At 68.8% G+C, this 56,068-nt stretch carries 49 protein-coding genes (2 of these 49 only partly in view); 29 read left to right on the forward strand and 20 right to left on the reverse strand.

The annotated features are described in order from the left end of the window. The 3 genes from lpxA to lpxB form a co-directional block, all read left to right on the forward strand. A protein-coding gene (lpxA, locus tag AQY21_RS10880) for an acyl-ACP--UDP-N-acetylglucosamine O-acyltransferase (RefSeq protein ID WP_058097683.1) crosses the window boundary here: on the forward strand, positions 1–256 show its final stretch. It extends 530 nt beyond the left edge of the window; 256 of the gene's 786 nt are visible here — the last part of the coding sequence; its start codon lies off the left edge, out of view; its stop codon occupies positions 254–256. A 10-nt stretch (positions 257–266) separates the two neighbouring features. Beyond that, positions 267–1,064: an LpxI family protein gene (locus AQY21_RS10885; protein WP_058097684.1), complete on the forward strand. Its 798-nt coding sequence runs from the start codon at positions 267–269 to the stop codon at positions 1,062–1,064. A gap of 164 nt (positions 1,065–1,228) precedes the next feature. After that, positions 1,229–2,392 (forward strand): lipid-A-disaccharide synthase, encoded by a 1,164-nt coding sequence (lpxB, locus tag AQY21_RS10890; protein WP_058097685.1) that lies wholly within the window; start codon positions 1,229–1,231, stop codon positions 2,390–2,392. Here lpxB and AQY21_RS10895 read toward each other — a convergent pair. Next, complete coding sequence (locus AQY21_RS10895; RefSeq protein WP_058097686.1) at positions 2,367–2,717, reverse strand: RidA family protein; 351 nt, start codon at positions 2,715–2,717, stop codon at positions 2,367–2,369. The genes lpxB and AQY21_RS10895 overlap by 26 nt on opposite strands. Positions 2,718–2,744: 27 nt before the next feature. Then, positions 2,745–3,491, reverse strand: a complete 747-nt coding sequence (locus AQY21_RS10900) for a sulfite exporter TauE/SafE family protein (RefSeq protein ID WP_058097687.1) — start codon at positions 3,489–3,491, stop codon at positions 2,745–2,747. Between the two features lie 554 nt (positions 3,492–4,045). On the opposite strand from AQY21_RS10900, the gene rpmG reads away from it, so the two are divergent. Then, positions 4,046–4,213: a 50S ribosomal protein L33 gene (rpmG, locus tag AQY21_RS10905; RefSeq protein WP_011750518.1), complete on the forward strand. Its 168-nt coding sequence runs from the start codon at positions 4,046–4,048 to the stop codon at positions 4,211–4,213. Positions 4,214–4,529: 316 nt separating this feature from the next. Here the strand turns inward: rpmG and AQY21_RS10910 are convergent, their stop codons facing one another. The 5 genes from AQY21_RS10910 to AQY21_RS10930 form a co-directional block, all read right to left on the reverse strand. Then, complete coding sequence (locus AQY21_RS10910; RefSeq protein ID WP_058097688.1) at positions 4,530–7,763, reverse strand: error-prone DNA polymerase; 3,234 nt, start codon at positions 7,761–7,763, stop codon at positions 4,530–4,532. Beyond that, positions 7,763–9,283, reverse strand: coding sequence for a DNA polymerase Y family protein (locus AQY21_RS10915; RefSeq protein WP_058097689.1), 1,521 nt, complete (start codon positions 9,281–9,283; stop codon positions 7,763–7,765). The genes AQY21_RS10910 and AQY21_RS10915 overlap by 1 nt, the downstream gene beginning before the upstream one ends. After that, on the reverse strand, positions 9,189–9,866 hold the full coding sequence (locus AQY21_RS10920) for an ImuA family protein (RefSeq protein WP_058097690.1): 678 nt from the start codon (positions 9,864–9,866) through the stop codon (positions 9,189–9,191). Before AQY21_RS10920 ends, AQY21_RS10915 begins: the two co-directional genes overlap by 95 nt. Before the next feature lie 290 nt (positions 9,867–10,156). Then, positions 10,157–11,140, reverse strand: a complete 984-nt coding sequence (locus AQY21_RS10925) for an asparaginase (RefSeq protein WP_152988197.1) — start codon at positions 11,138–11,140, stop codon at positions 10,157–10,159. A 183-nt stretch (positions 11,141–11,323) separates the two neighbouring features. Then, on the reverse strand, positions 11,324–12,028 hold the full coding sequence (locus tag AQY21_RS10930) for a FadR/GntR family transcriptional regulator (RefSeq protein ID WP_369807759.1): 705 nt from the start codon (positions 12,026–12,028) through the stop codon (positions 11,324–11,326). 383 nt (positions 12,029–12,411) lie between these two features. Between AQY21_RS10930 and AQY21_RS10935 the strand changes: the two genes are divergently transcribed. Next, positions 12,412–13,602 (forward strand): multidrug effflux MFS transporter, encoded by a 1,191-nt coding sequence (locus tag AQY21_RS10935; protein WP_058097692.1) that lies wholly within the window; start codon positions 12,412–12,414, stop codon positions 13,600–13,602. 4 nt (positions 13,603–13,606) lie between these two features. On the opposite strand, the gene AQY21_RS10940 is transcribed toward AQY21_RS10935, so the two are convergent. From AQY21_RS10940 to AQY21_RS10950, 3 genes are all read right to left on the reverse strand, one after another. Further along, positions 13,607–14,584 (reverse strand): siderophore-interacting protein, encoded by a 978-nt coding sequence (locus tag AQY21_RS10940; RefSeq protein ID WP_058097693.1) that lies wholly within the window; start codon positions 14,582–14,584, stop codon positions 13,607–13,609. A 70-nt stretch (positions 14,585–14,654) separates the two neighbouring features. Next, the gene (ada, locus tag AQY21_RS10945) at positions 14,655–15,716 is read right to left on the reverse strand and encodes a bifunctional DNA-binding transcriptional regulator/O6-methylguanine-DNA methyltransferase Ada (protein WP_058097694.1); all 1,062 of its coding nucleotides are present in this window, start codon (positions 15,714–15,716) and stop codon (positions 14,655–14,657) included. A 94-nt stretch (positions 15,717–15,810) separates the two neighbouring features. After that, entirely contained in the window at positions 15,811–16,515 is a 705-nt protein-coding gene (locus AQY21_RS10950; RefSeq protein ID WP_058097695.1) for a helix-turn-helix domain-containing protein, read from the reverse strand. 273 nt (positions 16,516–16,788) lie between these two features. On the opposite strand from AQY21_RS10950, the gene AQY21_RS10955 reads away from it, so the two are divergent. From AQY21_RS10955 to AQY21_RS10985, 7 genes are read left to right on the forward strand one after another with little or no spacing between them, the layout of a single operon-like run. After that, positions 16,789–19,506 carry an MFS transporter gene (locus tag AQY21_RS10955; RefSeq protein ID WP_058097696.1) on the forward strand — a complete coding sequence of 906 codons (2,718 nt, stop codon included), beginning with the start codon at positions 16,789–16,791 and terminating at the stop codon, positions 19,504–19,506. A gap of 14 nt (positions 19,507–19,520) precedes the next feature. Beyond that, positions 19,521–23,285: a nitrate reductase subunit alpha gene (locus tag AQY21_RS10960; protein ID WP_058097697.1), complete on the forward strand. Its 3,765-nt coding sequence runs from the start codon at positions 19,521–19,523 to the stop codon at positions 23,283–23,285. Next, a complete protein-coding gene (gene narH, locus AQY21_RS10965; RefSeq protein ID WP_058097698.1) occupies positions 23,282–24,799 on the forward strand; it encodes a nitrate reductase subunit beta in 1,518 nt (505 codons plus the stop codon). The genes AQY21_RS10960 and narH overlap by 4 nt, the downstream gene beginning before the upstream one ends. Further along, a complete protein-coding gene (gene narJ, locus AQY21_RS10970; RefSeq protein ID WP_058097699.1) occupies positions 24,796–25,485 on the forward strand; it encodes a nitrate reductase molybdenum cofactor assembly chaperone in 690 nt (229 codons plus the stop codon). The genes narH and narJ overlap by 4 nt, the downstream gene beginning before the upstream one ends. A gap of 14 nt (positions 25,486–25,499) precedes the next feature. After that, positions 25,500–26,201, forward strand: coding sequence for a respiratory nitrate reductase subunit gamma (gene narI, locus AQY21_RS10975; protein ID WP_058097700.1), 702 nt, complete (start codon positions 25,500–25,502; stop codon positions 26,199–26,201). 11 nt (positions 26,202–26,212) lie between these two features. Further along, entirely contained in the window at positions 26,213–27,010 is a 798-nt protein-coding gene (locus tag AQY21_RS10980; protein WP_238986747.1) for a peptidylprolyl isomerase, read from the forward strand. Beyond that, positions 27,010–27,522 carry a DUF2478 domain-containing protein gene (locus AQY21_RS10985; protein ID WP_058097702.1) on the forward strand — a complete coding sequence of 171 codons (513 nt, stop codon included), beginning with the start codon at positions 27,010–27,012 and terminating at the stop codon, positions 27,520–27,522. The genes AQY21_RS10980 and AQY21_RS10985 overlap by 1 nt, the downstream gene beginning before the upstream one ends. Positions 27,523–27,587: 65 nt before the next feature. Here AQY21_RS10985 and AQY21_RS10990 read toward each other — a convergent pair whose 3' ends face one another. Genes AQY21_RS10990 through AQY21_RS11005 form a run of 4 tightly spaced genes read right to left on the reverse strand, consistent with a single transcriptional unit; the run spans position 27,588 to position 31,244 of the window. Further along, the gene (locus AQY21_RS10990) at positions 27,588–28,802 is read right to left on the reverse strand and encodes an NnrS family protein (RefSeq protein WP_058097703.1); all 1,215 of its coding nucleotides are present in this window, start codon (positions 28,800–28,802) and stop codon (positions 27,588–27,590) included. Positions 28,803–28,825: 23 nt separating this feature from the next. Next, entirely contained in the window at positions 28,826–29,716 is an 891-nt protein-coding gene (locus tag AQY21_RS10995; protein WP_058097772.1) for a U32 family peptidase, read from the reverse strand. Between the two features lie 2 nt (positions 29,717–29,718). Continuing rightward, positions 29,719–30,711: a peptidase U32 family protein gene (locus AQY21_RS11000; protein WP_058097773.1), complete on the reverse strand. Its 993-nt coding sequence runs from the start codon at positions 30,709–30,711 to the stop codon at positions 29,719–29,721. Then, positions 30,711–31,244: an SCP2 domain-containing protein gene (locus AQY21_RS11005; protein WP_058097704.1), complete on the reverse strand. Its 534-nt coding sequence runs from the start codon at positions 31,242–31,244 to the stop codon at positions 30,711–30,713. Before AQY21_RS11005 ends, AQY21_RS11000 begins: the two co-directional genes overlap by 1 nt. Positions 31,245–31,364: 120 nt before the next feature. Here AQY21_RS11005 and AQY21_RS11010 point away from each other — a divergent pair, with 120 nt between their 5' ends. The 3 genes from AQY21_RS11010 to ric are packed head-to-tail and all read left to right on the forward strand — an operon-like array spanning position 31,365 to position 34,082. Next, positions 31,365–32,834, forward strand: coding sequence for a UbiD family decarboxylase (locus AQY21_RS11010; RefSeq protein ID WP_058097705.1), 1,470 nt, complete (start codon positions 31,365–31,367; stop codon positions 32,832–32,834). Then, positions 32,831–33,424, forward strand: a complete 594-nt coding sequence (locus AQY21_RS11015) for a UbiX family flavin prenyltransferase (RefSeq protein WP_058097706.1) — start codon at positions 32,831–32,833, stop codon at positions 33,422–33,424. Before AQY21_RS11010 ends, AQY21_RS11015 begins: the two co-directional genes overlap by 4 nt. Further along, positions 33,417–34,082, forward strand: a complete 666-nt coding sequence (gene ric, locus AQY21_RS11020; RefSeq protein ID WP_058097707.1) for an iron-sulfur cluster repair di-iron protein — start codon at positions 33,417–33,419, stop codon at positions 34,080–34,082. The genes AQY21_RS11015 and ric overlap by 8 nt, the downstream gene beginning before the upstream one ends. Before the next feature lie 57 nt (positions 34,083–34,139). Here ric and AQY21_RS11025 read toward each other — a convergent pair whose 3' ends face one another. Continuing rightward, positions 34,140–34,406, reverse strand: coding sequence for a DUF6522 family protein (locus AQY21_RS11025; protein WP_058097708.1), 267 nt, complete (start codon positions 34,404–34,406; stop codon positions 34,140–34,142). 157 nt (positions 34,407–34,563) lie between these two features. Next, a complete protein-coding gene (locus AQY21_RS11030; RefSeq protein ID WP_058097709.1) occupies positions 34,564–35,007 on the reverse strand; it encodes a pseudoazurin in 444 nt (147 codons plus the stop codon). Positions 35,008–35,344: 337 nt separating this feature from the next. On the opposite strand from AQY21_RS11030, the gene AQY21_RS11035 reads away from it, so the two are divergent. From AQY21_RS11035 to AQY21_RS11100, 14 genes are all read left to right on the forward strand, one after another. Continuing rightward, positions 35,345–35,755: a hypothetical protein gene (locus AQY21_RS11035; RefSeq protein ID WP_152988198.1), complete on the forward strand. Its 411-nt coding sequence runs from the start codon at positions 35,345–35,347 to the stop codon at positions 35,753–35,755. Beyond that, complete coding sequence (locus AQY21_RS11040; RefSeq protein ID WP_058097711.1) at positions 35,752–37,935, forward strand: NosR/NirI family protein; 2,184 nt, start codon at positions 35,752–35,754, stop codon at positions 37,933–37,935. Before AQY21_RS11035 ends, AQY21_RS11040 begins: the two co-directional genes overlap by 4 nt. A 17-nt stretch (positions 37,936–37,952) precedes the next feature. Further along, complete coding sequence (nosZ, locus tag AQY21_RS11045; protein ID WP_058097712.1) at positions 37,953–39,914, forward strand: TAT-dependent nitrous-oxide reductase; 1,962 nt, start codon at positions 37,953–37,955, stop codon at positions 39,912–39,914. A gap of 5 nt (positions 39,915–39,919) precedes the next feature. Further along, positions 39,920–41,251, forward strand: a complete 1,332-nt coding sequence (locus tag AQY21_RS11050) for a nitrous oxide reductase family maturation protein NosD (protein WP_058097713.1) — start codon at positions 39,920–39,922, stop codon at positions 41,249–41,251. Beyond that, positions 41,217–42,116, forward strand: coding sequence for an ABC transporter ATP-binding protein (locus AQY21_RS11055; protein ID WP_058097714.1), 900 nt, complete (start codon positions 41,217–41,219; stop codon positions 42,114–42,116). Before AQY21_RS11050 ends, AQY21_RS11055 begins: the two co-directional genes overlap by 35 nt. Then, complete coding sequence (locus AQY21_RS11060; RefSeq protein ID WP_058097715.1) at positions 42,113–42,937, forward strand: ABC transporter permease; 825 nt, start codon at positions 42,113–42,115, stop codon at positions 42,935–42,937. The genes AQY21_RS11055 and AQY21_RS11060 overlap by 4 nt, the downstream gene beginning before the upstream one ends. Further along, positions 42,934–43,509, forward strand: coding sequence for a nitrous oxide reductase accessory protein NosL (locus AQY21_RS11065; RefSeq protein ID WP_058097716.1), 576 nt, complete (start codon positions 42,934–42,936; stop codon positions 43,507–43,509). Before AQY21_RS11060 ends, AQY21_RS11065 begins: the two co-directional genes overlap by 4 nt. Then, a complete protein-coding gene (locus tag AQY21_RS11070; protein ID WP_058097717.1) occupies positions 43,506–44,420 on the forward strand; it encodes an FAD:protein FMN transferase in 915 nt (304 codons plus the stop codon). The genes AQY21_RS11065 and AQY21_RS11070 overlap by 4 nt, the downstream gene beginning before the upstream one ends. 291 nt (positions 44,421–44,711) lie before the next feature. After that, positions 44,712–46,673: an acetate--CoA ligase gene (gene acs / locus AQY21_RS11075; protein ID WP_058097718.1), complete on the forward strand. Its 1,962-nt coding sequence runs from the start codon at positions 44,712–44,714 to the stop codon at positions 46,671–46,673. A 205-nt stretch (positions 46,674–46,878) separates the two neighbouring features. Continuing rightward, positions 46,879–47,187, forward strand: a complete 309-nt coding sequence (locus AQY21_RS11080; protein ID WP_058097719.1) for a DUF485 domain-containing protein — start codon at positions 46,879–46,881, stop codon at positions 47,185–47,187. Further along, positions 47,184–48,899: a cation acetate symporter gene (locus AQY21_RS11085; RefSeq protein ID WP_058097720.1), complete on the forward strand. Its 1,716-nt coding sequence runs from the start codon at positions 47,184–47,186 to the stop codon at positions 48,897–48,899. Before AQY21_RS11080 ends, AQY21_RS11085 begins: the two co-directional genes overlap by 4 nt. Positions 48,900–48,989: 90 nt before the next feature. Further along, positions 48,990–49,361 carry a response regulator transcription factor gene (locus AQY21_RS11090; RefSeq protein WP_058097721.1) on the forward strand — a complete coding sequence of 124 codons (372 nt, stop codon included), beginning with the start codon at positions 48,990–48,992 and terminating at the stop codon, positions 49,359–49,361. A 137-nt stretch (positions 49,362–49,498) separates the two neighbouring features. After that, on the forward strand, positions 49,499–50,431 hold the full coding sequence (locus tag AQY21_RS11095) for a bifunctional enoyl-CoA hydratase/phosphate acetyltransferase (RefSeq protein ID WP_255374799.1): 933 nt from the start codon (positions 49,499–49,501) through the stop codon (positions 50,429–50,431). Then, the gene (locus tag AQY21_RS11100) at positions 50,428–51,531 is read left to right on the forward strand and encodes an acetate/propionate family kinase (RefSeq protein WP_058097723.1); all 1,104 of its coding nucleotides are present in this window, start codon (positions 50,428–50,430) and stop codon (positions 51,529–51,531) included. The genes AQY21_RS11095 and AQY21_RS11100 overlap by 4 nt, the downstream gene beginning before the upstream one ends. Here AQY21_RS11100 and AQY21_RS11105 read toward each other — a convergent pair. From AQY21_RS11105 to AQY21_RS11120, 4 genes are all read right to left on the reverse strand, one after another. Beyond that, a complete protein-coding gene (locus AQY21_RS11105; RefSeq protein ID WP_058097724.1) occupies positions 51,528–53,297 on the reverse strand; it encodes an alpha/beta hydrolase in 1,770 nt (589 codons plus the stop codon). The two genes, AQY21_RS11100 and AQY21_RS11105, sit on opposite strands and share 4 nt — an antisense overlap. A 59-nt stretch (positions 53,298–53,356) precedes the next feature. Next, the gene (locus AQY21_RS11110; protein WP_058097725.1) at positions 53,357–54,340 is read right to left on the reverse strand and encodes a zinc-dependent alcohol dehydrogenase family protein; all 984 of its coding nucleotides are present in this window, start codon (positions 54,338–54,340) and stop codon (positions 53,357–53,359) included. A 112-nt stretch (positions 54,341–54,452) separates the two neighbouring features. Then, positions 54,453–55,226: a heme ABC transporter ATP-binding protein gene (locus AQY21_RS11115; protein WP_058097726.1), complete on the reverse strand. Its 774-nt coding sequence runs from the start codon at positions 55,224–55,226 to the stop codon at positions 54,453–54,455. After that, positions 55,223–56,068, reverse strand: the 3' portion of a protein-coding gene (locus tag AQY21_RS11120) for an iron ABC transporter permease (RefSeq protein WP_058097727.1). It continues 231 nt past the right edge of the window; only the last 846 of its 1,077 coding nucleotides appear in the window; its start codon lies off the right edge, out of view — the gene reads right to left on this strand; it ends in the stop codon at positions 55,223–55,225. The genes AQY21_RS11115 and AQY21_RS11120 overlap by 4 nt, the downstream gene beginning before the upstream one ends.

Here is a 56,068-nt window from a genome sequence, read left to right on the forward strand (position 1 = left end):
GGACGTGATCCCCTTCGGCCTGGTGCAGGGGCCGCGCGGCCATCTGGACGGGCTGAACCTGGTGGGGCTGAAGCGCCGCGGCGCCTCGCGCGAGGAAATCCACGCACTGCGCGACATGCTGGCGCAACTGGGCCAAGGCAGCTTCCGCGACACCGCCCGGCATCTGGCCGAGGCCGAGAACGGCCCGATGGTGCGCGAGGTGCTGGACTTCATCCTCGGCCCCTCGGACCGCAGCTTCCTGGCCCCGCATCCGTGAGACAGCATCCATGAGCCGCATCGCCCTGATCGCCGGCGAGGGCCGCCTTGCCCCCGCCATTGCCGCGGCGCTGGACCAGCCGCTGGTCTATGCGCTGGACAACCTGAAGCCGCAGGTCGAGGCGAAACCCTTCCGCCTGGAACGGCTGGTGCCCTTCCTGGACGAATTGACCGACCAGGGCGTGACACAGGCGGTCTTCGCCGGCGCCATCCGCCGCCCGAAGATCGAGCCGGAGCTTTTCGACGCGCGCACCCTGACCATCGTGCCGCGCATCCTGATGGGGATGCAGTCGGGCGATGACGCGGCCCTGCGCGCGGTCCTCGACGTCTTCGAGGAAGCCGGCATATCCATCTGTTCCGTTGACCAGATCCTGCCGGATCTGGTGCCGGGCGAGGGGGTTCTTGCGGGCGAGCCGAGCCCGCGTGACCAGAAGGATGCCGCCCGCGCCGCCGAGATCGTCCGCGGCCTCGGCGCGCTGGATATCGGCCAGGGCGCGGTGGTGGCGCAGGGGCTCTGCCTTGCCGTCGAGGCGCTGCCGGGCACCCAGGCCATGCTGGAGTTCGCGCGCCTCCATGCCGGCCTGAAACCCGACCCCAAAGGGGCGGGCGGCGTGCTCTACAAGGCGCCGAAACCCGGCCAGGACCGCCGCATCGACCTGCCGACCATCGGCCCGGATACCGTGACGCAGGCCGCCGAGGCCGGGCTGGCCGGCATCGCCTGGGAGGCGGGCAGCGTCATCCTGCTGGAACGCACCGAGGCAATGCGCCGCGCCCAGGCGGCGGGGCTGTTTCTCTGGGCGCGCGGTTAAACGGGTATCTGGAAAACGGCGAAAGAGCTTGCTTCACCGTTTCGCAAATACTCAAGTGACGATGCCGCGCGAGCGGCAGGTGGGTATTTGAACAACGAAGAAGACCGGGGTGCTTCTTCGTTGTTCAAATACCCGTATCGGGGCATGGCAAGCGGAGCGGCGCGATGAAATTCTTCCTGATCGCGGGCGAGCCTTCGGGTGACAATCTGGGCGGCGCCCTGATGGATGGCCTGAAGAGCCTCGATCCGGGCGCCGAATTCCTGGGCGTCGGTGGGCCCGCCATGACCGCGCAGGGGCTGGAAAGCCGCTTTCCCATGGAGGAACTGAGCCTGATGGGCATCTGGGAGGTGCTGCCGAAGTATCGCGCGCTCAAGGCCCGGATCGCCGAGACCGCCCGCGCCGTTGCCGAGGCCCGGCCCGATGCGCTGATCACCATCGACAGCCCGGATTTCTGCCTGCGCGTCGCGCGCCAGGCGCGGGCGCTGAACCCGCAGCTGCGCACCATCCATTATGTCGCGCCCTCGGTCTGGGCCTGGCGGCCGGGGCGGGCGAAGAAGATGGCCGAGGCGATCGATCATGTGCTGGCGATTCTGCCCTTCGAGCCGCCGCTGATGCAGGCCGCCGGCATGAGCTGCGATTTCGTCGGCCATCCCATCGTCGCCGAGCCGGTGGCGGGCGCGGCCGAGGCGGCGGCTTTTCGCGCCGCGCACGGCATCGCGGCGGATGCGCCGCTGGTGCTGTGCCTGCCGGGCTCGCGCCGGACCGAGGTGGGCCGGCTGGGTCCGCGCTTCGACGAGGCGTTGATCCGGCTGCGCGACCGGGTGCCCGAGATTCGCGTGGTGATCCCGACCGTGCGGGGCGTCTCGGGGTTGGTGCGCGACATGGCGCGGCGCTGGCCGACAGCGCCGGTGGTGGTCGAGCGGCCCGAGGAAAAGCGGGCCGCCTTTGCCGCCGCCGACCTGGCGCTGGCGGCCTCGGGGACGGTCAGCCTGGACCTGGCCGCGAACGACGTGCCCATGGTGATCGGCTATGACGTGGCGCCGCTCAGCCGGCTCATCATCGGGTTGCTGCTTCGGACCGACACGGTGACGCTGGTCAACCTGGTCAGCGAGACACGCGCGGTGCCGGAATATTTGGGCCGCAACTGCCAGCCGGGGCCGATGTCGCAGGCGCTCTACCGGCTGGTCGAGGACCCCGAGGAACGCGCGGCGCAGCGCGCCGCCATGGTGCTGACCATGGAGCGGCTGGGGCGCGGCGGCGAGGCTCCCGGCCTGCGCGCCGCGCGTTCGGTCATGGCGGTGATCAGTTCTGCGCCGCGACCACGATGATCTCGACCTTGTAGTCGGGCGTCGCCAGCGCCGATTCGCCGGTGGCGCGGGCGGGGGCGTGGCCGGGGGCGACCCAGCCGTCCCAGACGGCGTTCATCTCGGCGAAATCGGCCATGTCAGCCAGCCAGACCTGGGCCGAGAGGATGCGGGTCTTGTCCGAGCCGCATTCCGCCAGCAGCCGGTCGATCTGGGCCAGCACCTCGCGAGTCTGCTCGGTCACCGATTCGCCCGGCTTGCCGACCTGGCCGGCCAGATAGACGTTGCCGTTATGGACGACCGCCTGGCTCATGCGGGGGCCGGTCTCGATGCGCTTGATCTCGGACATGGTAAATCCTTTCGGGTTGGGCTGGCGTCAGAGGAGCCGCCAGAAGAACAGCGCCGTCATGCCAAAGCCGATGGCCGCGATCAATGCCCGCAGCGCCGGGACCGGGATGCGCCGGGCCACCGGCGCGCCCAGATAGCCGCCGAACACGGTGCCAAGGCTCATCAGCGCCGCAGGCCACCAGGCGACCTGCCCGCCCGCCGCGAAGATCGCGAAGGAGATCACCGACAGCGCGAAGGACAGCCAGTTCTTCAGCCCGTTCATCTGGTTCAGCTGCGTCATGCCCCAGAGCGCGAACAGCGCCAGCAGCACGATGCCCAGCCCGCCGTTGAAATAGCCGCCATAGATCGCCACCGGCACCATGGTCCCGGCGCCGAAGGGGGCGACCGAGTTGCGATGCTGCGCCGCCCATTCCCGCACCCGGGCGCCCCAGATGAAGACCGAGGTCGCCGCCAGCAGCAGGAAGGGTACCAGCACCGCGAAGGCCTGGTTCGACGAGACCAGCAGCAGGCAGGAGCCGACGATGCCGCCGGCCAGCGTCCAGAAGGTCAGCCGCAGCACCAGCGCGCGCTGGATCTGCGCGATCTCGTGGCGGAACCCCAGCGCGGCGGACAGATAGCCGGGCAGGGCGGCGACCGTGCTGGTGGCATTGGCCGAGACCACCGGCACGCCGCTGGCGACGAGGGCGGGGAAGGTGATGAAGGTGCCGCCGCCGGCGACGGCGTTCAGCATCCCGCCCAGGAAGCCGGCGGCGAGCATCAGCAGGGTGTCGGTCATGCGGGGCGGCTCCTGTTCGTGGCGGGGCGCCTATGCTTAGCCCTGGGGGCTCTGAGCGTCCAGCCATGCGAGGCGCGGCGACGGGCTCCGCCTGCCGGGGCGCGACGGGTTCGGCCGGAACGTCCTTCGCCTTGGTCCGCTGCTGGCTGCTGCAAGGGGCAGCGGATGGCGCTCGGGCCGTCGCATGTGGCGCAGCGGCGCTTGATGCGGTAGAGGGCGTGGTGGAGGATGATGGCCAAGGTCAGAAGCCGGGCCATCGGATCACAGGTCGTTTGCGGATATCGGCCCATAGGCAGATCGCCCAGGGGGTTCCGGCTTGCAGGCCGGTTGCGCGATACATCCGGGCGCCCCGTTGCGGCAGCAAAAAGGCTGTCCGGCGATCCGCTGCGGGTCGCTGTAGGCGGGGTTGACGCTTGGACCGCTTTCGCCGCGACCAGGTCGATTCTTCGTTGATTCCCGGTTGACTCCGTCCGTTCTGCCGCTAAAAGGCGGGCTTCAAGAGAATTCCACGGGGTTCGCGGCACGCGTTTTGCCCCGCAGTAGGAGCGAAACAGATGGCGAAGCCGACGACGATCAAGATCCGTCTGAACTCGACGGCCGGGACCGGGCATTTCTATGTCACCAAGAAAAACGCCCGCACGATGACCGAAAAGATGACGGTCAACAAATACGACCCGGTTGTCCGCAAGCATGTCGAATACAAGGAAGGCAAGATCAAGTAAGATCTGCCCCTGACGGAACGGCTTGGGAACCGCGTCCCGCAAGGGGCGCGGTTTCCGCATATGCGCCCCGATCAAGGCCGTCTCCGCCTGAGGCAATGGACCGGCCCGGCGCGCGGGGAAGCGTCCGCTGGCCAAAGCCGGTGCGGGCTTTGCCGGGGTTTCGGCTTGTACGCGCGCGGGAAACCCTTGTCCGCGGACGGGGCGGCTGCCCGGGTTTGCGCTTGCACGCGCAGGCAAAGCCGCTTCCGGGATAGGGCACCCGCGCGGCCCCGTCTGTTTCTGCCGCCATCGGGCGCGCCGGCCTGTTTCCGGTTGGTTAGTGAAAATCCCGCGATTTCGGCAGGATGCGCACCTGGCGCGGATGGCTCGGCCGGGGCTGGGGCAGCGTGGCCGGCGCCTCTCCGGCCAGGCGCAGCAGCGCGTCGGAACGGTCGCCCAGCCAATGCGCGACGATATGGGTCACGCCTTCGGCGCGCTGGAGCTGGCCATGCACTTCCAGCAAACGGGCGGTCATCACCACCTTGCGGAATTGCGCGAAAATCTTTTTCCAGACCACCAGATTCGCCACGCCGGTCTCGTCTTCCAACGTGACGAAGCAGGTGCCGTTGGCGCTGCCGGGGCGCTGGCGGACCAGCACGATGCCGGCCATGCGCAGGTTGGCGCGGTTCGGTAGCCGGGCCAGGCCGGCGGCCGGAACATAGCCCTGCTCCGTCAGGCTGCGGCGCAGAAAGGCCATGGGATGGGCCTTCAGCGACAGGCGCAAGGTCTGGTAATCGGCGGTGACATGTTCGCACAGCGGCATGGCGGGCAGGGTGACGGCGGGCTCGCCCCCCTCGTCCCGACGCCCGAACAGCGGCAGTTCCGGTGCGTCGCGCAGGGCGCGCGCCTGCCAGAGCCCGGCCCGCCGGTCCAGCCCCATCGAGCGCAGCGCATCGGCCGCCGCGATCAGCCGGATGGCCCGGGCATCGAGCCCGGCGCGGGTCTTGAGGTCGACCAGGTCGGCATAGGCTTCGTGGCGCGCCTGCTTGATGCGTTCGGCCAGTGCCTCGGACAGCCCGTCGATCTGGCGCAGGCCGAGGCGCAGGGCGAAGGTGCCGTCGCAAGGCTCCAGCGTGTTGTCCCATTCGCTGATGTTCACATCCGCCGGCAGCACGGTGACGCCGTGGTCGCGCGCGTCGCGCACGATCTGGGCCGGGGCGTAGAAGCCCATCGGCTGGCTGTTCAGCAGCGCCGCCGCGAAGGCGGCCGGGTGATGGCATTTCAGCCAGGCCGAGACATAGGCGAGATGCGCGAAGGCCGCCGCATGGCTTTCGGGGAAACCGTAATCGCCGAAGCCCTTGATCTGGTTGAAGCACCGTTCGGCGAAGTCGCGGTCGTAGCCGCGTTCGACCATCTTGCCGACCATCCTGTCCTGCAATTGCCCGATCGTCCCGCGCGAGCGGAAGGTGGCCATGGCCTTGCGCAACTCGTCCACCTCGTCCGGGGTGAACTCGGCAGCGACCATGGCGATCTTCATCGCCTGCTCCTGAAAGATCGGCACGCCTTCGGTGCGAAACAGGATGTTCTTCAACTCGTCCGGGTCGCCATCCCTGGGACCGGGATATTCCACGGCTTCCTGCTTGTTTCGACGCCGCAGATAGGGATGGACCATGTTGCCCTGGATCGGGCCGGGGCGGACGATGGCGACCTGGATCACCAGGTCGTAGAATTTCTTGGGTTTCAGGCGCGGCAGCATGGCCATCTGCGCCCGGCTTTCGACCTGGAAGGTGCCGATGCTGTCGCCTCTTTGCAGCATGGCGTAGGTTTCCGGGTCGTCCCGGTCGAAATCCGACAGCGTCAGCGCCTTGCCGTAATGCGCCCGGACCAGTTCGAAGCATTTGCGGATGCAGGTCAGCATCCCCAGCGCCAGCACATCGACCTTGAGGATGCGCAATTCGTCGATGTCGTCCTTGTCCCATTCGATGAAGCTGCGTTCCGGCATGGCGGCATTGCCGATGGGCACGGTTTCCGACAGCGGTCCCTCGGTCAGCACGAAGCCGCCGACATGCTGCGACAGGTGGCGCGGCATGCCGATCATCTCCTCGGCCAGCCGGACCGTGCGCCGCAGCAAGGGGTCGCCAAGGTCCAGCCCCGCCTGGTCGGTCGAGGCCGCCGACATGTCCTTGCCCCAACTGCCCCAGACCGTGTCGGCCAGGGCCGAGGTGACGTCCTCGGACAGGCCCATGACCTTGCCGACCTCGCGGATGGCGCTGCGCGGACGGTAATGGATCACCGTGGCGCAGAGCCCGGCGCGTTCGCGGCCATATGCGTCATAGATGTGCTGGATGACCTCCTCGCGCCGCTCATGCTCGAAATCCACGTCGATATCGGGCGGCTCCTTGCGGTTTTCGCTGATGAAGCGCTCGAACAGCAGCTCGTGCTTGGCGGGATCGACCGGAGTGATGCCGAGGACGTAGCAAACCGCCGAATTCGCCGCCGAGCCGCGGCCCTGGTTCAGGATGCCCTGGTCTTCGGCATAGCGGACGATGTCGTGGATGGTCAGGAAATATTGCGCGATCTCCTTCCGGCGGATCAGCGCCAGTTCCTTGACCAGCGTGGCGCGGACCTTCTCGGGCACGCCCGAGGGATAGCGCCAGGCCGCGCCCTGCCAGGTCAGGTTTTCCAGATGCTGCTGCGGGGTCAGGCCGGGCGGCACGCTTTCGCGGGGGTATTCGTATCGCAGCTCGTCCAGCGAGAAGCGGCAGCTGTCGGCAATCTCGCGCGTGGCGCGGATGGCATGGGGCCAGCCGGCGAACAGCCGCGCCATCTCGGCCGGCGGCTTCAGGTGGCGCTCGGCATTTTGCGCCAGCAGCAGCCCGGCCCGGGCGATGGTGCTGCCCTCGCGGATGCAGGTCATCACGTCCTGAAGCGGGCGGCGGTCGGGGGCGTGGTAATGCACGTCGTTCACCGCGACGATCGACAGCCCCGCCGCCCGCGCCGCCCGGTCCAGCCGGTTGATCCGCGCCCGGTCGTCGCCGCGATAAAGCCAGCTTGCCGCAACATGCGACAGTTGCGGCAGGCGCGCGGAGAGGCCGGGCAGGGGCGACAGGTCGTCGCCCGGCAACCAGATCAGCCGCATTCCCTGCGCATGGGCGGCCAGGTCGCCCAGGCTCAGGTCGCAGCGGCCCTTCTTTTGCCATTTCCCGTCCAGGTCGTGCCGCCGCCCCTTGGTGATCAGCGAGGCGAGCCGGCCATAGGCGGCGCGGTCGGTCGGATAGGCCAGGAAGCCGGTGCCGCAGGCCAGCACGATCCGCGCCCCGATCACCGGGCGCAGGTGCAGCTTTTTCGCTGCGGCATGCAACCGCACCACGCCGGCCAGGCTGTTCAGGTCGGCGATCCCCAGCGCGTCATAGCCGAGAAGATGCGCCGCCAGCGCCAGTTCGCGCGGATGCGAGGCGCCGTGCAGGAAGCTGAAGGCGCTGGTCACCGCCAGCTCGACATAATCCGCGGGCGGGTTTGGATGCTCGACCGCGGGCAGCGGGATCTCGGGGCGGGCATGATGGTCGGGCATCAGGCGAAGATCCCGTGCAGGAACCAGCGCGGCGCGCCGCCGCGGCCGTCATGGACCAACCCCTCGCGATAGATCCACAGCCGCAGGCCGCTGTCGTCCTCGATGCGGAAATAGTCGCGCAGCCGGGTGCCGGGGCGGTCGTGCCACCATTCCGGGGCGATGCGCTCGGGTCCGGCATGGCGGGCGACGCGCAGGGTCTGGCGGCGCCAGACGAATTGCGCCGGCGGCCCCTCGGGGATGGCGTAGAGCACGCGGATCTCCTCGGGCGGGGTGAGCAGGCGGATCGGCCGGTCGGGGCGCGCGGACAGGGCGGGAGCGGCGGCCAGCGGCGGGCCGGGGGTCTCGGCGCGTTCGGGGACATGGCTTTCCCGCGGCAGCGGGCGGCTGATCGCCGCCGCGCCGAAGCGCGCCGCCAGCCGGTCCACCAGCCGCGCCAGCGCCAGCCCCTGGGGTGCCGCGCCGTCGAGGCCGGGCTGGGCCTGGGCCAGCGGCTCGACCGCCTCGGCCGCCAGGCGGATCAGGTCAAAGCCATAGCCGGGGTCCAGCCGCTCCAGCCGGCCGTCGAACAGGCGCAGCAGATGGCCGGGATCGCGCGTCGGCGCGGCCATGGCGACGCGGATGTCGCGCCGCTCGCCATCCATGCGAAACACCGACAGGCACAGCCGACGGCAGCCGCGATCCGCCGCCGCCATCTGGGCGCAAAGCGCGTCCAGCAGTCCGGGCAGCCAGTCCGAGGGGTCCATCACCGGCTCGGCCAGCCGGGCCTCGGCGGCGAATTCCGGGGCGGGCTCGGGTGCGTCCAGCGGTTCGGCCGCGCGCCCCAGCGCCTGGTCGAGCCGGATCAGCGGGTTGTCCTGCGGCTCGGCCCGGGCGAAACGGCGCATCAGCGACAGGCGCGGAAGGACGGCCAGGTCGCCGACGGTCTTGAGCCCCAGCCGGCGCAAGAGCAGCAGGGTTTCCCCCGACAGCCGCAGCCCGGCCACCGGCAGCGGCGCCAGTGCCGGCAGGGGATCGGTGCAGATTGCGCGCTCGGGGCCAAAGCGGGCCAGCGCCCAGGCCGCACCGCGCGTCGGTGCCAGCGCCAGCCGCGCGGTCAGCCCGGCGCGGGCGAAGCCGGCCTGGATTTCGGCCAGCAGCGCCGCCTCGCCGCCGAACAGATGCGCGGTGCCGGTGGTGTCCAGAATGATGCCCTCCGTGCCGTCTGCTGTGCTGAAGGGCCCCCAGCGCCGCGCCCAGAAGGCCAGCCGCGCCAGCCTTGCCGCGTCGCGGTCGGGCTCGGCCGGCTCGATGCGCAGGGCGGGACAGATGGCGCGGCTGTCCACGGCGCGGGCGCCGATCCGGGCGCCGGCCAGTTCGGCGGCGCGGTTCGCGGCATGGATGACGGGTCCGTGAGGGCCGGGTGCGGCCAGGACTAGCGGCACATCCTCAGGCCAGGCGTCGCCCCGGCGTGCCATGCGGCTCTGCCAGCTCTCGATCGCGAGGCGGGGCAGAGAAATCGAGACGATCCGCCGCCCGGTCATGGCGCGCCACCCAGGTCGCGGGCGGGCGGCCGCGCGCCCGGAACAGTTCGGCCAGCCAGCGCGGCTCGCCCGGCGCCTGCGGATCGTCCGGGTCGAGAGCCGAGGGCAGCGGCGTCAGCCGCCAGCGCATCCGCGCCGCGCTGGCTTCGGGCCGGGCGGCATGGCGGATCAGCCAGCAGGGCAGGCCCGAAGCCTCGGCCCGCAGCGCAAGCCGGCGGCTGGCGGTGAAGCTCAGCGCCGGGGCGGGGCCATGGATCTCGCCCACCACGGCGGCGAGGGCGCGGCCTTGCAGCCCATCCTCCAGCGCGGCCAGCACATCGGCGGGACGCGTCAGGTCCAGCCGCAGCAGGTCGCGGCCCATGCCGGGCAGGAAGGGGGCGCCGAACTCGGCCCGGCTCAGCCGGTCCTGCGCCCAGAGCACCAGCCCCGGCGGCAGCGCCGCCCGCACGAAGCCGGGTGCCGCACCCGCAAGGGACCGGGTGCCGAAGGCTTCGGACAAGGTCGCCGCCGCCGGATCCGGCAGCGCAGGGACTGGCGCCCGTCCGGAAGGCACCAGTCCGAAGGGGAAAGGGCGAGCGGACATGGTTCAGTCAATATGTTCCTGATTTGTTCTTATTCTGCCGCTGAAGATTCGTCAATCGCGATATTGCCGCAGCGCCGGGGCTTCCGGATGCCCGCTCCCTCCCTGCGCGGGATGGAACCGTGACCGGCCGGCGTGTCGGCGTCGGTCAATCGCGTGTGAGGGCCATGCGGCCGTGGGCCGGCCGTGCGATGGCATCGCGCAAACCTGGCGCAAGGCGCGGCGGCGCAGGCGATACGGTCGTGAACGGAACCTGCCCGGCGCGCTTCTGACGAAAGGCCGCGTGGCCGATTTCAGGCTGATGCGGTTTCGGGCGCGGTTTCGAAGGCGCGGGCGATCTCGGCCGCGGAGCAGCCATTGGCCAGCATCGCCGCCAGCAGGATGCGCGCCTGCCCGGGCCGCAGCAGTCGGGCATGGATGGCGCCCGCGCGCCGCATGTCATGGCCGCCGCCGCCGCCGCCATAGATCGGAGACAGCAGCCCCTCGGGCACCCGGCTGGAGACCACCACCACCACGCCCTGCGCCCGGGCGCGCGCGATGGCGGCGACCAGTTCGGGCGTGGCATTGCCCGATCCCAGCGCCGAGATCACGATGCCGCGGGCGCCGGCGGTCAGGCTGGCCTCGAGATGCAACCCGTCGCTGCCGGGATGGGTGGCGACGATATCGACACGCAGGCCATCGACCGGCGCGGGCAGGGGCCGGCTGACGGTCGCGCCTTCATCGGCCACGCGGCGGAAGGCGTCGGGTGCGTCCGAGGTGAACTTGTACAGCCCCCAGACCGGCAGCACCCGGCCGCCGAAAGCCAACGTCACCCCGCCCTGTCCCGGCTGTCGCAGCGCCGCGCAGACGGCATCGGCCAGGTTGCGCCCCCCGTCCGAATGCGGATGGTCGGCGGTGAATTGCGCCCCGGTGAACACGACCGGCTTGCGCGGCGCGTGCTGCAATTGCACCAGAAGCGCGGTTTCCTCCATCGCATCGGTGCCGTGCAATGCGACGATGCCGGCGATGCCGGGATCGGCCAGTTCGGCCGCCACCGCGTCGCTGATGCGCTGCATGTCGGCGAGGGTCAGGCTGGCGGAATCCTTGGCCAGCACCTCGCGCGGGCGCAGCGCGACCTCCATGGGCGGCAGCAGCGCCAAAAGATCCTCGGCCCCCAGACGGGGGCTGGCGGCGCCATCCGCGCCGCGGCTGCTGGCAATGGTGCCGCCGGTGGCAAGGACCGCCAGCAGCGGAATCTGTCCGGTCCCGGTCACGACACGAGCCGCATGGTTCAGCAATCCCTCCCTTGCAGACCTTTGGCCGGCCGGGCACGCCCGTCTCGCCGCGATCTGTCTGACAGCTTGCGATAACCACGGCGGGCGCCGGGGTCAAGCCACCCTGTCGCTTGCGTCATGCGCGATCTTGCGTGCAGGGGCCGAAAGCGGAAGGATCATTGCCGCGCCGGGCGCGGAATCGGAAGATCAGGTATTGGCGGGGTGCTGGCTGATGATCCAGGTCATCGCCTGCTCGACCTCGTGCAGGTGGTCGCGCATCGCGGCCTGCGCCTCGGCCTCGGAACCGGCGGCGATCGCCTCGGCGATGCGGCGGTGTTCGTGATTCGAGGTCACGCGGCGATCCGCCATCAGGTTCACCAGTTCCGACTGCCGCATCAGCGCGTCGCGGGAATCGGTGACGATGCGGGCGAACAGCCGGTTGCGTGCGGCCTCGGCGATCAGGCAGTGGAAGTCCGAATCCAGCCGGACCCATTTCAGCGCATCCTCCTGCCGCTCCATGCTGTCGCAGAGTTGCAGAAGCCGGGCCATGTCCTCGTCGTTGCGGCGCAGGGCGGCCCAGCCGGAGGCGGGGATCTCGATGAAGGGGCGGGCCTCGATCAGCTCGCGCGCCGAATAATTGCCATAGGCCAGTTCCGGCGCCTGCCGGTCCGAGATCACGAAGCTGCCGCTGCCGCTGCGGCTGCGCGTCAGCCCCAGCGTTTGCAGCGAGCGCATGGCTTCGCGGATGATCGGGCGGCTGACGCCGTAATGCTCGGCCAGCTTGGCCTCGGAGGGCAGCCGGATGCCGACCGGCAAGCGGCCAGCCAATATTGCGCCTCGCAGATCCTCGAACACCGTTTCGGCGGCGTTTTTCCGACTGACCGGGCTCTTTTGGGACAACCAATCAGCCACCTTGTTCATGGCGCCAATGTTGCATGTCAGGCGCACCTGTCAAGCCATGGCGACGGAGGCCGCAATTTTTACCAATACATGATGGCAGCACTGAGCAGTCCGACCAAGCCGGCGATCTGTGCCATGAAAATCAGGTGATAGATCCTCATCCGCGTGCTCCGCGTTCAGAATCCGGGGGAAAAACACTCATCATCCTGACGGCTGCCGCCGGGCTTGGGAAGTCCGATTCCGGGCAGGCTGAACATTTATCAATTCCCGGCCGCGCCGCCGGACGGGGTTGCGCCCGTCCTTGCGGTATGGCAGTCAGGGCCGGCGGCGGCGAACGACCCTTGGCGCGATTCTGCGCCCGCACTCCCTATATCTGACATATCACAGGTTTTCCGATGCGTGATCCCCTGTTCCGCATGGCCCTGCTTCTTGGCCTGCTTTCCGCCGTCGGTCCCTTCGCGATCGACATGTATCTGCCGGCGCTGCCGCAGGTGGCCAGCGATCTGCACACCACCGAGGCGGGGGCGGCGCTGACGCTGACCTCGTATTTCATCGTCTTCGGCTTCGCGCAGATGATCTATGGCCCGATGGCGGATGCGGTCGGGCGCAAGAAGCCGCTGGTGATCGGCGTGGCGATCTTTCTGGTCGCCACCGTGGCGGCGAGCCTGGCGCCGACCATCGGCTGGCTGATCGCCGCCCGCGCCGTGCAGGGCCTGGGGGCCGCGACGCTGATGGCGGTGCCGCGCGCGGTGATCCGCGACATGGCGACCGGCCCCGCGGCGGCGAAGATGATGGCGGCGATCATGATCGTGATCTCGGTCTCGCCGATGCTGGCGCCGCTGACCGGCTCGGCGGTGATGGCCTGGGGCGGCTGGCGCGAGATCTTTGCCGTGCTCGCCGCCGCCGCATTGCTGAGCCTGGCGCTGATCCTGTTCGTGCTGCCCGAGACCCTGCCGGCCGAGCGGCGCCGGCCCGTGCGGCTGGCGGCCATGGCGGCGGGGATGCGGCGGCTGCTGGCCGACCGCCGCTTTCTGGGCCTGACCATGATCGGCGGCTTCGGCATGGCCAGTTTCTTCGTGTTCCTGGCTGCGGCGAGCTTCGTCTATACAAGGCAATACGGGCTCAGCCCGACCGGGTTCTCGCTGGCCTTCGCGGTGAATGCCGTCGGCTTCTTCTCGGCCTCGCAGTTCGCCGGCCGGCTGGCGGAGCGTTTCGGGATGGAGCGGGTGATCTCGCTGGCCATCACCGGCTTTGCCGGACTGGCGCTGGCCCTGTCGCTGGTGGTGCTGTCTGGCTGCGACGGCCTGCCGGTGGTGATCGCCGGGCTGTTCCTGGCCAATGCCTGTCTGGGGCTGGTCATGCCGACGGCCATGGTCATGTCGCTGGACCCGCATCCCGACATCGCCGGGCTCGCCTCGTCGCTGGGTGGCACCATCCAGATGCTGACCGGGGGGCTGATGATCGCCGTGACCGGGCCGCTCCTGGACAATACCGCGGCCACCATGGTGCCGGCGATCGCGCTTTGCGCGCTTCTTGCCTGGGGGGCGGCGGCGGCCTCGCTGCCGCGGCTGCGGATCCTGGCCTGAGGGTTCAGTCCCAATAGGCGGCGGCGGTGAACTCGCGGCGGGCAAGGCCGCGCGCGACAAGCCGCCGCCGCGCCTCGCGGGCTTCATGCGCGGGGCCCGCGAACCAGACATGGCGGTCCTGCGCCGCATCGAAGCCGGCGGCGTCCAGCGCGGCCAGCAGGTCGTCGCAGCGGCTGACGCGCGGGTCGCGGGCCAGTTCGGCCAGATCCTCGGGCGCGGCGCGCAGGACGGCCTGCACCTCGCCGCGCGCCTGATCCAGCATCCGCGCGATGGCGGGCAGGGCGGTTTCGTCCCCAAAGAGCCACAGCCGGCCGGCCTCGGGGCAACCGCCGCCGCCGGGGCCGATCAGCCCGACCGGATCGCCGGGCCGGGCGCGATCCGCCCAGTCGCAGGTCGGGCTGTCCGCATGGCGGAAGATGTCGAAATCGACCCAGTCCCCGTCCTGCGCGGCCACGGTATAGACGGCGCGATGCGGCGCATCCGGCCCGTCGGGCCAGACGGTGCGGCCGCTGGCGGCGATGCGCGGCCAATGCGGCCTGCGCCCGGCCGGCGGCAGCAGCAGGCGGAAATGCAGCGAACCCTCGCCGAAGCGGGCGGCATCCTCGCCCGCGACGCGGACGCGCAGGAAGCCGGGCGTGCGCGCCGCGACCCCGACCACCCGCATCAGCGACAGGCCGGGGGCCAGCGCGCCCTCGTCGACATTGTCCCAGCGGATGCCCAGGCCCTGTTCCTCGAACAGCGTGGTGGCGGTGTCCTGCAAATTGCCGATCAGCCGCCGCTCGGGCGCGCTGAGTTCAAGCCGGGCCGAGGCGCCGTCGCGGATCAGCGCCAGCTCGCAGCCCCAAAGATGCAGCGCCAGGCTGTCGGGGGTCTCGATCAGGTCGATCTCCCATTCCGCGGCGCGGGCCTTGAGCGCGGCCGCCGCCACCCCCGAGGCCGAACCGAGGATTCCTGTGCTGCGATAGGGTCTGATCGGGAACATGGCAGGTCTTTCCGGCAGCCAGCATCGCGGGCGGATATATACCCAAGAGAAACGCTCGGCAATACGTCGCCTATGCGGCCCCCTCGCGGTCGAGCAGGGCGCGCTTGCGCGCCACGCCCCAGCGATAGCCGGACAGCGCGCCGTCGCTGCGTACGACGCGGTGGCAGGGGATGGCGACGGCGATCGGGTTCGCGGCGCAGGCTTGCGCCACGGCGCGGCTGGCTTGCGGCTCGCCGATGCGGCGGGCGATATCGGCATAGCTGGCGGTGGTGCCGGGCGGGATCTGGCGCAAGGCCTGCCAGACCCGCTGCTGGAAGGCGGTGCCGCGAATGTCCAGCGGCAGGTCCAGCCCGATGCCCGGCGCCTCGATGAAGCCGACGACGCGCGCGACCAGCGCCTCGAATGCCGCGTCGCCGCCGATCAGCGTCGCCGCCGGAAAGCGGTCCTGGAAATCGCGCAACAGCGCCTCGGGGTCGTCGCCAAGCGCAATGGCGCAGATGCCGCGCTGGCTTTGCGCGACCAGGATCGCCCCAAGCGCGCATTGCCCCAGCGCAAAGCGGATCTCGGCCCCCGCACCGCCCTTGCGCCAGGCCGAGGGCGTCATGCCCAGCATTCCATCGGCGCTTTCATAGAAACGGCTGTTCGAGTTGAAGCCCGCCTCATAGATCGCGCCGGTGACGCTGGCGCCATTGGCCAGCTGGGCGCGCAGCCGTCCGGCGCGATGCGCGGCGGCATAGGCGCGCGGCGTCAGCCCGGTGACGGCCTTGAACTGGCGGTGAAAATGGAACGGGCTCAGTCCCGCCGCCTCGGCCAGCGCATCGAGTCCGGGCGGCGTGTCTGAAGCCTCGATCAGCCGGCAGGCCGCGGCGACCAGCGCGGCATTGGCCTCGGCCACCGAGGCGCCGCGGGGATTGCAGCGCCGACAGGGACGAAAGCCCGCCGCCTCGGCCTGATCGGGCGAGGCGTAGAGGGTCACGTTCTGCGGCTTGGCCCGCCGCGACGGGCAGGAGGGCCGGCAATAGACCCCGGTGGTGCGCACGGCATAGACGAAGCTGCTATCTGCCGCCGCGTCGCGGGCCAGCACCTGCTGCCAGCGGGGATCGCTTTCGGTCGGGATCGGGGCATGGTCCATGGCAGGAACCTTTCTGCTGCGTCATTCCTGCTATCATATCTAGGAGCGGCCGACGACCGCCGCACTCCGCCGCTTGCGGTCGAATCCCGGTCCCTCAGGGAATGTTCAGCGCCGTGTCCAGCAGGGTGTTGGGCTGCACCAGCGCCTTGAGCGCGGCCGCGTCGGTGATGGTGACGCGCATGCCGTCGATATGCACGCCATGCTCGCGCAGCGCCTTGAAGGCGCGCGACAGGCTTTCCGGCGTCATCCCCAGATAAGAGGCCAGCAGCCGCTTTTCCTGCGGCAGCACGAAGCCCTTCGCGCCGCCGGCATCGAGCGATCTTTGCCACAGATAGGCCCCCAGCCTTTCGCGGGCATTGCGCAGCTTGAGGTTCTTGGCATGGCGTACGAGGTTGCGATAGCCCTCGGAAAGCTCTTGCACGGCGGCGAGGGCGAAGCCGGGATCGCGGGCAAAGGCGGCGCGCACGTCCACCGCCGGGATCAGCACGATCCGCGACCGCTGCAAGGTGCGCGCCGACATCAGATAGGGCGCATCGCGCATGCAGGCGGCCAGGATGAAGGTGGCGACCGGCTGGACCACGGCCATGGTGGTGTCGCGGTTCTGCCAATGGGCGTAAAGCTCGACAGCGCCTTCCAGCACGACATGCAGGAAATTCGCCGCCTCTCCCTGCCGGATCAGCTCCAGCTGCGCGGGAAACACCTGATCATAGGCGGCATGCATCAGCGCGTCGAAAGCCGGGCTGGTCATGTTGGAAAACAGCGACAGTTTGCGAATGTCGTTGCGGTCTTCGTCGCGCATGTCGGCTGTCCTGAGATGGCTGGTGGAATCGCCGCCAACGTTGCATGAATGTTGATATTTGTCAATCAAAGGAGGCACATTTGTCATTAAATCAAGCGTCATGTGCTGCAAGGAGGTTTGAACATTTACCGGGCTGGAAGGCGCAGAAGCCAAATCCGGTCGGTTTCCCCGGTGCAGGGGCAGGAAGTTGATTCAGATCAAACCTTGCCGCCCGGGGGCGTGATGGGTGAGCGCCAGAAACCGCGCGCGAAAGTCCCAATCGGAGCATCCGCCATGCCGGACCCAAGTTCCTTTCCCCCGACGCAGCAGCAAAAGGCGCTGTGGCTCAGCACCACCGCCTTCACGCTGTGCTTCGCCGTCTGGACGATCTTTTCCATCATCGGCATCACCATCAAGGAAGAGCTCGGCCTGACCGAGTTCGAATATGGCGTGCTAATCGCCACGCCCATCCTGACCGGATCTCTGGTCCGGATCATCCTGGGCGTCTGGACCGAACGCTATGGCGGGCGGCTGGTGTTCTCGCTGCAAATGCTGTTCACCGGCCTTGCCACCTGGGCACTGACCTGGGCCGACAGCTATCTCGGCTTTCTGCTGGCGGCGCTGGGCGTCGGCCTGGCGGGCGGCTCCTTCATCATCGGCGTCGCCTATGTCTCGAAATGGTTCCCGGCCCAGCGCCAGGGCACCGCGCTGGGCATCTTCGGCATGGGCAACGTGGGCGCCGCGGTGACCAAGTTCATCGCGCCCTTCATCCTGGTCGCCTGGGGCTGGCAGGCCGTGGCGCAGATCTGGGCGGTGGGCATCGCGCTGATGGGCGTGATCTTTCTGCTGGTCGCCCGCGACGATCCCGATTTCGAGGCCCGCCGCGCCCAGGGCATTGCCGCGCCCAGCTTGGCCGAGCAATTTGCGCCGCTGAAGAAGCTCCAGGTCTGGCGCTTCGCGCTTTACTATTTCTTCGTCTTCGGCGGCTTCGTCGCCCTGGCGCTGTGGCTGCCGCATTACCTGACGCAGGTTTACGGCGTCGATCTGCGGGTCGCCGGCATGGCGGCGGCGGCCTTCAGCCTGTCGGCCAGCATCTTTCGCGCCTATGGCGGCATCCTGTCGGACCGCTTCGGCGCGCGCACGGTGATGTACTGGACCTTCGGCTTCAGCGCCCTGTTCCTGTTCATGCTGTCCTATCCGCCGACCGATTACACCATTCGCGGCAAGGACGGGCTGATCTCGTTCTCGACCGAGATGGGGCTCTGGCCCTTCGTGGTGACGCTGTTCGCGCTGGGCTTCTTCATGAGCCTGGGCAAGGCCGCGATCTTCAAGCATATCCCGGTCTATTACCCGAACCATGTCGGGGCGGTCGGCGGCCTCGTGGGCATGATCGGCGGCCTGGGCGGCTTCATCCTGCCCATCGTCTTCGGCGCGCTTCTGGACCTGACGGGGATCTGGACCTCCAGCTTTGCGCTGCTGTTCCTGGTGGTCGTCGTCTCGATGGCCTGGATGCACCTGTCGATCCGCGCCATGGAGCGCCGCGCGCAGGGCCGGGCCCTGGACCGGCTGCCGAACTTTCCCGAACTGGCCGAGGTGCATGACCCCGAGCGCACGGTGATGCCGCGCGTGCTGGACGACTGGCGCCCCGAGAACCCGACCTTCTGGGCCGAGCAGGGCCGCCGGATCGCCAGGCGCAACCTGTGGATCTCGATCCCGGCGCTGACGCTTGCCTTCGCGGTCTGGATGGTCTGGTCGGTGGTGGTGGCCAAGCTGCCGCTGATCGGCTTCGACTTCGGCCAGGACCAGCTGTTCTGGCTGGCGGCGCTGCCGGCGCTGTCCGGCGCCACGCTGCGCATCTTCTACAGCTTCATGGTGCCGATCTTTGGCGGGCGGCTGTGGACGACGCTGTCGACCGCCTCGCTGCTGATCCCGGCCATGGGCATCGGCTATGCGGTGCAGGATCCCTCGACGCCCTATCTGATCTTCGTGGTGCTGGCGCTGCTATGCGGGCTCGGGGGGGCGAACTTCGCCTCATCCATGGCCAATATCAGCTTCTTCTTTCCCAAGGCCGAAAAGGGCAACGCCCTGGGGCTGAACGCCGGCCTGGGCAACCTGGGCGTATCGCTGATGCAGTTCCTGGTGCCCATCGCCATCACCGCCGGCATCTTCGGCGCCATGGGCGGCGCCCCGCAGGAGCTTTCGGACGGCGGCCGGCTGTGGATGCAGAACGCGGGCTTCATCTGGGTGCCCTTCATCATCGCCTCGACCATCGCGGCCTGGCTGGGCATGAACGACATCACCGATGCCCGCGCCAGCTTCCGCGAGCAGGCGGTGATCTTCACCCGCAAGCACAACTGGGTGATGTGCCTGCTCTATATCGGCACCTTCGGCAGCTTCATCGGCTATTCGGCGGGCTTCCCGCTGCTGATCGGCCTGGCCTTCCCCGAGGTGAACGCACTGCAATTCGTCTTCCTCGGCCCGCTGGTCGGCGCGCTCAGCCGCGCGGGCACCGGCTGGCTTTCGGATCGGGTCGGCGGCGGGCGGGTGACCTTCTGGGTCTTTGCCGGCATGATCGCCTCGGTCGCGCTGGTGATCGTCTCGCTTCAGGCGCTGTCCTTCTGGGGCTTCTTCGCGGGCTTCATGGCGCTGTTCTTCTTTACCGGGGTCGGCAATTCCTCGACCTTCCAGATGATCCCGGTGATCATGCGCAAGGAAGTCGCCCGGCTGGAGCCGCAGCTTTCGCCCGAGGATGGCCGCCGCCAGTCGGACCGCGAATCCGCCGCGATCATCGCCTTCACCAGCGCGATCGGCGCCTATGGCGGCTTCTTCATCCCCAAGGCCTATGGCAGCTCGATCGCCCTGACCGGATCGGCGCTCGGCGCGCTCTGGGCCTTCCTCGGCTTCTACGTGCTCTGCCTTGCCGTGACCTGGGTGTTCTACACCCGGCCGGGCGGCCTGTTGCACGACATCGAACGCGGCCGCGCCCCTGCCGGCGCCGCCACCCCCGCCTGACATAGGAGACAGCCATGAGCCATCTGCTGGACCGCCTGAACTTCCTGAAACCCGCCCGCAAGGACGTGTTTGCGGAAGGGCATGGCCAGACCACGACCGAGAACCGCGACTGGGAGGAGACCTATCGCTCGCGCTGGCGCCACGACAAGATCGTTCGTTCCACCCATGGGGTGAACTGCACCGGCTCCTGTTCCTGGAAGATCTATGTCAAATCCGGCATCGTCACCTGGGAGACGCAGCAGACCGACTATCCCCGCACCCGGCCTGACCTGCCGAACCACGAGCCGCGGGGCTGCGCGCGCGGCGCCTCCTACAGCTGGTATCTCTACAGCGCGAACCGGGTGAAGACGCCGCTGATCCGCGGCCGGCTGATGAAGCTCTGGCGCGAGAAGCGCAAGACCCTGACGCCCATCCAGGCCTGGACCGCGATCCAGAACGACCCGCAGGCCCGCGAAAGCTATACCCGCATCCGCGGCAAGGGCGGCTTCGTGCGCGCGACCTGGGACGAAGCGACCGAGATCGTCGCCGCCGCCAACGCCTATACGGCCCGCAAATACGGTCCCGACCGGGTCTTCGGCTTCTCGCCGATCCCGGCCATGTCGATGGTCTCCTATGCCGCCGGTACGCGCTACCTGTCGCTGCTGGGCGGGACCTGCATGTCCTTCTATGACTGGTATTGCGACCTGCCGCCCGCCAGCCCGCAGACCTGGGGCGAACAGACCGACGTGCCGGAATCGGCCGATTGGTATAATGCGGGCTACCTGCTGCTCTGGGGCTCGAACGTGCCGCAGACCCGCACGCCGGATGCGCATTTCTATACCGAGGCGCGCTATCGCGGCACCAAATCGGCGGTGATCTGCCCCGACTATTCCGAGGCGGCGAAGTTCGGCGACATCTGGCTGAACGCCAAGCAGGGCACCGACGCCGCGCTCGGCATGGCCTTTGGCCATGTCATCCTGCGCGAGTTCCACCTGGACCGGCAGGCCGAGTATTTCGAGGATTACTGCCGCCGCTATTCCGACATGCCGATGCTGGTCAGGCTGGACGAGCGCGACGGCCGCCTCATCCCCGGCCGCCAGTTGCGCGCCAGCGATTTCGACGGCGCGCTGGGGCAGGCGAACAACCCGGAATGGAAGACGGTCGCCATCGACGAGACCACGGGCCGCATCGTGGTGCCGAACGGTTCCGTGGGCTTCCGCTGGGGCGAGGAGGGGCGCTGGAACCTGGAGCAGAAGGCCGGCGAGGACGAGGTCCGGCTGAAGATGAGCCTGGTCCTCGACGAGGATCGCGACGACGTGGTCGGCGTCGATTTCCCCTATTTCGGCGGTGCCGCGACCAACGGCTTCGCGGTGGACGACCGCGGCGCGGTGCTGACCCGCAACGTGCCGGTCAAGCGCCTGACCCTCGCCAATGGCGAACAGGCGCTGGTCGCCACGGTCTTCGACCTGTTCTGCGCCAATTACAGCCTGGACCGGGGCCTGGGCGGCGAGAACGTCGCCCGCGACTATGACGCCGATGTGCCCTTCACCCCGGCCTGGGCGGAACGGATCACCGGCGTGCGCCGCGACAAGATCATCCAGGTGGCGCGCGAATTCGCCGCCAATGCCGAAAAGACCAACGGGCGCAGCATGGTCATCATCGGTGCGGCGATGAACCATTGGTTCCACATGGACATGAACTATCGCGCCGTCATCAACATGCTGGTGATGTGCGGCTGCGTCGGCCAGTCGGGCGGCGGCTGGGCGCATTACGTCGGCCAGGAAAAGCTGCGCCCGCAGACCGGCTGGACGGCGCTGGCCTTCGCGCTGGACTGGGCACGCCCGCCGCGCCACATGAACTCGACCTCGGCCTGGTATGCCCATACCGACCAATGGCGCTACGAGACGGTGAGCGCGCAGGAGATCCTGTCGCCCACCGCACCCGAGGGCGACTGGAACCGGCTCAGCCTGATCGACTACAACATCCGCGCCGAGCGGATGGGCTGGCTGCCCTCGGCCCCGCAGCTGCGCACGAACCCGCTGGAGGTCGGCCGGGCGGCCAAAGAGGCCGGCGTGCCGGTCAAGGATTACGTGGCCGAACGGCTGAAATCCGGCGCCTTGCAGATGTCCTGCGAGGACCCGGACGCGCCCGAGAACTGGCCGAGGAACCTGTTCGTCTGGCGCTCGAACCTGCTTGGCTCCTCGGGCAAGGGGCATGAATATTTCCTCAAGCACCTGCTCGGCACCGATCACGGCGTGCAGGGCAAGGATCTGGGCCAGGAGGGTCGCCAGAAGCCGGTCGAGGCCGCCTGGCACGACCAGGCGCCCGAGGGCAAGCTGGACCTGCTGGTCACCATCGACTTCCGCATGTCCACCACCGCCGTCTATGCCGACATCGTCCTGCCGACCGCCAGCTGGTACGAAAAGGACGACATGAACACCTCGGACATGCATCCGTTCATCCACCCGCTGCAAGCGGCGGTGGACCCGGCCTATGAATCGCGTTCCGACTGGGAGATCTTCAAGTCCATCGCCCGCAAGTTCTCCGAGGTCGCGCCCGAGATCCTGGGGGTCGAGACCGACGTGGTGCAGCTGCCCTTGCAGCACGACAGCGCCGGCGAGATCGCCCAGCCCTTCGTGCAGGACTGGAAGCGCGGCGAATGCGAGTTGATCCCCGGCAAGACCGCGCCGGCCTATATCGAGGTGACGCGGGATTACCCGAACCTCTACAAGCGCTTCACCGCGCTGGGGCCGCTGATGGAAAAGCTGGGCAATGGCGGCAAGGGCATCTCCTGGGACACCAAGGACGAGGTGCATCACTTGCAGGCGCTGAACGGTCGCGTGACCGAGGAGGGCGCGACCCGCGGCATGGCCCGGATCGAGACGGCGATCGATGCCGCCGAGGTGGTGCTGATGCTGGCCCCCGAGACCAATGGCGAGGTGGCGGTCAAGGCCTGGCAGGCGCTGTCCAAGGCGACGGGCCGCGACCACAAGCATCTGGCCGAGGTCAAGGAGGACGAGAAGATCCGCTTCCGCGACATCGCCGCCCAGCCCAGGAAGATCATCTCGTCGCCCACCTGGTCGGGCATCGAAAGCGAGGAGGTCTGCTACAATGCCGGCTGGACCAACGTGCATGAGCTGATCCCGTGGCGCACCGTCTCGGGGCGCCAGCAGCTTTACCAGGACCATGAATGGATGCGCGCCTTTGGCGAAAGCCTGGTGACATGGCGGCCGCCGGTCGATCTGAAGACCATCGGCGCGGATGCGCGGAAATCGCTCGGGGCCGGCGAAAAGCATGTGGTGCTGAACTTCCTGACCCCGCACCAGAAATGGGGCATCCATTCCACCTATACGGACAACCTGCTGATGCTGACGCTGAACCGCGGCGGCCCGGTGGTCTGGATATCCGAGATCGACGCGAAGAAAGCCGGGCTGGTCGATAATGACTGGGTCGAGGTCTTCAACAGCAATGGCGTCATCACCGCCCGCGCGGTGGTCAGCCAGCGCATGAAGGAAGGCAGCATGTTCATGTATCACGCCCAGGAAAAGATCGTGAACACGCCCGGCAGCCAGATCACCGGCCTGCGCGGCGGCATCCACAACTCGGTGACGCGGATCGTGCCGAAGCCCACCCACATGATCGGCGGCTATGCCCAGCTGGCCTATGGCTTCAACTATTACGGCACCGTGGGCGCGAACCGGGACGAATTCGTCATCGTCCGCAAGATGAACAAGGTCGACTGGCTCGACCAACCCCTGGAAACGGGGGCCGCAACCCAAAAGATGGAGGCAGCGGAATGAAAGTGCGTGCGCAAATCGGCATGGTGCTGAACCTGGACAAGTGCATCGGCTGCCATACCTGCTCGGTGACCTGCAAGAACGTCTGGACCTCGCGCGAGGGTGTCGAATACGCCTGGTTCAACAATGTCGAGACCAAGCCCGGCATCGGCTATCCCAAGGACTGGGAAAACCAGAGGCGCTGGAACGGCGGCTGGGTGCGGACCCGCTCGGGGCATCTGCAACCCAAGCAGGGCGGCAAGTGGCGGATCCTGGCGAATATCTTCGCCAATCCCGACCTGCCCGAGATCGACGATTTCTACGAGCCCTTCGATTTCGACTACGACCACCTGAAATCGGCGCCCGAGATGCAGGCTTTCCCGACCGCCCGGCCGCGCTCCAAGATCTCGGGCGAGCGGATGGAAAAGATCGAATGGGGCCCGAACTGGGAGGAGATCCTGGGCGGCGAGTTCGAGAAACGCAGCAAGGACTATAACTTCGAGGGCATCCAGAAGGACATCTACGGCGAATATGAAAACACCTTCATGATGTATCTGCCCAGGCTGTGCGAGCATTGCCTCAACCCGGCCTGCGTCGCCTCCTGCCCCTCGGGCGCGATCTACAAGCGCGAGGAGGACGGCGTGGTGCTGATCGACCAGGACAAGTGCCGGGGTTGGCGGATGTGCGTCTCGGGCTGCCCCTACAAGAAGATCTATTACAACTGGTCCACCGGGAAGTCGGAAAAATGCATCCTGTGCTATCCGCGGCTTGAATCGGGCCAGCCCACGGTCTGCTCGGAAACCTGCGTCGGCCGCATCCGCTATCTGGGGGTGATGCTTTACGACGCCGACAAGATCGCCGAGGCGGCGAGCGCCGAGTCCGAAATGGACCTCTACGACGCGCAGCTCGGCGTCTTCCTGGACCCCAACGATCCCGAGGTGATCGCCGCCGCCCGCGCCGAGGGCGTACCCGAGGACTGGATCCGCGGCGCGCAGAACTCGCCGATCTGGAAGATGGCGATGGAATGGAAGATCGCCTTCCCGCTGCATCCGGAATATCGCACCCTGCCGATGGTCTGGTATGTGCCGCCGCTGTCGCCGATCCAGAACGCCGCCGAGGCGGGCAAGATCGCCGCCCAGGACGACATGCCCGACGTGCGCAGCCTGCGCATCCCGCTGCGCTATCTGGCGAACATGCTGACTGCGGGCGACGAGGCCCCGGTCGCCGCCGCGCTGGAGCGGATGCTGGCCATGCGCAGCTACATGCGCTCCAAGACGCTGGACGGGGTGGTGAACCTCGGCGTCGCCAAGCGCGTCGGCCTGACGCCGCAGCAGATCGACGAGATGTATCACCTGCTCGCCATCGCCAATTACGAGGACCGCTTCGTCATCCCGACCACGCATCGCGAGATCGTCGAGGATGCCTACGACCTGCGCGGCGGCTGCGGCTTTACCGACGGGCATGGCTGTTCGTCGGGCGACAGCCCCTCGCTGTTCGGCGGCAAGAAGTTCCGCAGCCCGCAGGAGTTCATCGCATGAAAAGCTTCAAGGCCCTGTCCGCGCTGCTCAGCTATCCCAGCGAGGAACTGATTGCCGCGCTGCCCGAGATCGAGGCGGTCCTGCAAGCCGAGGGGCTGTTCGGCCCCAAGCGCATGGAGGAAATCCGCCGCCTGCTGCATGAATTGCGGCAGGGCGACCTCTACGACCTTCAGGAACGCTATGTGCTGCTGTTCGACCGCTCGCGCAGCCTGTCGTTGAACCTGTTCGAACATGTGCATGGCGAAAGCCGCGACCGCGGCGGCGCCATGGTGGACCTGTTGGAGACCTATCGCGCCGGCGGCTTCGATCTGGTCGGGTCGGAACTGCCCGATCACCTGCCGGTGCTGCTGGAATATCTCTCGACCCGGCCCTTGCCGGAGGCCGAGGCGCTGCTGGCCGATGCCTCCCATATCCTGGTCGCGCTGGCCGAGCGGCTGACGCGGCGCGAGACGGCCTATGCCGGCGTGCTCAGCGCGCTGGTGGCGCTGGTGGTGACCGAGCCGGCCGAGCTGCCCGAGGAACTGGCCGCCGTCCCCGACGACGACCCCGAGGACCTGGCCGCGCTCGATGCCGTCTGGGAGGAGGCGCAGGTGACCTTCGGCCCCGATCCCAATGCCGGCTGCCCGATCAGCCGCGACATCCTTGCCCGCATGGACGCCCCGCGCGTCCCCGGCCCGGCGCAGTGAATGAGGAGGCTCAGATGAACAATTTTCTTTTCGGCATCTACCCCTATATCGCCATCACGGTGATGATCCTGGGCTCGATCATCCGCTACGACCAGGACCCGTTCAGCTGGAAATCCAAGTCCAGCCAGATCCTGCGGCGGCGGCAATTCGTCATCGGCTCGGTCCTGTTCCATGTCGGCGTGCTGGTGATCCTGGGCGGCCATCTGGTCGGGCTTCTGACCCCGATCGCGGTGTTCGACGCCTTTGGCATCAGCCATGGCGCCAAGCAGGTGCTGGCGATGAGCGTCGGCGGCATTGCCGGGGTCATGGCGCTGGTCGGCGGCGGGATGCTGCTGCACCGCCGGCTTTACGATCCGCGCGTGCGCGCCCATACCACCCTGGCCGATACCGGCATCCTGGCGCTGCTGGTGGCGCAGCTGGTGCTGGGGCTCATGACCATCCTGGTCTCGATGCAGCATCTGGACGGGCATGAGATGGTGCTGCTGATGTCCTGGGCGCAGGGCATCGTCTATTTCCGCTCGGGCGCGGCCGAGCATCTGGCCAATGTGCATTGGCTGTTCAAGCTGCATATCCTGCTGGGGCTGACCATCTTCCTGCTGTTCCCCTTCACCCGGCTGGTGCACATGATCTCGGCCCCGCTGCGCTATCTGTGGCGGCCGGGCTATCAGATCGTGCGGACCAAGCGTCAACCGGCCAAGCGTTATCCGGCGGAGTAGGGGCGATGGAGATGAAACCGCTGCTGCCGCCGGTCGTCGTGAACGGCGTGACCATCGACCCCGGCCGCATCGCGGCCGAGGCGCAGAACCATCCCGCGCCCAAGGGCAAGCCCGGCCATGCATGGCGGGCCGCGGCCCGGGCGCTGGCCGTGCGCGAGCTGCTGCTGCAAGAGGCGCGGGCCCGGGGCATCGCGGCCGAGCCGGCCGAGCTTGCCCCCGGCCAATGGGAGACCGAGGACGAGGCCGCGATCCGCGCACTGCTGGAGCGGGAGATCCGTCCGGCATCCGCGGAGAGGGCGGCGCTGGCCGCGCATTACGCGGCGCATCCCGAGCAGTTCCGCGCTCCCTCGCTGTTCGAGGCGGCGCATATCCTGTTCGCCGCCGCACCGGACGATGCCGAGGCCCGCGCCGAGGCGCGGGCCCGGGCCGAAACGGTGCTGGCCGAGCTGCGCGCCGAGCCGCGCCGGTTCGCCGAACTGGCCGCGCGCTACAGCGCCTGTTCGTCCAAAGCCGCCGGCGGGGTGCTGGGGCAACTGACTTCGGGCGATACGGTTCCGGAATTCGAGGCCGTGCTGGCCACCATGGAAGAGGGGGCGCTGGCCTTGGCCGAAACGCGCTATGGCCTGCATGTGATCCGCCTCGACGCCCGGGCGCGCGGCGAAGTGCTGCCCTTCGAGGTCGTGCTGCCGCAGCTGCGCCATGCGCATGACAAGGCGGCCTGGCTGCGCGCCAGCCGCGACTATGTGGACGGGCTGATTGCGGGGGCCGAGATCTCTGGCGTCGCCTTTCAGCGGGACGGGGGTGCCTGATGCATCTGGCCTATGTCAGCCTGCCCGGCCGCGGCGCGAACGACGGCTTCCTTGCCGCCATCGCCGAGCGGGCGCGGGCGGAGGGGCTGCGGCTGGCCGGGACGGTGCAGACCAACCCGCAGCGCGAGGGGCGCATCAAATGCGACATGGACCTGCGCGTGCTGCCCGACGGCCCGGTGCTGCGCATCAGCGAGGATCGCGGCAATGGTGCGCGCGGCTGCCGGCTGGATGCGGGCGTGCTGGAGGCGGCGGTGCTGGGCGTCACAGCGGCGCTGCCCGGCGCCGACCTGCTGCTGGTCAACAAGTTCGGCAAGCAGGAATCCGAGGGCCGCGGTTTCGCGCCGCTGATCGCCGAGGCCCTGTCGCGCGACATCCCGGTCCTGGCCGGGGTGAACGGGCTGAACCTGCCGGCGTTCCAGGCGTTCGCCGACGGGCTTGCCGCGCCGCTTCCCGGTGATGAGGCCCTGGTCATGGACTGGTGCCGGCGGATCTGCGGATTGCAACCTGCCTGACCTGCAAGACTTGTGCAACGAAAAGGCCCGGTCGTCGCGACCGGGCCTTTTCTGCATGGCTCGCTTCAGGCTGGTCGCCTCGTGCCCGAGACCGGCTTTTTCGCCACCCGCGGCCGCGCCAGCACCGGCAGGTAGAGCAGTGCGAAGCCGCCGAAGGCCAGAACCCACAGCGTGCCCGACAGGTGCAGCAGCCAGACCTGCGCCGGCAGCAAGCCGGCCAGCAGCCGCAGCACCACCGAGCCGACAAGGGCCAGGTAAAGCGCCGTGGTGCCGCGTCCGGCATGCAGCGCCCGGCCGCTATGGCCCAGGCTCGCCCGGCTCATCACCGCCAGGGTCATCAGTCCGATGGCGCCGGCCAGCCAGACATGCCGCGCCGGCGCGGCCGCCATCAGGCCCAGCCCCGCCGCCGCCTCGGCCCAGAAGCCGAGTGCCAGCGCGGCATAGGCCAGATGCAGCACCCAAAGCAGCGGCTCGGCCCCGGTCTGCGCGCCCTGCCAGCGTGCCAGCCGCCACAGATGCGCCGCGCCGCAGGCCAGCATCAGCCAGGGCATGGCGGTCGCTTCGGGCGCGGCGACGAAGCCCGCCAGCGTCACCCCTGTCAGCCCCAGCACCAGCCCGTCGCCGCGGCCGAAGGGCGCAGGCAGGCGCTGCGCCCCTCGCGCCGCTAGCCAGTTGCGGGTAAAGCTGGGAATGATCCGCCCGCCGATCAGCGCGATCAGCATCAGCGCCGCTGCCAGCCCCAGCCGCATGCCCATCCCCTCGAAGGCCGCATCGCCGCGGGCGGCCTCGACATGGAACAGCGCGTTGCCGGCGGCGAACAGCATCAGCAGCGCCAGCACCGGCAGGTTGCGCCAGTTCCGGCCATGCAGGATCTCGCGTGCCAGGAAGGCCAGCAGCATGAGCCCGCAAGCCAGATCGGCCAGCAGGACCACGCGCCAGTCCAGCAGCGCCGAGAGCGCGATGGCAAGCCGGCCCAGAAACCACAACCCGACCAGCCCGGCCAAGGGCGCACCCATCACCGGCAGCCGTCCGGTCCAGTTCGGCACCGCGGTCAGCAGGAAGCCGGCGATCACTCCGCCCAGATAGGCATAGAGAAATTCATGCGCGTGCCAGCTGAACGGATCGAAGGCCAGGGGCAGGATCTCGGCTCCGGCCAGCATGGCCACCCAGATCGCCATGGCCAGCGCCGCCCAGAGCGCCGAGATGAGGAAGAAGGCCCGGAAGCCGTGACTGAACAGCACCGGCCCGCGATAGTTGCGCATGCGTTCCGAGGTGGACATCGCGCGTCTCCGTCAGAAATGGATCAGGGGCAGGGGGCGGCACCAGGGCGCGCCTCCAGGAAGCCTTGGGCAAAGATGGCGCCCGGCTGGATGCGGCGCAAGTCGGCCAAGGCGTCGCGGGGGGAAAGCCCGCTTTCCAGCAGGCGGGCGTAAAGCCGGGTCACGGCCGCGAAATCGCCCGGCTGCGGCGACAGCCGCAGCGCATCGACGCCGGCCTCGCGCAAGGGGGCGACCTGCCCCGCGACGCTCATATGGGTATAGCTCAGCGTCTGCACGCCGTTCACGGTCAGGAAGGGCTGGCCCTCCAGCGTCTCGACCGTGCGGCCGTCGGGATCCTCGGCGCAGACGAACTGGCAGCTGTCTTTGGCGCGGTCGTGCAGCCGCGCGTGATAGCAGCGCCCCGAGATCGCCAGCGGTGCCCGGCCATGGCCCCAGACCTCGACCGCGACGCCGGCCTGTCTGCCGGCCTGCGCCAGTTGCGCCACCGAGTCCAGCGGCAGCTCGGGCGGCAGGCAGATGCGGCGCGCGCCCTTCGCGGCCAGCCATTCCAGCGTGCCCTCGTTATAGACGTTGACCGTCGGGCCGACCCAGAAGGGCGCGCCCTCGGGCAGGTGCTTCAGCGCGCTGAGATCGGCGATCTCGACCGGCAGGCCAGAGGCGAACAGCTCGGCCGTCTGCCGCCGCTCGCGCTTCAGCGTGATGAGCGTCAGCGTGGACAGCGCCACTTCCTTGCCGGCGGCTTGCAGCACCTCGACCGCGGCGGGGATTTCGTGCTGCCAGAAGGGCAGGCGCTTCGAACAGACCCATTCGCCGATCACCACCCGCTTGACGGGGGTCTCGGCCAGCGTCCGGTAGAAGGCGCGGACCTGGTCCGCGCTCCAGAAAAAGGCGATAGGGCCGACGGTCAGGTCCATGGTCATCTCCAGGTCTTGGCATAGGCGCCGGTGGTTGCGGCCTGGCCCTCGGTCAGCCGCGCAAGCAGTCCCTCGGGCATCGGCGCGCCCTGGTCGGCAGCCTCGACGGCGGCGCGGAAGGCGCGCACCACCTGCGCCACATAGGCGCGCGAGCGTTGCCGCCCCTCGATCTTCAACGCGCCGACCCCGGCCTTTTGCAGCGCCGGGATCAGCCGGGTCGCGTCCAGGCTGACCGGATCCTCGAAGATATGGCCGGTCTGGCTGTCCCCCTTGCCGTCGGGCGAGGTGAAGCAGCCCTTGCACAGCGTCGGATAGGGCACCGGCATGCCCTTGGGCGTGCGGTGGATCAGGAAATCGCCCAGTCGCGCCTCGTGATTGCCGGCCACATCGGCATAGGCGACATGGCTTGCGGGCGAGCAGACGCCGTTCATGTTCGGCGACAGCCCGGTGGCATAGGAGGACAGCGAGCACCGCCCCTCGGCCATGACGCAAAGCCCGCCAAAGACGAAGACCTCGGTTTCCACGTCGATCTCGCGGTTGATGGCGGTGATCTCCTCGACCGACAGCACGCGCGGCAGCACGACGCGGCGGATGCCGAAGGTTTCGGCATAGAAGTTGATCGCGTCGGGATTGGCGGCGGCGGCCTGCACCGACAGGTGCAGCCGCAGGCCGGGATGGGCCTCGGCGGCATGGGCGATCAGGCCCAGATCGGCCAGGATCACCGCATCCGCGCCCAGTTGGGCGGCGTCGCGGACGGCGCGGTGCCAGAGCGTCTGGTCGCCGGCGCGCGGAAAGGTGTTGATCGCCACCAGAACCTTGGCGCCGCGCGCATGGGCATAGGCCACGCCCTCGGCCAGTTCCTCGCGGCTGAAGTTCAGCCCGGGAAAGTTGCGGGCATTCGTCTCGTCGGCAAAGCCGCAATAGACCGTATGCGCACCGGCATCGACCGCCGCGCGCAGCGCCGCCGGGGTTCCGGCCGGGCAGACCAACTCCATCATGGCATCACCTCTTGTCGGGACAGAATCAGGCCGCTCTTGCGCGCCATCAAGGCCGAGCCCCGCCGCAACCAGCGGTCCAGCGGCCGGCCGGACAGCGCGGCCAGCTCCTCGGTCAGGTCCAGCTCGGCATCGTCCAGCGCATTGCGCAGCGCCAGCACCGCCGAGGTGTCGCCGCCGATCTGCAACTCGCCGGAAAAGAACAGCGCATCGCCATCCTCGGCGCCGTGCAGCATCGCCAGGAACGCCGCCAGCCCGCCCCGGATCGCGGCGTCATGCCCGGGTTCGGGGGCATGGCGCGGATGGGCGCTCAGCCGCCGCGCTTCGGGCTGCATCAACAGCAGGAACGGCCCGTCGCTGACATCGAGCAGGAAGCGGGCCTGGGCATAGGGGCCGAGCCGCGACAGGATCGCCGGCTTTTTCGCGGCGATCCGGCGCAGGAACGCCGTCAGCGCCAGGCCAAGGGCCGGGCGGGCAAGCGGCGGGGGCGGAAGCCGCATCAGAAGCGGCGGCAGGGTGGGGCGCTGGGTCATGATCCGGGTCTAGGCCGGCCAATCGGCGCTGTGATTGATATTCGTCAAATCCGCTGCGGAAATTCCCGCCTAGCCTCTGCTCCATGACGCCCGCCGGCCGCGGGCCTGCCGGAGCCTTCGATGCGCAGCCTTCCCTCTTTTCCCGATCTGCGGGCCTTTCTGTCCTGGCTGGAGGCGCGGGGCGAGCTTGCCCGCATTGCCGAGCCGGTGTCGCTGCGCCACGAGATGACGGCGGTGCAATTGGCCTGCCTGCGCCGCGGCGGCCCGGCGCTGCGCTTCGACCGGCCCGAAGGGGCGCGCATCCCGGTGATCGCCAATCTTTTCGGCACGCGGGCCCGGGTCGCGGCGGGGCTGGGCCTGCAACCGGACGGGATCGCGGGCTTCGGCGAATTTCTGGCCGCGCTGCGCAGCCCGGCCCCCGTCGAGGGCATGCGCGACGCCATGTCGCGCTGGCCGATGCTGCGCGCGGCGCTGGCGACGCGGCCGAAACTTTTGCGCCACGGTCCGGTGCAGGAGGCGGAATTGCCCGGCCTCGATTCGCTGCCGGTGCAGACGCCCTGGCCGGGGGATGGCGGACCGCTGATCACCTGGCCGGTGGTGCTGACCCGGCCGCAGGACAGCCGGGCCGAGGATCTGACCCGCTACAACCTGGGCGTCTATCGCGCGCAGGTGCTGGCGCCCGACCGGCTGATCCTGCGCTGGCTGGCGCATCGCGGCGGGGCGGCGCATCACCGCAGCTGGGCGCGGGCGGGCGAGCCGATGCCCGTCGCCATCGCGCTCGGCGCCGATCCGGCGCTGCTGCTGGCCGCGGCGCTGCCCTTGCCCGAGACGGTGTCGGAACTGGGCTTTTCCGGCGTGCTGCGCGGGGCACGGGCCGAATTGGTGGCGGCACAGACCGTGCCGCTGATGGTGCCCGCCCGTGCCGAAATCATCGTCGAGGGCTGGGTGCATCCCGGCGAGACGGCGCCCGAGGGACCCTTTGGCGACCATACCGGCTATTACAATGCCGTCGAACCCTTCCCGGTCATGCGCGTCAGCCGCATTACTTGCCGCAACGATCCGCTTTACCTGTCGACCGTCACCGGCCGGCCGCCCGACGAGCCCTCGGTCATCGGTGAGGTGTTCAACGATCTGGCCCTGCCGGTGATCCGCGCCCAGATCCCCGAGATCACCGACCTGTGGCTGCCGCCCGCCGCCTGTTCCTATCGCATGGCGGTGGTCGCCATCGACAAGCGTTATCCCGGCCAGGCGCGGCGGGTGATGATGGCGCTGTGGGGCATGCTGCCGCAATTCAGCTATACCAAGCTGGTTGTCGTGGTGGACCGCGACATCGACGTGCGCAGCTGGGACGATATCGCCTGGGCGATCTCGACCCGGATGGACCCGGGCCGCGACGCGATGCTGCTGGACCGGACGCCGATGGACTATCTGGACTTCGCCTCGCCCATCGAGGGGCTGGCGGGCAAGCTGGGGCTGGACGCCACCACCAAGATCGGCGCCGAAACCAGCCGCGAATGGGGCCGGGTCATGCAGCTTGACCCGCAGCACGAGGCGCGGGCCGAGGCGCTCTTGGCCGCGGTGCTGCCATGAGGGTGGTGCTGGGCGTCTCGGGAGCCTCGGGCGCGGTGCTGGCGCTGGATTGCGCCCGGGCGCTGATCCGCCTGGGGGCCGAGATCGACCTGGTCGTCTCGACCATGGCCGAACGCACGCTGGCCGCGGAGGTCGGGCCCGGCGCGCTCTCCGATTTGCGGGGGCTGGCCGCGCGGGTGCATGCGCAACGCGACCTGGGCGCTTCGATCGCCTCGGGCTCCTGTCCGGTCGCGGGCATGATCGTCGCGCCCTGTTCGATGCGCAGTCTGGCCGCCATCGCGCATGGCTTCGACGACGGGTTGCTGACCCGCGCCGCCGGCGTGCAACTGAAGGAACGCCGGCCGCTGGTGCTGCTGGCGCGCGAGGCGCCGCTGACGCTGGCGCATCTGGACAACATGCTGGCCGCGACCCGGATGGGCGCGGTGGTCCTGCCGCCGGTTCCCGCCTTTTACTTGCGTCCCCAGGACCTGGCCGAAGTCACCGCCCAGGTCGCGGCCCGCGCGGTCGATCTGCTGCGCCTGGGTCCGCCGCTGGCCCGAAGCTGGGCCCCCCGACAACCCGCCCCCCATGGAGGAGATCATCATGACTGACATCACCCTTGCCCCCGACAGCATCGTCGGCGACGTCGCCGCCCGGCTGCCCGGCGCCGCCGAGGTGTTCCGCCGCGCCGGCATCAGCTTTTGCTGCGGCGGCAATGCCCGCCTGGCCGAAGCCGCCGAAAAGGCCGGCGTGGCCCTGTCGGCGCTGACCGCCGAATTGCAGGCGCTGATCGACAATGCCGGACGCGACGCCCCGACCGAGACCCCGGCGCTGATCGACCATATCCTGACGCGCTATCACGATACCCACCGCCAGGAACTGCGGGGGCTGATCGACCTGGCCGAGCGGGTCGAGATGGTGCATGGCGACCATGAGGAGGCGCCGCTGGGCCTGACCGATGCGCTGGAGGCTCTGCGCGACGAACTCGAATCGCATATGGCCAAGGAGGAGACGGTGCTGTTCCCCGCCATCCTGCACGGCGCCGGCGCCATGCTGGCCGGGCCGATCCGCGTCATGCAGGCCGAGCATGAAGACACCGCGCAACTGCTGCGGCGGATCGAGCATGTGACCCATGGCCTGACCTTGCCGGTCGGCGCCTGCGGGTCGTGGACCGCGCTCTATACCGGCTTGCGCAAGCTCTGCGACGACGTGGTCGCCCATATCCATCTGGAGGAGAACGTCCTGTTCCCGCGCGTCCTGGCGGCCTGAACCACGGGCGGCGGTGGGGGGGCTCTCGGCGTTTCGAAAGCCCCGCCGGCCTCTGCGTCAGGCCCCGCCGCGCGCCGGAATGTCGAAACGGGCGCGCTTCAGGATGGTGCCGGTGGCGTCGATGGTCAGGCGCAGCGCCTGGCCCTCGAAAAAGAAGGTCAGCCGATGGCGCCCGGCATCCTCGCCCTCGCCGGTCTCGCAGCGGGTGGTGATGCGGTTCTCGCGCATCAACTCGGGCACGCGGCCGGGTTCCAGCCCGAAGGCCGCGGCCAGTTCCTGCGCCTCGATCACGAAACCCTGCTCGGTCAAGTCGATCTTGCTCATGCCAATTCCCTCGGAACCGTCCTGCCCGACATATGGGCATGCGCCAGGCATTTTGCCATGGCGAAAGCGCGGCGGCGCCTGACTTTCATCAAGAAAGGCGCGGGCGAACCTGTCGCGCCGCGCCTGTTCCCCGTCGACGGTGGATGCCGTTGGCGGTTCAGTTGACCTGCGCCAGTTCGGCATCCATGCGCTCGCGCGCCTTCTTGGGCATCTTCGCCGTCTTGGCCGCGTCGAGGTTCTCCGGCGCGTCGCCGACCTGCACCAGCCCGACCATGCCCATGCCGAAATGCGGCGTGCATTTCACGCCGTAGAGGCCGGCTTCGGTCACGGTCAGCGTATAGGCTTCGTTGATCTTGCTTTTGAAGGTCTCGACGCCTTCGGGCAGGATTTCCTTGATCGCTTCGACATTGTGGCTCTTGTCGGTGGGGATGAAGTTGATCACGTCGCCCGGCTCGGCCCGGATATAGGCCGGCTCGAAGACCATGGCGCCGGATTCGCCCTTGTTGAGCATATGCACCTCATGGGTTGCGGCGAAGCCGGGGGCGGCAAGACCAAAGGCCAGCAGGGCGCCGGCGGCAGCGACGAGGGATTTGTGGAACATCGTGTTCTCCTTGGGTGGTCGGGGCGGAAAACCCGCCCTTCGCCCCTTGATCTAGACCCGTTCCCCCGGGCGCGGCTTGAGCAATGTCAAATGCCGAGGGAAAAGCTCGGGCTCTTGGCTTGACAGATTGTCGCAGGGCGGCGTCTTCGCCCGCCACCGGTCCTTGTGACCCCGCGTCATTGTGTTTGGCTTGACCTAGATCAACGCTCGCGGCGGGGCAAAGGCATAGACCGGCAACATGTGCCGCCGCGCGATCCATAGCCGGGCCCAGAGCCTTTTCGCCTTTGTCGCGATTCTCCTTCTTCTCGTTGCGGGATGGGCGGGGACCGGTGCGGCGATGCCTGCCCATCTGGCCGCGGCGGCATCCGGCCCCTTGCAGGAGGTCGTCATCTGCGCCGAAGGTCATGCCAGCACGGTCTGGCTGGACGCCGAGGGCAATGAGCATCCCGCCCCGCAAGAATGCCGCGACTGCCCGCTCTGCCATACGCCTGCGCTGACGGCGGGCCCCGAGCCGTGCCTGGCGGTCAGCCCGGGTCAATGGCTGCGCCCCGCTGCGCCGCTTGCCGCGGCGCAGGTGCGCGGCGCGGGCCGGCCCGTGCTGGTGCTGACCCGCGGCCCACCGTCTTTCCTCTCTGCCTGGACCCATGCGGTCCCGTCGCCTGCGGGCGACTGCCATTCGCCTGATGCGGCCGGTCCGCGCCAGCCGATGCGCGGGATCCGGGCAATTGCCATGGATGCCCGAGCATGAAGATCCTCCGCCTTGCCCTGACGATTGCGTTGCTGTTGCTGCCGGCGCTGCCCGCCGCTGCCGAAAGCGTGCTGGCGCAGCTGCTGCCGGATCAGAACGCGGCCGAGCTGGTGCCCGGCGCCGACGGTTTCGGGCCGATCCGCGCCGATCTGGCCGTGGCGCCGGTGCTGAAGGGCGGCGAGACCGTCGCCCATGCCTTCGTCACCTCGGATTTCGTCGGCACAACCGGCTATTCCGGCAAGCCCATCCATACGCTGGTCGCGCTGGACAAGGACGCGAAAATCGCGGGCGTCCGGCTGGTCAAGCACTCCGAGCCGATCGTGCTGATCGGCATCCCCGAGGCCAAGGTCAAGGCGCTGGTCGAGGGCTATCAGGGCCTCGATCTGGTGGCCGAGGCGCGATCGGGCGGCACCGCGCATGAGGTCGAGATCATCTCGGGCGCGACGGTCACGGTGATGGTGATCGACGATTCCATCGTGCGCTCGGGGCTGAAGGTCGCGCGCGCCCTTGGCCTGGGCGGGCTTGCCCCCGAGGTCGCAGCGGCCGGCCCGAAATTCGAGATCGACCCCGATGCCGCCCGTCCCGCCGATTGGCACGAGATGGAGGGCGACGGCACTCTGCGCCGCCTGTCGCTGGATGTCGGCCAGGTGAACGCGGCTTTTGCCGTCAATGCCGATCCCCGCGCCGCCGAACGCGCGCTGACGCAGGCGCCCGAGACCACCTTCATCGAGATGCAGGCCGGGCTGGTCTCGGTCCCCGCCATCGGCGAGGCGCTTTTGGGGCAGGCGCAGGATGCCAACCTGAAAAACTGGCTCGCGCCGGGCGACCAGGCCATCGCGGTGATGGGGCGCGGGCTCTACAGCTTCAAGGGCTCGGGCTATGTGCGCGGCGGCATCTTCGACCGCATCGTGCTGATCCAGGACGACATCTCGGTCCGCTTCCGCGACCGCGACCACCGCCGGCTGAATGCCATTGCCGCCGAGGGCGCGCCGGAATTCACCGAGATGGACCTGTTCAAGATCCCCGCCGCCTCGGGATTCGACCCGACGAAACCCTTCCGCATCCAGCTTCTGGTGCATCGCGAGGTCGGGCCGATCGACAAGGTCTTCCACACCTTCGACCTGGGCTATCAACTGCCGCAGAAATACCTGCGCAGCGTCGCGGCGCCGGCGCCCGAGGCGGCCGCACCCGCCGCCCAGCCCGATGAGAGCCAGGCCCAGGCGCAGCTGTGGAAGCGCATCTGGCTGGATTCCCAGCCCAAGATCGCCGGGCTTGCCGCCATGCTGCTGGTGCTGACCGGGGTGTTCTTCTTCCAAAGCTTCGCCACCCGGAACGAGCGCGCCTTCTACATCTTCCGCATGGGTTTTCTGACGGTGACGCTGGTCTTCCTGGGCTGGTATGCCAATGCGCAGCTGTCGGTGGTGAACCTGATGGCGCTGTTCGGCAGCCTGGTGAACGGCTTCAGCTGGCAGGCCTTCTTGCTGGATCCGCTGACCTTCATCCTGTGGTTCGCGGTCGCGGCGGCGCTGCTGTTCTGGGGACGCGGGGCCTATTGCGGCTGGCTTTGCCCCTTTGGCGCGCTGCAAGAGCTGACCAACCAGATCGCGCGCAAGCTGCGCATCCCGCAATGGACGCTGCCCTGGGGCCTGCACGAGCGGCTTTGGCCGGTCAAATACATGATCTTCCTGGGCCTTTTCGGCGTCTCGCTGATGAGCATCGAGCAGGCCGAGCATCTGGCCGAGGTCGAGCCCTTCAAGACCGCGATCATCCTGAACTTCGTCCGCGCCTGGCCCTTCGTGGCCTATGCCGCGGCGCTGCTGATCGCCGGGCTCTTCGTCGAACGCTTCTATTGCCGCTATCTGTGCCCGCTTGGCGCGGCGCTGGCGATCCCGGCCCGGATGCGCATGTTCGACTGGCTCAAGCGCTATCACGAATGCGGCAATCCCTGCCAGACCTGCGCCCGGCAATGCCCGGTGCAATCGATCCATCCGACGGGCGAGATCAACCCCAACGAATGCATCAACTGCCTGCATTGCCAGGTGCTCTACCAGTCCGAGACCACCTGCCCGGTGGTCATCAAGAAGTTGAAGCGGCGCGAGGCCGTGGCCGCCGGCGGCCAGCCCAAGCTGGGCCAGCCCCCGGCCGGCCATCCCAACGCCGCCCGCAAGATTGAAGCTTAACCAGAAGGAGTTCGATCATGGAATCGAAACAGGACAAGGGTCTCAGCCGCCGCGCGCTTTTGGGCGCGACCGCCGGGGGCGCGGCCATGGCCGGCGCGTTCGGCGGCCGGCTGGCGCTGGGGCCGGCGGCGCTCGGCCTTGGCACGGCGGGGGTCGCGAGCGTCGCGGGCAGCGGCGCGGCGCTGGCCGCCAGCGGCGACGGCGCGGTCGCGCCGGGGCAGCTGGACAGCTATTACGGCTTCTGGTCCTCGGGCCAGAGCGGCGAGCTGCGCATCCTCGGCATCCCCTCGATGCGCGAGCTGATGCGGGTTCCGGTCTTCAACCGCTGCTCGGCCACCGGCTGGGGCCAGACCAACGAGTCGCTCCATATCCATGAACGCAGCATGAGCGAGCGGACCAGGAAGCACCTTGCCGCCAATGGCAAGCGCATCCATGACAACGGCGACCTGCATCACGTCCACATGTCCTTTACCGAGGGCAAGTATGACGGCCGCTTCCTGTTCATGAACGACAAGGCCAATACCCGCGTGGCGCGGGTGCGCTGCGACGTGATGAAATGCGACGCCATCCTGGAGGTGCCGAACGCCAAAGCCATCCACGGTCTGCGCCCGCAGAAATGGCCGCGTTCGAACTATGTCTTCTGCAACGGCGAGGACGAGGCGCCGCTGATCAACGACGGCACCACGATGGAAGACGTCTCGACCTATGTGAACGTCTTCACCGCCGTCGATGCCGACAAGTGGGAGGTCGCTTGGCAGGTGCTGGTTTCCGGCAACCTGGACAACTGCGATGCCGATTACGAAGGCAAATGGGCCTTCTCGACCTCGTATAACTCGGAGATGGGCATGACCCTGCCCGAGATGACCGAGTCCGAGATGGATCACATCGTCGTCTTCAACATCGCCGAGATCGAAAAGGCCGTCGAGGCCGGCAATTACGAAAAGGTCAACGGCTGCAAGGTGCTGGACGGTCGGAAAGAGGCCAACAGCCAGTTCACCCGCTATATCCCCATCGCCAACAACCCGCATGGCTGCAACATGGCCCCGGACAAGAAGCACCTGGTCGTTGCGGGCAAGCTGTCGCCCACGGTGACGGTGCTGGACGTGACCAAGTTCGACGCGGTGTTCAACGAGAATGCCGATCCGCGCAGCGCCGTGGTGGCCGAGCCGGAACTGGGCCTCGGCCCGCTGCACACCGCCTTCGACGGGCGCGGCAACGCCTATACCTCGCTGTTCCTGGACAGCCAGGTGGTCAAGTGGAACATCGAGGACGCGATCCGCGCCTATGCCGGCGAGCAGGTCGACCCGATCAAGGACAAGATCGACGTCCACTACCAGCCCGGCCACCTGAAGACGGTGATGGGCGAGACGCTGGACGCCACCAACGACTGGCTGGTCTGCCTGTCCAAGTTCTCCAAGGACCGCTTCCTGAACGTCGGGCCGCTGAAGCCGGAAAACGACCAGCTGATCGACATCTCGGGCGACAAGATGGTGCTGGTTCATGACGGCCCGACCTTTGCCGAGCCGCATGACGCCATTGCCGTGCATCCCTCGATCCTGTCGAGCGTCATCAAATCGGTCTGGGACCGCAACGACCCGATGTGGGCCGAAACCCGCAAGCAGGCCGAGGCCGACGGCGTCAACATCGATGAATGGACCGACCAGATCATCCGCGACGGCAACAAGGTGCGGGTCTACATGTCCAGCGTCGCGCCCAGCTTCTCGATCGAGAGCTTCACCGTGAAAGAGGGCGACGAGGTCACGGTCATCGTCACCAACCTTGACGAGATCGACGACCTGACCCACGGTTTCACCATGGGCAACCACGGCGTCGCCATGGAGATCTCGCCCCAGCAGACGTCGTCGGTGACCTTCGTCGCCGCCAATCCGGGGGTCTACTGGTATTATTGCCAGTGGTTCTGCCATGCCCTGCACATGGAAATGCGCGGTCGCATGATGGTCGAGCCGAAGGAGGCCTGAATCCGATGCGCAGCCTGCTGACCCTTGCCCTTGCCCTGCTGCTTGCCTGGCCTGCGCTTGCGGCCGAGCATGCCGTGGCACCGGGCGCGGGCAGCCTGGCCAAGGCCATCGCCGGGGCCGCCCCCGGCGATGTGCTGCGGCTTCGGGATGGGGTCCATGCCGGCCCCGTCACCATCGACCGGCCGCTGACCATCGCCGGCACGCCGGCCGCCGTCGTGGACGGGCAGGGGCAGGGCACGGTCGTCACCATCGCCGCGCCCGACGTCACCTTGCAGGGCTTTTCCGTCACCGGCTCGGGCATGGCGAACAAGGATCTGGATGCCGGGGTCAAGATCCTCAAGGGCGCCGACCGGGCGCAGGTGCTGGGGCTGCGGCTGACCGGGAACATGCACGGCATCGACGTGCATGGCGGCCGCGACGCCCAGGTCGTCGGCAACGAGATCATCGGCACCCGCGACCCGCGCATGAACGAGCGCGGCAACGGCATCTATGTCTGGAACAGCCCCGGCACGCTGGTTCAGGGCAATTCCGTCCGCTATGGCCGCGACGGCATCTTCTCGAACGCCAGCGGCGACAGCGTCTATCGCGACAACCTGTTCCGCGACCTGCGCTTTGCCGTGCATTTCATGTATACCCGCAACACCGAGGTGTCGGGCAATGTCAGCATCGGCAACCACCTGGGCTTTGCCATCATGTTCTCGGACCGGTCGGTGATCCGCGACAACCGCAGCCTGGGCGACCGCGAGCACGGCCTGATGCTGAACTATGCCAACAATGCCGACGTGACCGGCAACCTGATCCGCGGCGGCACCAAGAAATGCCTGTTCATCTATAACGCGCACAAGAACCTGATCTGGGACAACCGTTTCCAGGATTGCGGCATCGGCATCCATTTCACCGCCGGGTCCGAGCGCAACGTGCTGACCGGCAACGCCTTCGCCGGCAATCGCGAGCAGGTGAAATACGTGGGCACCCGCCATATCGAATGGAGCCACGAGGGGCGCGGCAATTTCTGGTCCGACCATCCGGGCTTCGACCTGAACGGCGACGGCATCGCCGACGGCGTCTATCGCCCCAACGACCTGATGGACCATATCCTGTGGTCGCAGCCCGCCGCCGCACTCCTGACCGGGGCTCCCGCCGTGCAACTGATCCGCTGGAGCCAGCAGAGCTTTCCCGCCACCCTGCCGGGCGGCGTTCAGGACAGCGCGCCGCTGATGCGGCCGCTGACCATCCCCGTCCCGCCCGAGATCGCGGCCCATGAAGCCGAGGCCGCCGGGCGTTGGGCAAAAGGACAATACGATGACATCGACCCTGACGATCTCGCGTCTCACTAAGCGCTTCCAGGGCGTCGAGGCGCTGGCCGAGGTCTCGCTGGACCTCGGGCCGGGCATGCGCGTCGCGCTGCTGGGCCATAACGGCGCGGGAAAATCCACGATGATGAAGATCATCCTGGGCCTGATCCCGTTCGACGAGGGCGAGGTGCGCGTCTGCGGCACCGCCCCCGGCTCGGGCCAGGCCCGCATGCAGGTGGCCTATCTGCCGGAAAACGCCGCCTTCCACCCGGCCCTGACCGGAGAGGAGCAGATCCGCCACTACCTGTCCCTGCGCGGCGAAAGCCCGCGCCGGGCCATGGAACTGCTGGAGCGGGTCGGGCTGGCCAAGGCCGCGCGCCGCCGCATCGGCACCTATTCCAAGGGCATGCGCCAGCGCGTCGGCCTGGCGCAGACCCTGATCGGCCGGCCGCGGCTTCTGGTGCTGGACGAGCCGACCTCGGGGCTTGACCCGGTGTCGCGGCGCGACTTCTACGCGCTGCTCGATGGGCTGGCGGCCGAGGGGGCGGCGATCCTCTTGTCCTCGCATGTGCTGACCGAGGTCGAGGCCCGCACCGACCGCATCCTGATCCTGTCGCAGGGCCGGCTGGTGGCCGAGGGCACGCTGGCGGAACTGCGGCGCCGCGCCGCCCTGCCGGTCGGGCTGACGGTGATCCCGGCGGCGGGCGCAGCCGAGGCGCTGGCCGCCGCGCTGCCGCAGGCGCGGCTGGCGGGCGACGGCACGCTGCACCTGGCCTGCGCGCAGGACGAAAAGCTGGGCCTGCTGGCCCGCATCGCCGGGCTGGGGGCGCAGGTCGCCGATCTGGAGGTGATCCCGCCCAGCCTGGAAGACATCTACAGCCATTTCAGCCGGAGGGACGGGCAATGATCCGCCGCATCCTTTCCACCGCGGCGCTGGAGTTCCGCATCGCGCTGCGCAACCGCTGGGTGGCCATCGCCACCTGCCTGATGGTGGTCTTTGCGCTGGTGCTGGCGGCGGCGGGCGCCGCGCCCACCGGCGATATCGGTGCCGACCGGCTGTCGATCACCGTGGCCTCGCTGACCTCGCTGGCCGTCTATCTGGTGCCGCTGCTGGCGCTGCTGATGAGCTTCGACGCCGTCGCCGGCGAGGTCGAGCGCGGCACCTTGCCGCTGCTGCTGACCTATCCGGTGGCGCGGGCCGAGGTGCTGGCCGGCAAGCTGGTGGCGCATATGGCGATCCTGGCGCTGGCGGTCGGGGCCGGCTACGGCGCGGCGGCGCTGGCGGCGGTCTGGACCGATCCGGCCTCGACCGCCGGGCTGCCGGCGCTGTGGCGGCTGATGTGGAGCTCGACCCTGCTGGGCGCCACCTTCCTGGGCGCCGGCTATGCGCTGTCCAGCATCGCGCGGCGGCCCTCGGGCGCGGCCGGGCTGGCGGTCGGGCTGTGGCTGGGGCTGGTGGTGCTTTACGATCTGGGCCTGCTGGCGCTGATCGTCGCCGATGGCGGCGGCGGCTTCACCACCGAGGTGCTGCCGGTCGCGCTGCTGGCCAACCCGGCCGACGCCTTCCGCCTGTTCAACCTCTCGGCCGCCGATGCCACCGCCGCCGCTGCCGGCGTGGGCGGGGCCGCCGCGACCATCCCGCTCTGGCAATCGGCGCTGTCGGTCCTGGTCTGGCCGCTGGCTGCGCTTGGCCTGGCCATTGCCGCATTCCGAAAGGTCACGCCATGAGACATGCGCTTCTGCTGGTGCTGCTGCTGGGCCTTGCCGCCTGCCGCGAGGAGGTGGCGCAGGACACCGCCCCGGTCGAGCTGAACGCCCAGACCCTGGGCCATTTCTGCCAGATGAACCTGCTGGAGCATCCCGGCCCCAAGGCGCAGGTGCACCTGGAGGGGATGCCCGGCACGCCCTTGTTCTTCAGCCAGGTCCGCGACGCCATCGCCTATGCCCGGATGCCGGAACAGAGCCATCCGATCCTGGCGATCCATGTCAACGACATGGGCAAGGCGGGCGCAAGCTGGGAAGAACCGGGGCAGGGCAACTGGATCCCCGCCGAAGATGCCTTCTACGTCATGGGCTCGGCCCAGGTCGGCGGCATGGGCGCGCCCGAGGCGGTGCCCTTTGCCAGCCGCGAGGCCGCCGAGGCCTTCGCCGCCGCGCAGGGCGGGCAGGTGATGCGGCTGGACGCGATCCCCGACGAGATGGTGCTGGCGCCCGAGGAAACCGCGCCCGACAGCGGTTCGGATGCCGAGTTTCTGGACCGCCTGCGCGCGCTGAGCAAACCCAAGGAGCCCGCGACATGAGCCTTTCCCGTCGTCGCTTTCTGACCATCACCGCCGCCGTGGCGCTGCTGCCCGCGGGTCTGCGCGCCCAGCCCGGCCGGCACTGGGTGGGGCAGGCGCTTGGCGCCCGCGCCTCAATCCGCATCGACCACCCCGAGGCCGAGGCGATCACCGCCCGCTGCCTGGCCGAGATCGACCGGCTGGAAAACATCCTCAGCCTCTATCGTCCCGGCAGCGCGCTTGCGCGGCTGAACCGCGACGGTGCGCTGGAGGCGCCGCCCTTCGAACTGCTCGACTGCCTGTCGCTGGCCGGCACCGTGCATCGCGCCAGCGGCGGGCTGTTCGACCCGACCGTGCAGCCGCTCTGGTCGCTTTGGGCCGAGGCCGCCGTGGACGGCCGCCGCCCGGCGCCGGAGGAACGGCGCGCGGCGCTGGCGCGCATCGGCTGGGACCGGGTGCGGCTGGATTCGTCGCGCATCGTGCTGGAGCCGGGGATGGCGCTGACGCTGAACGGCATTGGCCAGGGCTATGTCGCCGACCGCGTCGCCGCGCTGCTGGAGGCCAAGGGGCTGACGGATATCCTGATCGACACCGGCGAATTGCGCGCCCTGGGGGCGCGGCCCGACGGCACGGACTGGCCGGTGCGGCTGGCCGAGGGGGGGGCGGTGGGCCTGCGCGCCCGGGCGCTGGCGACCTCCGCACCGCTGGGGACCAGCTTCGACGAGGCGGGTCGCGACGGCCATATCCTCGACCCGCGCAGCGGCGCGCCGGTCCGCCCGGTCTGGCGGGCGGTCAGCATCTCGGCCCCCGGCGCGGCCCTGGCCGACGCCTTGTCCACGGCCGCCTGCCTGACCGGCGACCGGCAGGAGATCGATGCGCTGCTGGCCGGTTTCGGCGGCGCCCGGCTGGAAGCCGCATATCGCCGGGCATAAGGGCGAACCCGCCGGGCCTCGATGCCGCCGCGCCGTTGCTGCGCGGCGGCTTTCGCATGTCCGGCGCGGCGGCGGCAGGGGCGCATTCTGACGCGTTTGTGAATAATTTACAAAAACTGCCTTTTGTCCGTCAATTTATTTACAAAATTCTCTTTGTAAAAAAATGGTTTACTGGAAAAGAAAACTCATATTAACATCTGCTGCAATCGGTATTCCGATGCCCGTTTGCGGCACCTTGAGGAGGGTGTGGGCGTTCCGGACCGACCCTATCGCGAGTAGAGGAGGCGCGTCATGTCTGTTGAAAATGTTGCGAAACATCCCATTCCGCCGGGCTTCGAGGATGCCCTTGTCAAGCCGGCCGATTATGCCCGCATGTATGCCGAATCGATCTCGGACCCCGAGGGGTTCTGGGGCCGCGAGGGCAAGCGTCTCGACTGGATCCAGCCCTATTCCAAGGTGAAGAACACCGATTTCACCATGGGCCAGGTCTCGACCAAATGGTTCGAGGACGGCATCCTGAACGCCTCGGTCAACTGCATCGACCGCCACCTGCCCAAGCGCGCGAACCAGACCGCGATCATCTTCGAGCCGGATGACCCGAACCAGCCGGCGCGCCACATCACCTATGCCGAGCTCTCGGACAAGGTGAACCGTTTCGCCAATGTGCTGCTGAGCCAGGGCGTGATGCGCGGCGACCGGGTGGTGATCTACCTGCCGATGATCCCCGAGGCCGCCTATGCCATGCTGGCCTGCGCGCGGATCGGCGCCATCCATTCCATCGTCTTTGCCGGCTTCTCGCCCGACGCGCTGGCCAACCGCATCAACGATTCGGGTGCCAAGCTGGTCATCACCGCCGACGGCGCGCCGCGCGGCGGCCGCAAGACCGCGCTGAAGTCGAACACCGACGCCGCCTTGCTGCATTGCTCGGACCGGGTGCGCTGCCTGGTGGTCAAGCATACCGGCGACCAGACCACCTGGATCGACGGCCGCGACGTGGACGTGCTGAAGCTGATGGAGGAGGTCAGCCCCGACTGCCCGCCGCGCCCGATGAATGCCGAGGATCCGCTGTTCATCCTTTACACCTCGGGCTCGACCGGCAAGCCCAAGGGCGTGGTCCATACCACCGGCGGCTATCTGCTCTATGCCGCGATCACGCATCAATACGTCTTCGACTACAAGGACGGCGACATCTTCTGGTGCACGGCCGATGTGGGCTGGGTCACCGGCCACAGCTACATCGTCTATGGCCCGCTGGCCAACGGCGCCACGACGCTGATGTTCGAGGGCGTGCCGACCTGGCCTGATGCCGGTCGCTTCTGGGCGGTCTGCGAAAAGCACAGGGTCAACCAGTTCTACACCGCGCCGACCGCCATCCGCGCATTGATGGGGCAGGGGCCGGAATGGGTCGAGAAATACGACCTGTCGAGCCTGCGCGTGCTGGGCACGGTGGGCGAGCCGATCAACCCCGAGGCCTGGGTCTGGTATGACAAGCATGTCGGCAAGGGCCGCTGCCCGATCGTCGATACCTGGTGGCAGACCGAGACCGGCGGCCACATGATCACCTCGCTGCCCGGCGCCATCGAGACCAAGCCGGGCTCGGCGACGCTGCCCTTCTTCGGCGTCAAGCCGGTGGTGCTGGATCCGCAAACCGGCGTGCCGCAGGACGGCCAGGGCGCCGAGGTCGACGGCGTGCTCTGCATCGCCGACAGCTGGCCGGGGCAGATGCGCACGGTCTGGGGCGATCACCAGCGTTTCATGGAGACCTATTTCCAGCAATATCCGGGCTATTACTTCACCGGCGACGGCTGCCGCCGCGACAAGGACGGCTATTACTGGATCACCGGCCGGGTCGATGACGTCATCAACGTCTCGGGCCACCGCATGGGGACGGCCGAGGTCGAATCGGCGCTGGTCGCGCATGAGAAGGTGGCCGAGGCGGCGGTGGTCGGCTATCCGCATCCGCTGAAGGGGCAGGGCATCTATGCCTATGTCACCCTGATGAACGGCGTCGAGCCCAGCGACGAGCTGCGCGCCGACCTGGAGAAATGGGTGCGCACCGAGATCGGACCCATCGCCAAGCCCGACCTGATCCAATGGGCGCCGGGCCTGCCCAAGACCCGCTCGGGCAAGATCATGCGCCGCATCCTGCGCAAAATCGCCGAGGACGATTTCGGTGCGCTCGGCGACATCTCGACGCTGGCCGATCCCGGTGTGGTGGACGAGCTGATCGCGAACCGGATGAACCGTCACTGACGGCTGCGGGCCGGCCACGGACCGCCGGCCCGGGCGCAAGACACCATCACCATGGGCGCGAGGCCGCGCCCATGGACTGGCTGCGGCTTGGCTGGAGGAGCCCGCCGCCTGTCGACAACCGTTCCAGCAAAGCTCCGCCTCGCCGGCCTGGCGCCGGCGCGGCCGAGAAGACCGCAGATCGTGGCAGTGGAGGAGCACGACCCCGATGCAAGACAATCTGGCCGAACGGATCGCCGCAGATCCGAATTACCAATCACTGAAAGCGAAGCGATCCCGCTATGGCTGGATCCTGACGATCGCGATGCTCGTCGTCTATTACGGCTATATCCTGCTGATCGCCTTCGACAAGGAGCTGCTCGCCACGCGGATCGGCGAGGGCGTCATGACCTGGGGCATCCCGCTGGGCTTTGGCGTGATCGTCTTTACCATCATCATCACCGGCATCTATGTGCGCCGCGCGAACAGCGAGTTCGACGAACTGAGCGAGAAGGTCCGGCGGGAGGCGCTGAAATGAATCGCAATATCCTGCGCAGCGGCCTGGTGGCCGCGCTTGTGGCCGCGCCCGGCGGCGCCATGGCCGCCGACGTGATCCAGGGCGCCGAGAAACAGGCGACGAACTGGACCGCCATCGTCATGTTCGCGGCTTTCGTGCTGGCGACGCTCTACATCACCAAATGGGCGGCGTCGCGGACCAAGTCGGCGGCGGATTTCTATACCGCCGGCGGCGGCATCACCGGCTTCCAGAACGGCCTCGCCATCGCCGGGGACTACATGTCCGCCGCCTCGTTCCTGGGGATCTCGGCCGCGGTGATGATCTCGGGCTATGACGGGCTGATCTATTCGATCGGCTTCCTGGTCGGCTGGCCGATCCTGACCTTCCTGATGGCCGAGCGGCTGCGCAACCTGGGCCGCTTCACCTTTGCCGACGTGGCGGCCTTCCGCTTTGCCCAGACGCCGGTGCGCATCTTCGCCGCCTCGGGCACGCTGGTCGTGGTGGCCTTCTACCTGATCGCGCAGATGGTCGGCGCCGGCTCGCTGATCCAGCTGCTGTTCGGGCTGGATTACTGGATCGCGGTGGTGATCGTCGGCGCGCTGATGATGATCTATGTGCTGTTCGGCGGCATGACCGCCACCACCTGGGTGCAGATCATCAAGGCCTGCCTGCTGCTGGGCGGCGCGACCTTCATGTCCTTCATGGTCATGTGGCATTATGGCTTCAGCCCCGAGGCGATGTTCGCCGATGCCGTGCGCGTCAAGGCCGAACTGGCCACCGCCGGCGGCAAGACCGCCGAGGAGGCTGCCGTCGCCGGTCAGTCGATCATGGGTCCGGGCACCTTCATCAAGGACCCGATCTCGGCGATCAGCTTCGGCATGGCGCTGATGTTCGGCACCGCCGGCCTGCCGCATATCCTGATGCGCTTCTTCACCGTTCCCAGCGCCAAGGAAGCGCGCAAGTCGGTGATGTGGGCGACCGGCTGGATCGGCTACTTCTATCTGCTGACCTTCATCATCGGCTTCGGCGCCATCACCTTCGTGCTGACCAATCCCGAGTTCCTCGACGGCACCGGCGCGCTGGTCGGCGGCAGCAACATGGCGGCGGTGCATCTGGCCAAGGCGGTGGGCGGCAACGTCTTCCTGGGCTTCATCTCGGCCGTGGCCTTCGCCACCATCCTGGCGGTGGTCGCCGGCCTGACGCTCTCGGGCGCCTCGGCGGTCAGCCACGACCTCTATGCGACCGTGATCAAGAACGGCAATCCCGCGCCGGGCAGCGAGCTGCGCGTCTCGCGCATCACCACGCTGGTGCTGGGCCTGGTGGCGGTGGTGCTGGGCATCGCCTTCAAGAACCAGAACATCGCCTTCATGGTGTCGCTGGCCTTCGCGGTGGCTGCCTCGGCCAACTTCCCGGTGCTGTTCATGTCGGTGCTGTGGAAGGATTGCACGACCAAGGGCGCGGTGATCGGCGGCTTCCTGGGGCTGATCTCCTCGGTGGTGCTGACGATCCTGTCGCCCTCGGTCTGGGAGGCCACGCTGGGCAACCCGGCCGGATCGGCGCCCTTCCCCTATACCTCGCCGGCGCTGTTCTCGATGACCCTGGCCTTCCTGGGCATCTGGCTGGTGTCCAAGATGGACAACGGCGCGCGGGCGCGCATCGACCGGGCGGGCTTCCTGTCCCAGCAGGTGCGCTCGGAAACCGGGATCGGCGCGGCAGAGGCCTCGTCGCACTGAAAACGCCGGCCCGCCCCCTGGGGCGGGCCATCGCCGTCCCGGATGGGGTCGCCTGGCCCACATCCGGTATCCGATCCTTCGGAGGGGGTGATGGCCCATATCCTGATCGTCGAGGACGAGGACAATATTGCCGCCGCGCTGGAATTCCTGCTGGCACGGGCCGGCCACAGCTACAGGCGGATTGCCGGCGGCGCCGGCGCGCTGGACGAGATCCGCGCCAACCGGCCCGACCTGGTGCTGCTCGACATCATGCTGCCCGACATCTCGGGCTATGAGATCGTCGAGGCGCTGCGCGCCGATCCGGGCCTGCGCGACGTGCGGGTGCTGCTGATGACCGCCCGCGGCTCGGTGGTCGAGCGCCGCAAGGGGCTGGCGCTTGGCGCCGACGGCTTCATCGCCAAGCCCTTCGAACTGGCGGAACTGCGCGCCGAGATGGCGCGGCTGCTGGGCACGACCGGCTGACCCCCCGGATTGCCCGTGTCGGATCGTCGCAGCAGGCCGGCATTTCCCGCGGCATTTCGGGCGAGGGTCGGGATTTTGCTTGTCCCCGGTGGGCATATCGGGATTCTCGGCATCAGGACTCGCGCCAGAACGGAAGGATAGCGATGACCGACGCCTATCAAGCCATCATCGACCGTTGCGCCGGGCTGCCGCCGCTGCGCACCGCCGTGGTCCATCCGGTGCAGCATGCCGTGTTCGAAGCGGTGGGCGACGCGGTCGCCGCCGGGCTGATCGAGCCGGTGCTGGTCGGTCCCGCCGCCCGCATCGCCGCCGCGCTGGCCGAGGCCGGCCAGGCCCCCGACGCCTATGAGATCGTCGATACCGAACACAGCCACGCCGCCGCCGCCCGCGCCGCGCAGATGGCCGCGGCCGGCCAGGTCGGCGCGATCATGAAGGGTTCGCTGCATTCCGACGAGCTGTTGGGCGCGGTGATCCACCCGCAATGCGGGCTGCGGACCGAGCGGCGGATCAGCCACGCCTTCCTGATGTTGACCGGGGATTACCCGCGCCCCTTCATCATCACCGATGCGGCGGTCAACATCGCGCCAGACCTGATGGTCAAGGCGGATATCCTGCACAATGCCATCGTGCTCTGGCGGGTGCTCTGGGGACCGGCCCGGCCCAAGGCCGCGATCCTTGCCGCGGTCGAGACGGTCAATCCCAAGATGCAGGCCACGCTGGACGCGGCGGCTTTGTGCAAGATGGCCGATCGCGGCCAGATCGAGGACGCGGAGCTGGACGGGCCGCTGGCCTTCGACAATGCGATCAGCCCGGCGGCGGCGCGGGAAAAAGGCATCGTCTCGGCGGTGGCGGGGCAGGCAGACATCCTGCTGGTGCCCGATATCGAATCCGGCAACATGCTGGCCAAGCAGCTGATCTTCATGGGCGGCGCCGATGCGGCGGGGATCGTGCTGGGCGCGCGGGTGCCGGTCATCCTGACCAGCCGCGCCGATTCCGTGCGCGCCCGGATGCTGTCCACCGCGCTCGCCGTGCTGATGGCCGAGGCGCGCCGGCTGGGGCAGGTGAAATGATCGCGGCGATCCTGACGCTGAATGCCGGCTCGTCCAGCCTGAAATTCCGGGTCTTCGCGCGCGAAAGCCTGGCGCTGCTGGCCCGCGGCGCGGTCAGCCGCATCGGCGCGGATGCCGAACTGGTGGCCAGGCTGGCCGACGGGCCCGAGATCCGCAGCCTCGTCGTTGGCGGCGACCATGCCGCCGCCATGCAGGCGGTGCTGGATTTCGTCGATGCCCATGACGAGGGCTGGCGGATCGAGGCGGTGGCGCATCGCATCGTGCATGGCGGCACCCGCTACACCCGCTCGACCCCGGTGACGCCGAAGGTGCTGGACGACCTGCGGGAATTGATCCCGCTGGCGCCGCTGCACCAGCCGCATGGCCTGGCCGCCATCGCCGCCGCCCGCCGGCTGGTGGGCGAGGCTGTGCCGAACCTGGCCTGCTTCGACACCGCCTTCCATGCCGGGCGCGATCCGCTGTTCACCCATTTCGCCCTGCCCGAGCCGCTGTTCGAGCAGGGTGTGCGCCGCTATGGCTTTCACGGCCTGTCCTATCAATGGCTGGCGCAGGTTCTGGCGCGCGATCATCCCGAGCTGCATCGCGGCCGGGTCGTCGCCGCGCATCTGGGCAATGGCGCCAGCCTTTGCGCGATGCGTCAGGGGCGCAGCGTCGATACCACCATGGGCATGACCGCGGTGGACGGCATTCCCATGGGTACGCGCTCGGGCGCGGTCGATCCGGGCGCCATCCTGCTGATGCAGCGCAGCTTCGGCATGGCGCCCGAGGAGATCGAGGATCTGATCTATAACCGGTCGGGCCTTCTGGGCATGTCGGGCCGCTCGAACGATGTCGCGGCGCTGCTGACGGACGGCTCGGCGCAGTCGCGTTTCGCGCTGGATTACTTCGCGCTGAAATGCGCGCAGGCGGCGGCCGCCATGGCGGTCTCGCTGGGCGGCATCGACGCGATGGTCTTCACCGGCGGAATCGGCGAGAACGCCGCCCCGATGCGCGAGGCGATCCTGCGCCGCATGGCGCCCTTGGGCGATTTCGTCCCCCTGGTCATCCCCGCCAACGAAGAGCGGATGATGGCGATGGAGGCCGCCGCGCTGCTGGCCTAGCGTTGCCGAACATAGCTGCCCGGCGCGTCCTCCAGCACGGGATAGCCCGCCGCCGCAGCGCCCATTCCCGGCGGCGCCACCCGGCCGGCGGCGGAAAGGCGGGCCAGCCAGTCGCTCCAGGCCGGCCACCAGGAGCCCTCGCGCCAGGCGGCGGTGCGCAGCCAATCCTCGGGGGGCAGGCAGGTGTCGTCGGGATCCCGGGTGGCGATGCGGTAATGGCTGCCCGGCTGGGCGGGATCGAAGATGATGCCCGCCAGATGATCCTTGTCCGCCAGCACAAAGGTCAGTTCGGCATCGCTGAGACAGTGCAGCCGATAGACCGATCGCCAGGGCGCGACGTAATCCTCCTCGGTGCCGACGGCAAAGATCGGCGCGCGGATGCTGCGCAGCGCCACGATCCGGCCATCCGCCAGCATCCGGTCGCCGGCCAGCGCATTCTCCAGATAGAGCCGGCGCAGATATTCGCCCTGCATGCGATAGGGCATGCGCGTCGAATCGCTGCTCCAGGCCAGGATGTCGGTCATCGGCTCGCGCTCGCCCATCAGATAGGCGCGCACCAGGCGCGGCCAGACCAGGTCGTTCGCGCGCACGAAACGGAACGCGCCCAGCATCTGCTCGGCCGTCAGGTAGCCGCGCTGCCGCATCACGCCTTCCAGGCTGTTGAGCTGGTCATGGTCGATGAACAGCGCCAGATCCCCCGGCTCGGCGAAATCCGTTTGCGCCGCCAGCAGCGAGACGCTGGCCAGCCGCCCGTCCCCGGCCCGAGCCATGGCCGCCGCCGCGATGGCCAGCAGCGTGCCGCCCAGGCAATAGCCGGCCGCATGGATGCCACGCCCGGGCAGGATGGCCGAGATCGCCTCCACCGCCGCCATCACCCCCAGCCGGCGGTAATCGTCCAGCGTCAGGTCGCGGTCCTCGGCGGTGGGGTTGCGCCAGGACAGGCAGAAGACCGTATGCCCGGCCTGCACCAGATGCCGGACCAGCGAGTTTTCCGGCGACAGGTCGAGGATATAGTATTTCATGATCCAGGCCGGGATCAGCAGCACCGGCTCGGCCAGCACGGTTTCGGTGGCGGGGGCGTATTGGATCAGCTCGATCAGGTGGTTGCGAAAGATCACCTTGCCGGGCGTCGCCGCGACCTCCTGGCCGACCCGGAACTGCTCGGCCCCGACCGGGGGCTGGCCGGCGGCCAGCCGCGCCATGTCCTCGAACCAGTTGCGCATGCCGGCCAGATGGTTCAGCCCGCCGGTCCGCAGGGTGCGGGCGATGATCTCGGGATTGGTGAGGGGCAGGTTCGCCGGCGAGGCCATGTCGAGCCATTGCTGCACCATCGCTGACAAGAGATTCTCGTGATGCGGGTTGACCCCCGGCACGTCATGCGTGGCCTCGTGCCACCATTGCCGCGCCAGCAGGAAGCCCTGGGCCCAGATGCTGAAGGGCGGGCTCTGCCAGGCCGCGGCGGCGAAGCGCCGGTCCTGCGGCGGCGGCCGGATCACCGGCGCCGCCGTCGGATCGGCGGCAAGCGTGGCGATATGGGCGAGAAGCTCGGCCGTTTCGCGCGCGGCCTTGTCGGCCAGCTCCAGCCGCTTGCCCGGCGCCGCGGCCAGATGCGCCGACCAGTCGATCAGCGCCATGCCGAGCGCCAGCGGCGAGACGCCGGTGCCGAAGCCGGCGGCGACCGTCTCGCGCAGCCGGTCTATGGCGCCATAGGGCGCGGCATCGGCCCCGACGGGGCCGGTTTCGGGGGTGTTCACCGTTTCCTTCATGGCAGCGGGTCCCGGTAAGGAAGGGGTCTGGCCGGGCGCCGCCGCGCCCGGCGGATGGGTCAGGGCACCAGCACCGCCGCGCCGTCGAAACGACCGGCGCGCAGGTCGTCCAGCGCGCGATTGGCCTCGCGCAGCGGATAGGTCGTGGTTTCGGTCGCGATGCCGATTCGGGGCGCGAGGGACAGGAAGTCCAGCCCGTCCTGCCGCGTCAGGTTGGCGACCGAGGCGATCTGGCGTTCATGCCAGAGCAGCGCATAGGGAAAGGCCGGGATGTCGCTCATGTGGATGCCGGCGCAGACCACGCGGCCGCCTTTGCGCACCGCCTTCAGCGCCGCCGGCACCAGCTCGCCCACCGGGGCGAAGATGATCGCGGCATCCAGCGGCTCGGGCGGCGCCTGATCCGAGCCGCCGGCCCAGACCGCGCCCAGCTTGCGCGCAAATTCCTGCGAGCGCAGGTCGCCGGGGCGGGTGAAGGCATGGACCGCACGGCCCTGCCACGCCGCCACCTGCGCGACGATATGCGCCGCGGCGCCGAAGCCGTAAAGCCCCAGACGCGGCGCCTCGCCGGCGATCACCAGCGCGCGCCAGCCGATCAGCCCGGCGCAAAGCAGGGGCGCCAGCGCCACGTCCTCGCCCGCCTCGCCCAGGGGAAAGGCGAAACGGGCGTCGGCAATCACCGCGGTCGCATAGCCGCCGTCCCGCGTGTAGCCGGTAAAGCCCGGCGCGTCGCACAGGTTCTCGCGCCCCTCGCGGCAATAGGGGCAGGCGCCGCAGCTATGGCCCAGCCAGGGGATGCCGACCCGCTGGCCGGGGGCAAGGCCGGCGACGCCGGGGCCGAGCGCCTCGATCCGGCCGACGATCTCGTGCCCCGGGATGATCGGCAGCACCGGGTCGGGCAATTCGCCATCGACCACATGCAGGTCGGTGCGGCAGACGCCGCAGGCCGAGACGCGGACGCGGATCTCGCCCGGTCCGGGCTCGCGGTCGGGAAGCTCGGTCCAGACCAGCGGCGCGCCGATCCTCTCCAGCAGCATGGCATGCATCCGCCCTCTCCCTTCGTGGGGTCATGTCCAATATGCGGATGGTGGACCGGGCTTGTAAATGGGCGCGGCCTTTGGTCGCGGCACCCGGCGCGCAGGGACCGGGGCCGGCCGGTCACGCTGCCGCGTGCGGCAGCACCCAGATGCCGCTGTCGGGCACGGCATTGACGCGCAGCCGGCAGCCATAGGCGCGAGACAGCGCCTCGTCGGTCAGCACCTCCTCGGGCCGGCCCTGGCACAGCACGCACCCGCCGCTCATCAGCACCAGCTTTTGCGCGAAAAGCGCGGTCAGGTTCAGGTCGTGCATGACCGCGACCACGCCGCCGCCGGTCCGGGCATAATCGGCGGCCAGCCGCATCACCGTCAGCTGATGGGCGATGTCGAGGCTGCTGACCGGCTCGTCCAGCATCAGCCAGCGCGGGCCCGCATCATCGACCGGCTGCCAGACCTGCGCCAGCACGCGGGCAAGCTGCACCCGCTGCTGTTCGCCGCCCGACAGCTCCTGGTAGAGCCGGCCGGAAAAGCCCGGCAGATCGACCGCCGCCAGCGCCTTGGGAACCAGCGCATCGGCGCGCTCGCCGCGGGCCTCGACGCCGATGCGCACCACCTCGGCCACGGTGAAGGGGAATGACAGCGCGGCGGCCTGCGGCAGCACGCCCCGGCGCCGCGCCAGCTCCTCGGGCGACAGGCCGGCGATGTCGCTGCCGTTCAGAGCGATGCGGCCGCGGCAGGGCAGCTCTCCGGTCAGGCTGCGCATCAGCGTGGTCTTGCCCGAGCCGTTCGGCCCGACGAGGGCGGTGAACTCGCCCGCCCGCGCCTCGACCGAGACGCCGTGCAGGATCTCCTTGCGGCCAAGGCTGACCCGGATGTCGGTGGCGATCAGGCTCATAGGTCCAGCACCCCCCGGTTGCGCAGCAGGATCCACAGGAAGAACGGCCCGCCCATGATGGCTGTGACGATGCCGATCGGCAGCTCGGCCGGGGCGATGACGGTGCGGCTGACCATGTCGGCCAGCAGCAGCGCGACCGCGCCCAGAAGTGCCGAGTTGACCAGCAGCCAGCGGTGATCCGGCCCGCTGGCCAGCCGCAGCAGATGCGGCACGACGATGCCGACGAAGCCGATGCCGCCCGAGACCGCCACGGCTGCGCCGGTAGCGGCTGCGACGGTCAGGATGGCGCGGTTCTTGACCTTCTGCACCCGGATGCCGACATGGCCGGCCGCAGCCTCTCCCAGCGCCAGCGCGTTCAGCCCGCGCGCCAGCCAGGGGGCGTAGAGCAGGGCCAGCGCCATGATCGGCGCCCCGGCCAGCAGCTTGGGCCAGTTCGCCCCGGCCAGCGAGCCGAGGCCCCAGAAGGTCAGGTCGCGCAATTCCCGGTCGTTGGCGCGCAGGATCACCACGCCGGACAGCGCCCCCATGATCGCCGCCAGCGCGATGCCGGCCAGCAGCATGGTCGCGACCGAGGTGCGCCCGCGCCGCGTGGCGATGCGGTAAAGCGCCATGGTGGTCAGCCAGCCGCCGGCAAAGGCGGCGACGGGCACCAGATACCAGCCAAAGAACGCCGCGATCCCGGCTGGCAGCGTGCTGCCCAGCACGATGGCCAGGATCGCGCCCAGCGAGGCGCCGGAGCTGACGCCGACGATGCCCGGATCGGCCAGCGGGTTGCGGAACAGCCCCTGCATCACCGCGCCCGAAACCGCCAGCGAGGCGCCGACGAAGATGCCCATCAGCAC

The organism is Paracoccus sp. MKU1 (genome assembly GCF_001447385.1).
Lineage (GTDB): Bacteria > Pseudomonadota > Alphaproteobacteria > Rhodobacterales > Rhodobacteraceae > Paracoccus.

What these genes read in the sequence shown, in the direction of transcription:
- narH (WP_058097698.1), top strand. Translation starts at nt 23,282, where the DNA reads ATGAAAGTGCGTGCGCAAATCGGCATGGTGCTGAACCTGGACAAGTGC.
- rpmG (WP_011750518.1), top strand. Translation starts at nt 4,046, where the DNA reads ATGGCGAAGCCGACGACGATCAAGATCCGTCTGAACTCGACGGCCGGG.
- AQY21_RS11080 (WP_058097719.1), top strand. Translation starts at nt 46,879, where the DNA reads ATGCAAGACAATCTGGCCGAACGGATCGCCGCAGATCCGAATTACCAA.
- AQY21_RS10910 (WP_058097688.1), bottom strand. Translation starts at nt 7,763, where the DNA reads ATGCCCGACCATCATGCCCGCCCCGAGATCCCGCTGCCCGCGGTCGAG.
- lpxB (WP_058097685.1), top strand. Translation starts at nt 1,229, where the DNA reads ATGAAATTCTTCCTGATCGCGGGCGAGCCTTCGGGTGACAATCTGGGC.
- AQY21_RS11005 (WP_058097704.1), bottom strand. Translation starts at nt 31,244, where the DNA reads ATGACCCAGCGCCCCACCCTGCCGCCGCTTCTGATGCGGCTTCCGCCC.
- acs (WP_058097718.1), top strand. Translation starts at nt 44,712, where the DNA reads ATGTCTGTTGAAAATGTTGCGAAACATCCCATTCCGCCGGGCTTCGAG.
- AQY21_RS10955 (WP_058097696.1), top strand. Translation starts at nt 16,789, where the DNA reads ATGCCGGACCCAAGTTCCTTTCCCCCGACGCAGCAGCAAAAGGCGCTG.
- AQY21_RS11025 (WP_058097708.1), bottom strand. Translation starts at nt 34,406, where the DNA reads ATGAGCAAGATCGACTTGACCGAGCAGGGTTTCGTGATCGAGGCGCAG.
- AQY21_RS11035 (WP_152988198.1), top strand. Translation starts at nt 35,345, where the DNA reads ATGCCTGCCCATCTGGCCGCGGCGGCATCCGGCCCCTTGCAGGAGGTC.
- AQY21_RS10920 (WP_058097690.1), bottom strand. Translation starts at nt 9,866, where the DNA reads ATGTCCGCTCGCCCTTTCCCCTTCGGACTGGTGCCTTCCGGACGGGCG.
- AQY21_RS11055 (WP_058097714.1), top strand. Translation starts at nt 41,217, where the DNA reads ATGACATCGACCCTGACGATCTCGCGTCTCACTAAGCGCTTCCAGGGC.
- AQY21_RS10900 (WP_058097687.1), bottom strand. Translation starts at nt 3,491, where the DNA reads ATGACCGACACCCTGCTGATGCTCGCCGCCGGCTTCCTGGGCGGGATG.
- ada (WP_058097694.1), bottom strand. Translation starts at nt 15,716, where the DNA reads ATGGACCATGCCCCGATCCCGACCGAAAGCGATCCCCGCTGGCAGCAG.
- AQY21_RS11100 (WP_058097723.1), top strand. Translation starts at nt 50,428, where the DNA reads ATGATCGCGGCGATCCTGACGCTGAATGCCGGCTCGTCCAGCCTGAAA.
- AQY21_RS10980 (WP_238986747.1), top strand. Translation starts at nt 26,213, where the DNA reads ATGAAACCGCTGCTGCCGCCGGTCGTCGTGAACGGCGTGACCATCGAC.
- AQY21_RS11070 (WP_058097717.1), top strand. Translation starts at nt 43,506, where the DNA reads ATGAGCCTTTCCCGTCGTCGCTTTCTGACCATCACCGCCGCCGTGGCG.
- AQY21_RS11050 (WP_058097713.1), top strand. Translation starts at nt 39,920, where the DNA reads ATGCGCAGCCTGCTGACCCTTGCCCTTGCCCTGCTGCTTGCCTGGCCT.
- AQY21_RS10940 (WP_058097693.1), bottom strand. Translation starts at nt 14,584, where the DNA reads ATGTTCCCGATCAGACCCTATCGCAGCACAGGAATCCTCGGTTCGGCC.
- AQY21_RS10885 (WP_058097684.1), top strand. Translation starts at nt 267, where the DNA reads ATGAGCCGCATCGCCCTGATCGCCGGCGAGGGCCGCCTTGCCCCCGCC.
- AQY21_RS10960 (WP_058097697.1), top strand. Translation starts at nt 19,521, where the DNA reads ATGAGCCATCTGCTGGACCGCCTGAACTTCCTGAAACCCGCCCGCAAG.
- nosZ (WP_058097712.1), top strand. Translation starts at nt 37,953, where the DNA reads ATGGAATCGAAACAGGACAAGGGTCTCAGCCGCCGCGCGCTTTTGGGC.
- ric (WP_058097707.1), top strand. Translation starts at nt 33,417, where the DNA reads ATGACTGACATCACCCTTGCCCCCGACAGCATCGTCGGCGACGTCGCC.
- AQY21_RS11110 (WP_058097725.1), bottom strand. Translation starts at nt 54,340, where the DNA reads ATGCATGCCATGCTGCTGGAGAGGATCGGCGCGCCGCTGGTCTGGACC.
- AQY21_RS11065 (WP_058097716.1), top strand. Translation starts at nt 42,934, where the DNA reads ATGAGACATGCGCTTCTGCTGGTGCTGCTGCTGGGCCTTGCCGCCTGC.
- AQY21_RS10935 (WP_058097692.1), top strand. Translation starts at nt 12,412, where the DNA reads ATGCGTGATCCCCTGTTCCGCATGGCCCTGCTTCTTGGCCTGCTTTCC.
- AQY21_RS11000 (WP_058097773.1), bottom strand. Translation starts at nt 30,711, where the DNA reads ATGGAGTTGGTCTGCCCGGCCGGAACCCCGGCGGCGCTGCGCGCGGCG.
- AQY21_RS11085 (WP_058097720.1), top strand. Translation starts at nt 47,184, where the DNA reads ATGAATCGCAATATCCTGCGCAGCGGCCTGGTGGCCGCGCTTGTGGCC.
- narI (WP_058097700.1), top strand. Translation starts at nt 25,500, where the DNA reads ATGAACAATTTTCTTTTCGGCATCTACCCCTATATCGCCATCACGGTG.
- AQY21_RS11015 (WP_058097706.1), top strand. Translation starts at nt 32,831, where the DNA reads ATGAGGGTGGTGCTGGGCGTCTCGGGAGCCTCGGGCGCGGTGCTGGCG.
- AQY21_RS11040 (WP_058097711.1), top strand. Translation starts at nt 35,752, where the DNA reads ATGAAGATCCTCCGCCTTGCCCTGACGATTGCGTTGCTGTTGCTGCCG.
- AQY21_RS11030 (WP_058097709.1), bottom strand. Translation starts at nt 35,007, where the DNA reads ATGTTCCACAAATCCCTCGTCGCTGCCGCCGGCGCCCTGCTGGCCTTT.
- AQY21_RS10950 (WP_058097695.1), bottom strand. Translation starts at nt 16,515, where the DNA reads ATGCGCGACGAAGACCGCAACGACATTCGCAAACTGTCGCTGTTTTCC.
- AQY21_RS11105 (WP_058097724.1), bottom strand. Translation starts at nt 53,297, where the DNA reads ATGAAGGAAACGGTGAACACCCCCGAAACCGGCCCCGTCGGGGCCGAT.
- AQY21_RS11090 (WP_058097721.1), top strand. Translation starts at nt 48,990, where the DNA reads ATGGCCCATATCCTGATCGTCGAGGACGAGGACAATATTGCCGCCGCG.
- AQY21_RS10995 (WP_058097772.1), bottom strand. Translation starts at nt 29,716, where the DNA reads ATGGACCTGACCGTCGGCCCTATCGCCTTTTTCTGGAGCGCGGACCAG.
- AQY21_RS11060 (WP_058097715.1), top strand. Translation starts at nt 42,113, where the DNA reads ATGATCCGCCGCATCCTTTCCACCGCGGCGCTGGAGTTCCGCATCGCG.
- narJ (WP_058097699.1), top strand. Translation starts at nt 24,796, where the DNA reads ATGAAAAGCTTCAAGGCCCTGTCCGCGCTGCTCAGCTATCCCAGCGAG.
- AQY21_RS10990 (WP_058097703.1), bottom strand. Translation starts at nt 28,802, where the DNA reads ATGTCCACCTCGGAACGCATGCGCAACTATCGCGGGCCGGTGCTGTTC.
- AQY21_RS11010 (WP_058097705.1), top strand. Translation starts at nt 31,365, where the DNA reads ATGCGCAGCCTTCCCTCTTTTCCCGATCTGCGGGCCTTTCTGTCCTGG.
- AQY21_RS11115 (WP_058097726.1), bottom strand. Translation starts at nt 55,226, where the DNA reads ATGAGCCTGATCGCCACCGACATCCGGGTCAGCCTTGGCCGCAAGGAG.
- AQY21_RS10915 (WP_058097689.1), bottom strand. Translation starts at nt 9,283, where the DNA reads ATGACCGGGCGGCGGATCGTCTCGATTTCTCTGCCCCGCCTCGCGATC.
- AQY21_RS10895 (WP_058097686.1), bottom strand. Translation starts at nt 2,717, where the DNA reads ATGTCCGAGATCAAGCGCATCGAGACCGGCCCCCGCATGAGCCAGGCG.
- AQY21_RS10985 (WP_058097702.1), top strand. Translation starts at nt 27,010, where the DNA reads ATGCATCTGGCCTATGTCAGCCTGCCCGGCCGCGGCGCGAACGACGGC.